We start from the raw sequence: 56269 nt of genomic DNA on the forward strand, positions 1-56269 counted from the left end.
GCGCCCGCGGAATGCGCGTTCCGTGCGTACCAGGCCGTCGATCTCGGACCACTCGTCGCCGATGGCGCTGCGCAACCGCACGAGCGTGCGCAGGGCGAGGTCGGCGTCGGGAGATCGCGACAACGCCCACAACACGTCGACCGATTCGGGCGTGTTCCACCCGAGATCGGCGAGATTCCGGGGTGCGGCGTCGTCGAGCAGACCCAGCCGGCCCGCACTGGGGACGGTGCTGCGGCCGGCTCGCCCCGGGGGTCCCGATCGTGTTGTCACATCACAAAAGTAGCGACCGGATCCGATCGGCACGACATCGCGGTCCCGGACCGGGCAAGGCAGCCCTTACAGCGGCAGGTAGTTCTGCAGCTCGAACGGGGTCACGAGGCTGCGGTAGTTCGTCCATTCCGTCCACTTGTTGCGCAGGAAGTAGTCGAACACGTGCTCACCGAGGGCCTCGGCGACCAGCTCCGAGTTCTCCATCTCCTTCAGCGCATCGGCGAGGCTGCCGGGGAGTTCCTTGTAGCCCATCGCGCGACGCTCGGCCGAGGTGAGTGCCCAGACGTCGTCCTCGGCCTCGTCGGGCAGCTCGTAGTCCTCGTTGATGCCCTTGAGCCCGGCGGCCAGCAACACCGCGAAGGTCAGGTACGGATTGCAGGCAGAGTCGGGGCTGCGGACCTCGATGCGGCGCGACGACGCCTTGTTCGGCGTGTAGAGCGGGAGGCGGATCAGCGCCGAGCGGTTGGCGCCGCCCCAGGTGGCCGCGGTCGGCGCCTCGCCACCGTGGATGAGCCGCTTGTAGCTGTTCACCCACTGGTTGGTGACCGCGCTGATCTCCGAGGCGTGATGCAGGATGCCGGCGATGAACTTCTTCCCGGTGGCCGAGAGCTGCATCGGGTCGTCGGGGTTGTGGAAGGCGTTGAGGTCGCCCTCGAACAGGCTGAGGTGGGTGTGCATCGCCGACCCGGGATGCTCACTGAACGGCTTGGGCATGAATGTCGCCCAGACGCCCTCGTTGATCGCGACCTCCTTGATGAGGTAGCGGAACGTCATGACGTTGTCGGCCATCGACAGCGCGTCGGCGTAGCGCAGGTCGATCTCCTGCTGACCGGGCGCGCCCTCGTGATGGGAGAACTCGACCGAGATGCCCATCGACTCCAGGGCCTCGATCGCATGCCGCCGGAAGTTGGGCGCGGCGTCGTGGACGGCCTGGTCGAAGTACCCCCCGGAGTCCGCCGGAGTCGGCACCGACCCGTCCAGGGGCGCTTCCTTGAGGAGGAAGAACTCGATCTCGGGGTGGACGTAGCAGCTGAAGCCGAGGTCGGCGGCCTTGTTGAGCTGCCGGCGCAGCACATGCCGTGAGTCGGCCCAACTGGGAGTGCCGTCGGGCATCGCGATGTCGCAGAACATGCGTGCGGAATGGTGCCGACCGGCCGAGGTTGTCCACGGCAGCACCTGGAAGGTCGACGGATCAGGCTTGGCCACGGTGTCGGCTTCCGAGACCCGGGAGAATCCCTCGATGGACGAGCCGTCGAAGCCGATACCCTCGGCGAACGCGCCCTCGAGTTCGGCCGGGGCGATCGCCACGGACTTCAGATAACCGAGGACGTCGGTGAACCACAGTCGGACGAAGCGGATGTCGCGCTCCTCGAGGGTCCGCAGCACGAATTCCTTTTGGCGATCCATGGTCGCCGACATTAGAAGTACGCTGTTAAATCCGTGTTACACGCGCAATTCCAACTCGATGTGCTGCAGTTTTACGGACTCAATCCCACATCGTGAGACGTCCGACCAGTAGCTGGGACGCGGGGCCGGGCACGAAATCCCAAGTGAACTGCCGACAGAGTCGCACACGGCGCTCTCGACCCCGTCCGCGCGTGTGACCAATCGCATAAACATGGCAGGTCACAACAGGTCGTCCTAGTGAAACAATGGCCTACGTCCGTGTTCAACCCGGGTACCCGCCGCGCCTCTCCGGCCAGTCGGGACTCGAGGCAGAAAAGAGACAACGATGTCCGATTCCTCGGTTTACGGCGCGTCCGCCCCCGCCCAGTCCGCCAAGCGACGCGTGACCCGCATCCACCATCTCGCGCAGATGAAGGCCGAGGGTGAGAAGTGGTCGATGCTCACCGCATACGACTACTCCTCCGCCCGCATCTTCGACGCCGCCGAGATCCCCGTCCTGCTCGTCGGCGACTCCGCCGCCAACGTCGTCCTGGGCTACGACACCACCATCCCGGTCACCGTCGACGAGATGATCCCGCTCATCCGCGCCGTCGTACGCGGCGCACCGCATGCACTCGTCGTAGCCGACATGCCGTTCGGCAGCTACGAGATCGGCCCGCAGCACGCCCTCGAGAACGCATTCCGGATCTTCAAGGAGACCGGTGCGCACGCGGTGAAACTCGAAGGCGGTGAACGCGTCGCCCCGCAGATCGCGGCGCTGACCGCGGCCGGCATCCCGGTCATGGCCCACATCGGGTTCACCCCGCAGAGCGTCAACGGGCTCGGCGGCTTCCGTGTCCAGGGCCGCGGGGACGGCGCCGATCAGCTCGTCGCCGACGCCATCGCCGTCCAGGAGGCGGGCGCCTTCGCCGTGGTGATGGAGATGGTGCCGGCCGATCTCGCCGGTCAGATCACCCGCAAGCTGACCATCCCGACCGTCGGCATCGGCGCGGGCAACGAGACCGACGCGCAGGTCCTCGTGTGGCAGGACATGGCCGGACTCACCCACGGCAAGACCGCGAAGTTCGTCAAGCGCTTCGCCGATGTCGGAGGCGAATTACGCTCGGCCGCCGAGCAATACGCCGACGAGGTGCGCCGCGGAGTGTTCCCCGGCCCCGAACACAGCTACTGAGAGCCCGGACGTCAGCACTACGCTGACGTCCATGCGGAACTTCTACCCGGAGATCGAGCCCTACGCCTCCGGCCATCTCGACGGCGGCGACGGCCAGCAGATCTACTGGGAGACCTCCGGCAACCCGGACGGCAAACCCGCCGTGTTCGTGCACGGCGGGCCCGGGGGCGGGACGTCCCCGGCGCAGCGCCGGTTCTTCGACCCGGCGAAGTACCGGATCGTCCTGTTCGACCAGCGCGGCTGCGGACAGTCCCGGCCCCACATCGCCGACGGCGCGGACCTCACCGTCAACACGACACCCCATCTCATCGCCGACATGGAGCGCCTCCGTACTCATCTCGGGATCGAACGCTGGCAGATCTTCGGCGGTTCCTGGGGTTCGACACTCGGTCTGGCCTACGCGCAAGCCCATCCCGACCGGGTCACCGAACTCGTGCTGCGCGGCATCTTCCTGCTGCGGCGCAGCGAGATCGACTGGTACTACAACGGCGGGGCCGCCCACATCTACCCCGACCTGTGGGAGAGCTACCTCGAGCCCATCCCCGTCGACGAACGCGACGGCGACCTCGTCGCGGCCTATCACCGCCTGCTCACCTCCGGGGACGCCGCGACGGCCCGCGCCGCCGCCCGCGCCTGGACGGGTTGGGAGCAGGCGACCAGCTATCTCCTCCCCCGCCCCGACGAGGAGTCGGACGGTTCCTCGACGGACGACCCCCAGAAAAAGGACACCGACCGCTTCGACCTCGCCTTCGCATCGATCGAGAACCACTACTTCGTCAATCACGGATTCCTGCGCGACGGTCAGCTCCTCGACGAGATCGACACGATCGCCTCCATCCCCGGCGTGATCGTGCAGGGCCGCTACGACGTCGTGTGCCCGATGCGCAGCGCCTGGGACCTGCACCGCGCCTGGCCGGCTGCCGATCTCCGCATCGTCGCCGACGCCGGGCACGCGTCGTACGAGCCGGGTATCAGACATCACCTGATCGAGGCCACGGACCGGTTCGCGCGGTAGCCGACGCCAGTACTCCGCACGCACCACTAAGCTCGACGGACAGCCGTCGAGAAACCAGGAGGAACAGGTGGCCGCATCCGAGCAGGTCGAGGTGGAGCTGAAGTTCGACGTGGACGCCGGACACGTGGCCCCCGACCTGCGGGTGCTGCCCGGCGTCGTCTCGGCGACGACCCCGGAGACGTTCTCACTCGACGCCACCTACTTCGACACCGAGAACCTCGACCTCGCCGGCAACAAGATCACCATGCGGCGGCGTACCGGCGGAAGCGACCAGGGCTGGCACCTCAAGCGCCCCACGGGCATTCCGGGAACCCGGCGAGAGCTGCACGTGGGCTTCGACGAGGCTCCCGCGGACGGCGACGTCCCCGCCGCACTGTCGACACCGGTCCTGGCCCACATCCGCGAACGCACCCTGATGCCGGTCGCCGTCATCTCCACGACGCGCACCGTGACCCGGTTGCTCGGCGCCGACGACGAGCCGCTCGCCGAACTCGCCGAGGACCTCGTCACCGCCCAGTCGCTCCTGCCCGGCGGTCACAGCCAGCAGTGGGCGGAGTGGGAGTTCGAGCTCCTCGCCGGTGGCACGCCGAAGCTCCTGAAGGCCGCCGACAAGGCGCTGCGTGCCGGGGGCGGCCGCGAGGCGTCGAGCGCGTCGAAACTCGCCCGTGCGATCGGCGCCACCCCGACCGTGCACGAACCGCGCCTGTCCAAGCGGCCCACCGCACTCGAACTCGTCGTCACCGACATTGCGCTGCATCGCAATTCGCTGGTCGACTACGATCCGCTGGTGCGCGTCGACGCCCCCGACGCGGTGCACCAGATGCGCGTGGCGTGCCGCCGCCTGCGCAGCGTGTTGTCGGGCTTCCCCACCGTCCTCGACGCCGAGCGCACCGCCCACATCGGCGCCGAGTTGAAGCTGCTCGCCCAGATCCTCGGCGACGCACGCGATTCAGAGGTGCAGCTCGAGTTGAGCGAATCACTGCTGCGTGGCGAGAACGCCTCGCCGGAGCTGCTCGCCGAGCTCGCCGGCACCGAGGTCACAGCCCACGATCGCGCCCTGCGCGCGGCACACGCCGCGATGTCGTCGAAGCGGTACTTCGCCCTGCTCGACAGCATCGACGGCCTGATCGCCTCGCCCCCACCGGGCCCCGACGCCGACCTCCCGGCGACCACGGTCGTCGACAAGGCGATCGCCCGCAGCCGCAAGCACATCCACCGCGCACAGGCTCGTCTCGCCGGCTTCGCCGAGGGTTCCGACGAGTGGGAGGAGCAGCTGCACACCATCCGCAAGCGCGCCAAGCGGCTGCGCTACAGCATCGACGCGACCGAACCGCTCGGGAAGAAGAAGTATCGCGAGGTCGGCGTGGCGGCCAAGAAGATCCAGTCCGCGCTGGGCGATTTCAACGACACCCGGATCAACCGGACGCGACTCGCACAGATCGCGGCGGCCGGCACCCTCGGCGGCCCCGACATGTTCGTACTCGGCCGGATCGACGCCCGGCTCGAGGCCGACGGGCACCGCGCGATCGCCGCGTACCGCCGAGTCGCCAAGGAACTCTGACCAACCGGCCGCTGGTTGAGCCGGCACCGAGCGAAGCGGGCCGCCCCCCTGCTGGTTGAGCCGGCACCGAGCGAAGCGGGCCGCCCCCCTGCTGGTTGAGCCGGCACCGAGCGAAGCGGGCCGCCCCCCTGCTGGTTGAGCCGGCACCGAGCGGAGCGAGGCGCCGAGTCGAAGCCACTCTGCCAACCACAGCTCAGACCCGGCGGAACTCCACCGTCCGGGTCACCTCGTCGGCCTTGGTCAGTTCGACGGCCACGCGGTCGCCGGGGCGTAGATCACCCGCGCTGCGCGCGACCACCGGCGGATCGGACAGGAAGATCTGCGCCTGCCTGCGCTCGGTCGCGCCCGACATCACCAGCGCGTCGAACCGCTCACCCACCCGTTCCCGCAGAATCACCGCTTCGGCGAGGTCGATGCTCGCGCGATCCGCGGTGGCGCCGAGAGTGTCGGCCGACCGCAGGATCTTGGGCAGCGTCGGCAACGCGCGGTGCACCCAGTCCGGTACCGGCGTACCGGATGCGATCGCCAGACACACCTCGGTGGCGAACCGGTCCCCGAGCCGCCGCAGCGGTGCGGTGACATGGGCATAGAGCCCACCGATCGCCGAATGCCGCATCAGCGCGTCATCGACGGGCTCGTCGGGTCCGGTGAGGGCGAGGTAGTTGGCACCCCGCATGAGCCCGGCCGCGGCCGATTGCAGGGCGAGCGTGCTCGGCTCGCCACCCGGTAGCCCCGCCAGGAACCGGCCCACCGGCAAGCCGGCCGGACACTGAACCCCGAGGGCCCGGGCAGCGGCACGCAGATCCTCGATCGCGTCCTCCTCGGCCGGCGGCAGGGTGCGCAGCAGCCCGACACCGGCCTCGGCCATGATCGTGCCCGCGCACATCCCGGCCAGCAGCGACACCTGCGAGTTCCACATGTCGGCGGGTGTGTGTGCCTCGAGATCAAGACGCCACCCGTCGGCCGTGCGGACGACCGTCTGGTCGGGCAGGTCGAGTTCGACCGCGCCCCGCGCCAGCGCGACCTCGCGTCGCAGTTCGCCGAATGCGGGCAGGGCGGCGATGGCGGGATGCAGCCGGCCGGCGGCGGCATCGGCCGAGACTTCGGCGTAGTCGAGGCGCGCGACCGAGGCGATGCGGGACCGCCGCACCCGGACATCGGTCACCGATCCGTCGCCGGCCACCCGGATCGTCCACAGCACACACAGTCTGACCTGCTCCGGCAGAAGGGAACCCGCGCCCTCGGACAGTGCGCGAGGGTGCAACGGGACCGACCCGTCCGGGAAGTACACGGTCGCGCCGCGTCGCCGGCTCTCCTGGTCGAGAGCACCTTCGGGGGTGATCAGGGCCGCGACATCGGCGATCGCGTAGTCGACGACGAACCCGTCGCCGTCGGCGGTGAGGTGCACCGCCTGGTCGAGATCTCGGGAGGTCGGCGGGTCGATCGTGACGAAGGGGACGCCGGTGTGGTCCTCGCGGACGTCGGCGTACCGGTCGGCACCCGGAGCGCCGGAGTCGATCATCTGCGCGGTGGCCCGGGCTTCGGCGAGGGCATCGTCGCCGTACTCCTCGTCGACGCCCAGTTCGGTGCGTATACCGGCGAAGTCGATGTCGGGGGCGGAGAGGATGCGCTTCACTCCCCCAACCCTAGAGAAGAGTGAGGCGAACGAGTCGGCACGTAAGCCGGATCCTGTTCCCGCACGGTCGTGAGACCGCGTGGGCGGCGACCATCCATCTGGGCACACCGTCGCCGGGTACCTCGAGCGGCCCACCCGCGGGCTGGGGCGAGCAGCCCTCGTGACGCCCGCGCACACGCACCGTGAGGTGCGTGCTTCGGCCTTGCTCCGGGTGGGGTTTACCGAGCCGGCACGGTCACCCGTGCCGCTGGTGCGCTCTTACCGCACCGTTTCACCCTTACCGACCTCGCGGCCGGCGGTCTGTTCTCTGTGGCACTGTCCCGCGGGTCACCCCGGGTTGCCGTTGACAACCACCCTGCTCTGCGGAGTCCGGACTTTCCTCGATGCGCGGCGTGGCGGGAGACCGCCCGTTCCGCGCCCCGCGGCCGCCCGGCCGACTCGTTCGCGCACTCAGGATACGCCCGGGGCGACGGCACAAAACATCCGCGGTCAGACGCGCCAGTGCGCGGCGTCGTTGACGAGCCGCACAACGGAGCCGCCGTCGTCGAAGTACTCGGCGATCGACACCGACGCGAGGTCGAGGTGCAGCCGGAACAGCAGTTCGGGTCCGACGCCGAGCGCGTCCTGCAGCAGCGTCTTGATGGGCGTGACATGCGAGACCAGCACCACGGTCTGACCCGGATACCTCTCCAGCAGTTCGGCTTTCGTCCGCGAAATGCGTTCGGCGACCTGCGCGAAGCTCTCCCCGCCGGGCGCGGGCACGGTGATGTCGGACAGCCACGCGCGGTGCAGATCCGGGTCACGCTGCGACGCCTCGGTGAACGTCAGACCCTCCCAGTCACCGAAGTCGTTCTCGATCAGCCCGGGATGTTCGACGACGTCGATCCCGGTCAGCACGGCGACCTCCTCGGCCGTCGATCGTGCACGCCGCAGCGGCGAGGTCACGATCGCGGCGATCCCCTCCTCGCGCACCACGCGCGCGGCGGCGGCGCGGGCCTGGCGTCGACCCTCGTCGGTGAGGTCCGGGTTGCCTCGCCCGGAGTAGCGCCGCTCCACCGACAGGGGCGTCTGGCCGTGCCGGAGCAGGATGAACCGGGTCGGATCGCTGCGCCGACCCTGCCACGACGGCGCCTTGGTCGCCGAATCTCCCTCGGGGACAGACTCTTCGGCGGTCGCGGTCATGTATCTAGATCCCGGACTCGGCGGTCCGCACGAGGATCGCGCCGCACTCCTCGCACCGGATCACCTCGTCGGACTGCGCCGCGGCGATGGTGGCGATGGTCCCGCGGTCGAGTTCCATCCGGCAGGCACCGCATCGGCGTGCCCGCAGCAGGCCGGCGCCGATACGGCCGCCGGCACGTTGTTTGTCGTACATCGCGAGCAGCGGCGCATCGATCTCGGCTTCGAGGGTCTCGCGGCGCTCCCGCGCGCGCGACAGGTCCTCGTCGATGGTCTCGAGGGACTTGTCGCGCCGGACCTGCGCTTCGGCGACCTTCTCCTCGAGGTGGCTGATGGTCGCCGCGGCCCGGGTGCGTTCGGACTCGACGGCCTCCTGCTGCTCCATCAGCGACAGCATCTCGTCTTCGAGCACCGCTCGCCGACGACCCAGGCCCGCGAGCTCGTGCTGCAACTCCGACAACGCTTTCGGCGCCAGACCACCGGCGGTCAACAGGGCGGAGTCCTTGGCCTCACGGTTGGCCATACCGGTCACCTCGGAGTCGATCCGGCGGTACTCGCGTCCGAGGTCCTCGGCGGCGATCTCCGCGCGCACCAGATCGTCACGGGCGGCATCGATCGCGGAATTGTGTTCGGCGATCTCGGCGTCCTCCGGCAGGGTCTTGCGGCGATGAACGAGACGATTGATCTCGGCATCGGAGTCCGCGAGATCGAGCAGCAGTCGCTGCACGGCGGCGTCGACTTTCATTGCGGTCTCCTCTTCGGCGAAAGTCCCCCCACCGTACGCGGGGGGCGCGCGAGAGCCGGCGGCGGCTCGGTTTCTCCCGAGTCAGCCCGCACTGTGCAGCGCGAACGGATCGGTCGGCGCCTCGAAGACGCTCACCGGCATGCCCAATTCGGCCTCGAGCAACGCTTCGACCTGCGCACACCACGGGAACTCGGTCGCCCAGTGTCCGGCGTCGACCAGGGCCGGCCCACCGTCGCGCAGACTCTCGTCGACCGGATGATGACGGAGATCACCGGTCAGGTAGACGTCGACGCCGAGACCGTGGACACGTCCGAGCAAGGAGTCCCCGGCCCCGCCGCACACCGCGACGGTCCGCACCAGCGCGTCCGGGTCTCCCGCGGCGCGGACACCCGCCGGGGTTCGCAACACCCGGGCGGCCTCGGCGACGAAGTCGCGCAACGTCATCGGCTCGGTGAGCGACCCGACGCGACCCAGCCCGACGTCGCTGCCCAGGTCGGCCAGTTCGAACACGTCGAAGGCCGGCTCCTCGTACGGGTGCGCGTCGCGTAAGGCGCGCAAGACGCCGGCCCGCAGTCCGCGCGAGGCGACCATCTCGACCCGCGCCTCGTCGACGTGGGTGCGCATCCCGATCTCGCCGATCGTCGGTGAGGCGTCGTCGCCGGCCTCGAATTGCCCGGTTCCGACGACCGTCCACGAGCAGTCCCGGTAGTCGCCGATCGCCCCCGCACCCGCGGCGAACATCGCCTCGCTGACCTGCTCGACGTTGCCCTCCGGCACCATCACGACCCACTTGTCCATTGCCGCAACCGGTTTCGGGTCGATGGGGACGGTGCCGCGCAGCCCGAGCCGGTCGGCCAGCGCGTCGGAGACGCCGGGCCGCGCACTGTCGGCGTTGGTGTGTGCGCACAGTAGCGCGATCCCGTTGCGGATCAGCCGATGGACGATCCGGCCCTTGGGGGTGTCGGCGGCCACGGTGGTGACACCGCGCAGGAGGAGCGGGTGATGGGCGACGACGATCCCTGCGCCGGCCGCGACCGCGGCGTCGACCACCGCATCGGTGACGTCCACGCACACCAGCACGCCGCGCGCCGGGTCGACCCGGTCGCCACACACCAGACCGACCGCATCCCACGATTCGGCGAGGGCGGGCGGATAAGCCCGCTCCACGACGTCGACCACGTCGCCCACCGTCACAGTCGCGTCAGACGCGTTCGCCGGTTCCACTGTCAGTCTCCTCTCGTACCAACTCGATCGCCCGCGTGAGCGCGCGGACCTGCGGAAGTGCCCGGACGGCAAGACGAAGATGCGAGTCGCCGAGGCCGACGAAATTGGCGCAGCTGCGCACCGCGAATCCGTGGCGGATCAGCCGCTGCTTCACCTCGGTGGCGTGGGCCATCTCGACGAGCAGGAAGGGCGCCGCGGGCTCGGCCGCCACTCGGAGCCCGATCCGCGTCAGCTCGGCGACCATCTCGGTGCGCTCGTCGGCGACCCGCCGGGCGATCCCGGCGCAGTATCGCTGCCCCTGTTCCTCGACACAGGCGGTCAGCGCGGCCAGCGCGGGGGTCGACACGGCCCAGGGCCGTCGGCCGGCGCGGAGTCGGTCGAGCAGGTCGACCGGCCCGAGCAGATACCCCGCGCGGAGTCCAGCGAGACCGAAAGTCTTTGTCACACTGCGGATCACGAGAAGGTCGGGCCAGTCGGCCGAGGCGAGGGACTGGGGTTCGAGTGACCCGTCGGCGCCCAGGGTGAGGTCGGCGAAGGCCTCGTCGACGACGAGGATCCGTCCCGGCCTGCGCAATGCGGCGATGGCCTCGACCGGGTGCAGCACCGACGTCGGGTTCGTGGGATTGCCCATGATGACGAGATCGGCGTCGTCCGGCACGGTGGTCCCGCTGTCTCCCGGACCGGGCAGCTCCCAGGGTGCGGTCAGCGCGACCTGCGTGATCGGGATGCCCGCGGCGCGGAGCACGACCTCCGGCTCGGTGAACGACGGCTGGATCAGGGCCGCGTGACGAGCCCCCAGTCGCGGGAGCATCTCGAACCCGTCGGCGGCTCCGGAGAGCAGCAGCACTTCCTCGGGGCGACGGCCGTGTGCCGCGGCGATCGCGTCGACGGCGCGTCGCTCCTGCACTCCGGTCGGATACCGCGCGAGATCGTCGAGTCCCGACCGGATGGCGTCGAGGACGAACGCGGGCGGTGTACCGCGGACGTTCACGGCGAAGTCGACGAGCCCCGGCGCGGCGTCCTGGTCGCCGTGACGTTCCGGGTCGGTCAGATCGGCGCGCGGCGGCGGTGTCCCGGCCGGGCCGGTCTCGACGTCGAGCGCGTCGTACCCAACTGTCATGTGTTCAGACCTTACGTGCACGATGGAGAGGTGACGACGACGCCGGATCCCCGCCATCCCGAGACCGTCCTACTCGTCGACCTCGACGGCACGGTCACCGACAGTTTCGCAGGTATCGAGAACAGCTTTCGGCATGCTCTCGCCGTGGTCGGGGCGCCCGAGCCCGATCCGCGCATCGTGGCCGGCATCGCCGGGCCGCCGATGATCGACACGCTGAATGCCCTGGGACTCTCGCCCGAGACGGCCGACAAGGCGATGCGCGCGTACCGAGAGCGATACACCGAGGTGGGCTGGTTGGAGAACTCGGTGTTCGACGGGATGGCCGAGTTGCTCGCCGATCTGGCCGCCGGCGGCCGGACCCTGGCGATCGCGACGTCGAAGAACCAGACCACCGCGCGTCGGATCCTCGAGCACTTCGGTCTGGCCGGACACTTCCGCTACATCGCCGGGGCCAGCGACGACGGCACCCGCCGCGAGAAAGCCGACGTGATCGCCTCCGCCCTCGCCGAACTCGGACTGCCCACCGACCCGCAGACCGGGCACGTGACCACTCCGGTCGTGATGATCGGCGACCGCAGCCATGACGTGCTGGGCGCGGCCGAATTCGGCATCTCAGCGATTCTCGTGCGGTGGGGTTACGCTCTGGGCGGGGAGGACCAGGGTGCGACCTGGGTGGTCGAGTCCGTGGCCGAACTCCGCGACGTCCTGGGTGCGTGACCTCGTACCCGACGACCGGCTGAGGCGCACATCGACTTGTTGAGGTAGCAGTGTCTGACGAACTTCACATCTGCTTCGTGTGTACGGGCAACATCTGCCGGTCACCGATGGCGCAGAACATCTTCCGAACGGCACTCGACGACGCCGGACTCGGCGGCAAGGTGCGTGTGTCCAGTTGCGGGACGAGCGGCTATCACATCGGTGAGCCGGCCGACAATCGCGCGCGAACCGAATTGGTCGCGCACGGCTACTCCGACGCACATGTCGCCGCGTTGATCGGACCTGAACATTTCGAGGCCGACCTTCTGCTCGCGATGGACGAGGGCCACGTGCGCGAACTCGAACGCAAACGTCTCGGCGACCGCACACGACTGCTGCGCTCGTTCGATCCGTCCGCGCCCGCCGACGACCTCGATCTCGCCGACCCGTACTACGGCACCCCCGACGACTTCGTGGTGACACGCGAACAGATCGAGGGTTCGATGCCGGGCCTGATCGACTGGGTGCGGGCCGAACTCGGGGTGTCCTGATCCGAAAGAACCACAAAACCGCCGGTCTGTCCTCTGCTCCCTGAGGAGCGCCCGCATTGACAAGACTCGTTGCCCTCGGAGCGAGCCCAACTACTGCTCCCTGAGGAGCGCCCGCATTGACAAGACTCGTTGCCCTCGGAGCGAGCCCAACTACTGCTCCCTGAGGAGGCCGGAGCTTGCGGAGGCCGTCACGAAGGGTCTTGAAGAGGTCGGTTGCGAAGACCCTTCGTGACGCGCCCTCCGTAAGCTCCGGGCGCTCCTCAGGGAGCAGGGGGCGGGTCGTTCTTTCGGATCAGGGACTCAGTCTCAGGCCGCCGGCGCGATGAGATTGTGCACGAAGCGGATCTTGGTCAGAACCGTCTCGGGCAGCACGAACGGGTAGAGGTCGGGATGGCCCATCGACCGGTTGATCTGGTTGAGCGCCCACGTCAGCGGTAGCCACTCGTCGATGACCCGGTCGAATCCCACGTCCCCGGGCGGCACCCCGTCGAAGGTCGTGCCCGCGGGCGCCATGGCGAACGCCGCTGCGGTGTCGAGCGTGTCGCGGATGTGCAGGTAGTGCGCGAACGTCTCCGCGAAATCCTCCGCCGGGTGCATCGTCGCGTATGAGGACACGAAGTCCTGCCGCCAGCCCTCGGGAGCGCCCTCGCTGTAGTGGCGGTCGAGAGCCGCCTGATAGTCGTCGTCGGGGTTTCCGAACAGCTCCTCGAAGCCCGCTCGTCGCTCGTCGGTGATGAGGACGAGCTGGTAGTAGTGGCCGATCTCGTGCCGGAAGTGCCCGAGGACGGTCCGGTACGGTTCGGCGAGTTCGACGCGCATCTGTTCGCGGTGGACGTCGTCCCCCTCGGCGAGGTCGAGGGTGATGACGCCGTTCGCATGACCGGTGATGACCGACTGCTTCGCACTGGAGAGCAGGTCGAAGGCCAGCCCGGACTCCGGGTTCTCCTCCCGGGTCTCGATGGGGAGCCCGAGTTCGTCGAGTTCCAGGATGAGGCGACGCTTGGCGGTCTCGGTCTGGCCGAAGATGACCAGCGCCTCGGGATCGTCGTCGCCGGGACGGGTACGGGTGAGGCGGCACGACTCACACATGGTCGGCTTGCCGCTCCACTTCACCAGCCAATTGCATTGCGCGACCTTGGTATTGGCACAGCGTTCGAGCAGCACGCCGTCCACCTCCACGCGCGCCTGGTCGTCGAGGACGTGGATGGTCCTGGTCTTCAGCCAGAAGCCGAGCGGGCTCCGGCAGTTCAGACACAGACTGTTCTCGAAGGAGAGACGCTGACCGCACTTCAAGCAGAGGAAGTCTCGCATTTCGATCAGGCTACCCCCGCTCGGTAGCCTGGGCGGTGTGCACGTACTGCGAACGATCCTCCGGCCCGGGTGGATTGCCCTCGGTCTCGTGGTCGCGGCGTTCGCGGTGGCCTGCTTCACCCTGCTCGCGCCCTGGCAGCTGGGCAAGAACTCCGACACCGAACGCCGCAACGACCTGATCCGCACTGCCACGTCGATCGAGACGGCACCGTTGGCGGAGGTGGCGCCGTCGTCGACCTTCGTGCCGTCCTCGGAGTGGCGTTCGGTGGCGGTGACCGGGCGGTACCTAACGGACCGGCAGGCTCTCGTCCGGCTCCGCAACGTCGATCAGCGCCCCGCGGTGGAGGTGCTCACCCCGTTCGCGGTCAGCGGGTCCGACCGGGTCATCCTCGTCAACCGCGGTTTCGTCCGCCCGGTCGAGGGAGCGGTCCCCGACATCCCGGCCCCGCCCGCCGGCGAGCAGACCGTCGACGGCCGCATCCGGGCCGCCGAGAGCGTCAGCACCGATCGCGGCACACGCGTCGAGAACGGCGCACTGACCGTCGCGACCATCAACCCGGGGCTGGTGTCCGCGGCGACGTCCACCCCGATGGACGACTTCTACCTGCAGCTCTCCCCCGACCAGCCGGGCTCGCTCGGCGAGATCCCGCTGCCCCAGCTCGACACCGGCCCCTACCTGTCGTACGGCCTGCAGTGGCTCGCCTTCGGCGTGATGGCCCCCCTCGGCGTCGGCTACTTCCTCTACTCCGAGATCCGCGCCCGTCGCCGGGCTGCCGCTGCCGCGACCGAGACTTCGGCGACCGCGGCCGCCGGCACCGCCGTCGACCAGCCGTCCGACCCGGTCGCCGCTGCCACCACGACCGTCGAGTCCCGCTCCCAGCGCCGGCAGCACCGTCGAGAGGAATTGCGGGCCGCCGCCGGGACCACAGTGACCCAGCAGGTCGGCGACATCGGCCATGGCCCGCGCGCCGACGACGAGTCCAGCGACGTCCGCGACAAGCTCACCCGGCGATACGGCGGCTGAGCCGCCTCGCCGCGGCTCCGACGCCCGGTCGTACCACGGCGACGACCGCGCAGGTGAGCACCGTCGCGCGTTGCACGCGCCGCGACAAGGCGACCGCGGCCCGGAGATCGGCCGGCCCCGGCGCCGGTCCGGAACCGAGCGTCGGACGCATCTCGACGCCGTACGGGTAGACGGTCCGACCGCCCAGCTGCACCCCCAGCGCCCCGGCGAACCCGGCTTCGACGACCCCCGCGTTCGGACTCGGGTGGGCACTGCTGTCCCGGCGCCACGCCGCGATCGTCCGCCGCGGGGCGCCGCCGATCACCACCAGCAGCGAACCCGCCAGCCGCGCGGGCAGCAGGTTCACGAGATCGTCGAGGCGCGCAGCCGCCCAGCCGAAGTTCCGGTAGCGCTCACTCCGATAGCCGACCATCGCATCGAGCGTGTTGACCGCCCGATACCCCAGCACTCCGGGGACACCCGCCAATGCACCCCACACCAGCGGACCGACGGTCGCATCGGAGGTGTTCTCGGCGATCGACTCGAGAGCTGCACGGCAGAGCCCCGCCTCGTCGAGTGACTCCGGGTCCCGGCCGCACAGGCTGGGAATGAGCGCTCGCGCACCCTCGAGGTCCTCGGCCTCCAACGCTTGCGCGACCGCATCGCCGACCCGACACAGCGACGTGCCGCCCAGCGCCACCCACGTCGACGCCGCGGTCACCGCGACGCCGACAACGCCTGCAGATCGCCGACCGGGCAACGCCGCGAGCGCCACCGTCGAACCGACCATCACCCCGACCAGCCCGACGCCCGCCGCCCGCGAGTCCCGGTACATACGCCGCTCGACCGCACCCGTCAGCCGTCCGAATCCGGCCACCGGATGACCGCGCGACGGATCACCGAACAGCTCGTCGAGCACGAACCCGGCCACCAACCCCGCCGCGGTGACGTCACCACGACGGCGATCGGGGTGCGGACTACGGAAACGCGACGGTCTGGGCACCGCGCGATGGTATCCACAGATGGTCGTGCCACACTTGGCCCCCGTGGCCCGGACAACCGCACACCCGACACCCGGTCGGTACGACATCGACACCGGCGTCGCCGAGTTGAGCCCCGACACCATCGCGGGCGGGTGGCTGCTGACCATCAACGGGGCGCACAGCTCGCACATCCACCCCGACGACCCGACCGCGCTCGACTTCGAGTACCTGCGGCAGATGGCGGCCGTCATCGACGAACGGCACCCCACGACCGATCGGCTACGGGTCCTGCATCTCGGTGGGGCCGCCTGCGCGCTGGCGCGCCACCTCGACCACCGCTACCCGGACGCCCGCCAGGTGGCCGTCGAGATCGACGCCGAACTCGCACGCCTCGTACGGGAGTGGTTCGACCTCCCCCGGGCGCCGAAACTCCGGATTCGGGTCGGCGATGCGCGGCAGGTCGTCGAGTCGCTGCAGCCGGGCACCCGCGAGGTCGTCGTGCGGGACGCGTTTGCCGGCGACCGCACCCCACGGCACCTCACGACGCGCGAATTCACCGAACGCGTCCGCGACGTCCTCGTCCCCGGCGGCCTGTATCTCGCCAACTGCGGCGACAGCCGGGACCTCGCCGGCGCCCGCGCCGAAGCCGCGACCGTCGGATCGGTGTTCGGCCATCTCGCGCTCATCGCCGACGCCGCGATGTTCAAAGGTCGACGCACCGGCAACATCGTGATCGCGGGCAGCGACACCCCGCTCGATCCGTCGGCCACGCTCGTCCGCACCCTGCTCAGTGATCCGCTACCGGCGCAGATCCTCTCCGGTGCCCGGGCCCGCGAGTTCGCCCGCGGCGAGGCCCTGACCGACAAGCCCTGAGCACCGGGTGGTCGCGCAGCCACCCGCCGGACGCGGAGTCGTGACCCGGCTGCCGGCACACGCTGCGCACCTGTCGTCGCCAATGGATAGGGTTGGGTTCGATCCCGACGCCGAGGAACCGAGGATGACGTGAGCGATCCATCGTCGCGTGCGGGTACGACGCTGGGTCCGTACCGCATCGACAGACTCCTGGGTCGTGGCGGTATGGGTGAGGTCTACGAGGCCTACGACACCGTCCGGGAACGCCGCATCGCCCTGAAACTCCTGCCCCCACACCTGGTGCACGACAGGGACTTCCGCGAGCGCTTCGAGCGGGAGTCGAAGACCGCGGCGAAGCTCTCCGACCCGCACGTCATCCCGATCCACGACTGGGGCGAGAAGGACGGCGTCCTCTTCATCGACATGCGGCTCGTCGACGGGCAGGACCTGCGCAAGCTGCTCGCCGCCGGTCCGCTGCCCGCCGCCCGGGCGGTAGCGATCCTCGGCCAGGTGGCGTCGGCTCTCGACGCCGCGCACCGCAACGGCCTCGTCCACCGAGACATCAAGCCGGACAACATCCTCGTCGACGCCGACGACTTCGCCTACCTCGTCGACTTCGGCATCGCGCAGGGCGCGAGCGACAGCCGCCTCACCCAGATCGGGACCGCGCTCGGGACACTCGCCTACATGGCGCCGGAGCGGTTCGGCGACGACCCCGCCGGGCCGAGTTCGGACAACTACGCGTTGGCCTGCGTGTTGTACGAAAGTGTCACCGGTCAGACCCCGTATCCGGTGAAAACCGACCAGGGTCTGATGGCCGCGCACATCACCAAGGAACCGCCGACGATGGGCGGTCCGCTCGACCCGGTCATCGCGCGCGGACTCGCCAAGGATCCGGCGCAGCGCTATCCGACGGCGCGCGAACTGATCCGGGCCGCGGCGTCGGCGCTGACCGAACCGCCCGCGTCGTCGGCACCGCCGACGGTGACACCGCGCATCGTGACACCGCCCCCGATGGCCCCGCCCACCTACGCGCCCGGAGGGGCCGGCGCCGACGCGTTTCGCAAGCCCGGGAGTCCGGTCCCCTCGGATCGCACGGTCATCTCGCCCGGCACACCCGCGCCCGGACAGCCCGGCAGCGCCCCCGGGTTCGGGCCACCGCCGGGACCGTCCGGCCCGCAACGACATTCGGGTCCCCAGTCCTATTCGGGCCCCCAGTCGCATTCGGGCGCGCCGTCCTACCCGGGTCCCCAACGCTCGGGTCCCCAGTCCTATTCGGCTCCCCAGCGCTCCGGCCCGCAACAGTTCTCCGGCCCGCAACAGTTCGCGGGCCCGGGCCAGTGGGGCACCCCGACCGCCCCGCCGCGGAAATCGAACACCGGACGGAATGTGGCCATCGCGGTGGGTGCCGGGCTGGTCGTGATCGCGCTGGCGCTCACCGGCATCATCGTGGTCCTGGCCGGTTCGGGCGGCGGCGACCCGGCCCCGCCGAGCACGTCGACCAGCGCGATCCCGGCGGGCACCGTTGCGTGCGACTACCCGACACGAACCGCGGTCGGCGGCATCACCCAGCCCGCTCCCGCCCCGAGCCAGCCGAACACCGGAACGGTCGACGCGCAGATCCCCATTGCCGGCCAGGGCACGATCGACCTGACGCTCGACCGTGCCGAGGCGCCCTGCAACGTGGGGGCGATGGTGTCGTTGATCGAGTCCGGTTTCTACGACAACAGCAAGTGTCACCGCGCGTCGCGGCAGTACCTGATCTGCGGCTCGTCCGGCGGCCGGGAGGGCACCAACCCGGGCTGGACCAGCCCGGACGAGCTGCCCGAGAACCTGCCGTCGGCGGGCACCGACGACGACGGCGTACCACAGGTCACCTATCCGCGCGGCACCGTCGGCATCCTCGATCTGCCAGACGACGAAGGCGCGACCGGCTCGACGACGTTCTTCCTGCTCGCCGACGACACCGACCTCCCGCTGACCTACTCGACCGTCGGCACCATCGACCCGTCCGGACTCGCCGTCCTCGACAAGGTCCTGGCAGGCGGTTTCACCCCGAATGCCCCGGGTGCGGCGTCGGGCCCGCCGAAGCAGAACCTGCTGATCCAAAAAGCGACCGTCGGCGGGTGACCCGCGGAGTCCATGTGGATCCAGTTGCGGTTTGTCCCGGCAACCGGGACAAACCGCAACCGGAATTCTGGGCCATCACCGATCGGCGCGCGCACAGGCACGGATCGCGGTGCTCTCCGTGAGCTCGACGCCGCGTTGGGTGGGGTTGCCGCCGCTTGGTGGTTGGGCCTTCACCCGAAAGAACCCCGAAAACACCTGGTGTTCACCGGCTCTCACGGAGCGCATTCGCGCTCGTCGGCGACTGCGGTGGTCCGGCACCGCCGCCTGACCGACGCCGACGTCACCACGCACGCCGACCTCAGGGTCACCGCAGCGGCGCTCACCGTCCTCGACGCCTCCGCCGAACTCGGAATCGCTGTCCTCGATTCGGCGCTTCTCTCCGGCTAGGTGAAACTCGCCGACCTACAGGCCGCGCACTTGCGCTACCCCGGGCGGCATGGTTCTCCGGCCATCACTCAGTACTTGCGACTTCTCGGCGACGGCGCGCGATCGGAGGCGGAGCGAATCGTGGCCACGTTGTTTCGCGAGTCGGGCATAGTGAGCTGGACACCGAACGTGAGCGCCGAGGGATATGTCATCGACGTGGCCTTCACCCGGGAGAAGCTGGCTGTCGAAATCGACGGATTCGACTATCACCGCGATGTCACGACGTTTTAGCGAGACCGGACAAAGCGCAATGCGCTCATCGCCGCGGGCTGGACCGTCCTGAACTTCACCTGGGCCGACATCGTCGAACGCGGCGATCAGGTGGTGACCACGGTGAGAAATGCGTTGAGCCGTTCGGCCGCATGATCCGGTTGCGACTTGTCCCGCAAAGCGATACAAACCGCAAGCGGATCAAGACGAGCCGCAAAGGGCCACCCGACTAGATCACGTAGTTCATCCGGCTCAGGATCGCTTGTCCGAGAGCCTGATCGCCGTGCAACTCGACCGCGGACGGATCGGCATCCCGTCGGCCGCCGGCGTACCGCGCAAGATTCATCGCATCCAGCCGGATACGCACGTCGGCAGCGTCGTCGCCGCCGTCGAACTCGTCGACGACGCCCGCCCGGTCCCCGACGGCGATTCGCACGGTCCGCGGAGACACCCCGGTGATGTCGAAGAGGACGGTGCTGCCCTTCGGTGCATCGGCTCGCTTCCCGACGACGAAGGGCAACGACGCGCCGATCTCGTCGAGTGCGAACGACGCCGGGCCCGGCTCGGCCACGGCGGAACGATCGGTGCCGTCGCGCAGGTCGATCTCGTGCACCCAACAGTCGAAGATCCGAATCCGCATGAATCTCCCGTACGTGTCCGGCCCGGCGGGCGTCATTGCCTCGGCGTCGAAGTCGTTCTGCGACATGGCTTTCAGCGCCTCGGTCCGGACGCCGATGATCTCGTCGAGGGCGGCGACCACCTCGGCACGCGGCTTCGGGCGGTAATGGTCGACCCACTTCTCGTTGAGTTCGCCGATCGGGTTACGGACGTGGTCGGGGGCGCTGACCGTACGGGTGGCCTCGACGTCGCGGCCGTCGAGCATGCTTTCGGTCCCGACGATGTGGGCGACGATGTCGGCATTGGTCCAGCCGGGCAGAACCGACGGCGCCGACCACGCATCGTCGTCGAGCGCGCGGGCCAGTTCGCCGATCACGCCCCACTGCGCGATCAGAGCCTCGGTCACCTCGTCGATCGGCAGGATCGTCGTCGCCATCGTTTCTCCTCGGGTCTGGATCGGCGATCAGGGTCGCCGGCGGGTCACTCGGTTCAACCGTATCGGGGACCGATCTGCGGATCCCGGGACCCGCCGAACGGAGGACACTGCGCGGTGTCGGCCCCGGCGAACGACCCGGGCACCCTACGCTTGTCCGCGTGTCTGCATCCGTGCGCGCCGGCGACCGGCTCGGTCCGTACCTCATCGACGGGTTGATCGGCCGGGGCGGAATGGGCGAGGTGTACCGCGCGACCGACACCCGCAAGGACCGGGTCGTCGCCCTGAAGCTGCTCAGCCCTCAGGTCGCCGACGACCCGGCTTTCCGTGACCGGTTCCACCGCGAGTCGCGCGTTGCCGCCCGCCTCAACGATCCACACGTCATCCCGATCCACGACTGGGGAGAGATCGACGGGCGCCTGTTCATCGACATGCGCCTGGTCGACGGCCGCGACCTACGCACCCTGCTCCTGCAGGACGGACCCCTGCCGGCTGAACGCGCGCTGCGGATCGTCGGTCAGATAGGTGACGCCCTCGATGCTGCGCATCGATCCGGCCTCGTCCACCGCGACGTCAAACCCGACAACATTCTCGTCGACGATCGCGACTTCGCGTACCTCGTGGATTTCGGTCTCGCACAGGCGGACACCGACACACGGTTCACGAGCACCGGCACCGCGGTCGGTTCCTTCGGCTACATGGCGCCGGAGCGGTTCGGCGACGATGCCGTGGGGCCGCCCGCCGACATCTACGCGCTGGCGTGCGTGCTGTTCGAATGTCTCGCCGGAGTGCACCCGTTCGCCTCGGCGACCACCATCGAGCGGTTGATCGCCGCCCACCTCACCGCCCCGCCGCCGCGCCTCGGTGCCGCGATCGATCACGTCATCGCCCGCGGGATGGCGAAAGATCCGTCGCAGCGCCAGCTCTCGGCGGCAGCGCTGGTCGCCGACGCCGGCGCCGCCCTGCGGTCGGAGCCTCTCGGTGGCGCGCCGACGATCGTCCCGACCGGAACCCCCACCGTCGTGCCCGCCACCCCGTCGGCATCGACACCCGCCGCTCCAGCCGGGCCGTGGGACGCCACCCGGGCCGCGGTCTGGACCACACCGCCCCGCCGCCGGTCACCTCTCGTTCCCATCGTCGTGGCGACGTCCGTCGTGCTGCTGATCTGCGCCGGCGTCGTCGCCTGGGCGATCATCACGACCGAGCGGGACAACCCGGCGACCACAGCCGGCGACGCATCCGCAGTGTCCACGACCACCGAGGCGGCGCCCCAGCCGACGACGCCGACGCCGGCCGAACCGACACCCCTTCCCGGACCGACTTCGCAACCGGGCCCCGCGTCGCAGCCGGGTCCGGCACCCCGGCCGTCGGCGAGTCCTCAACCCGCAATCGTCCCCGGCGATCTCGGTCTCACCGTGCCGATGACCCGGCCGGCGTGCGACGGCACGGGGATCGTCGTGGTCGCCAACGCGACCGCACCCGGGACCTACCCCGGCGAGGTGCAGTCCTACTTGAACCAGTACCCGGGTGCGAGCTACTTGCGCACAGATCAGTCGTGTCCGTCGCTGAAGCAGGTGAGCGATGACGGCACTCCGATCTATGCGGTCTACTACGTCGCGGGCCGCACTCTCGAGGACATCTGCACGATGCGCAACCAGATCGGCGGCCTTGCATACGGCCGCTGGCTCGACTACACCACCGACCCGGAATCGCAGATCACCTGCTGACCGCGCCCCTACAGGGACGACGCGACGAACAAGGACCGGACCTGTCCGCATCGTCGGGCAAGATGGGCACATGTTGGAAACCTCCGCGCGGTTACTGGCGCTGCTGTCGCTGTTGCAGACGCGGCGTGAGTGGTCCGGCCCCGAACTCGCCGAGCGCCTCGACATCACCACCCGCACCGTCCGGCGCGACATCGACAAATTGCGCGAACTGGGCTACCCGGTGGACGCCAACGTCGGCTCGCGCGGTGGCTACCGACTGGGCGCCGGCGCGGAGATGCCGCCGCTGCTGCTCGACGACCAGGAGGTCCTCGCGGTCGCCCTAGGTCTCGACGCGGTGACGACCGGTGCGGTCGCCGACATGGCGGAGGCCTCGGCGGGCGCGCTCGCGAAGCTGCGTCAGGTCATGCCGTCGAGGCTGCGCCACCGACTCGACGCCCTGCGGATCGAGGCCGTGCCCCGTACCGCACCGGCGAGCGCGGTGTCCGCGGACCGGCTCACCGAGATCGCGACCGCATGCCATCGGAACGAGCGGCTGCGGTTCGACTATCGGCGCAACGACGGGGAGGAGAGCCGACGCGAGATCGAACCCTATCGACTCGTCCGCAACGGGAACCGTTGGTATCTGGTCGGTTTCGACATCCAACGCGGCGCCTGGCGGTCGTTCCGGGTCGACCGGATGGAACCGAAGGTGCCGACCGGACCGCGTTTCACCCCGCGCGAACCACCCGAGGGCGGCGCGGCGGCGTTCGTTCTGCGCGGTCTCGGGTCCGTCTACCGACGCGTCACGGCGCGGGTGCGTATCCATGCCTCGCTCGACGCGGTGTCGGCGATGGTCCACGAATCGTGGGGTGCACTCGAGTCCGGCGACGAGCACAGTTGCGAGATCACGCTGTACAGCACGTCGCTCGCCGAGATCGCTCGCTGGCTGTACGCCTTCGGCGCGGATTTCACCGTGATCGAACCGGTTGAACTCCGGGCCGAGTTGGTGGCCGCCGCGGAGTACCACGACCGGGTCGCCGAACGGTACCGACGGGCAGTCGTCGCGCAACCGTGACCGTCACCGACGCCGTTACCCGACCGTGACATCGGCACCGTGTCTGTCACATGGACGCTCCCGAGCCAACCGACTCCGCCGATTTTCTCTACCGTCGGTGTCATGCGACTTCTCATCACTGGCGCCACGGGGTACGTCGGTTCCCGCTTGGTGTGCGCACTGCTCAAGCAGGGACACGACGTGGTCGTCACGTCGCGGGACACCCGGAAGCTGGCCAAGTTCGGTTGGTCGGACCAAGTCAGCATGGTGACCATGGACGCCGACGACCCGGCTTCGGTCCGGAAGGCGATGTCGGACGCCGGCCAGATCGACGCGATCTACTACCTCGTCCACGCCATCGGCCAGGCCGACTTCGCGAACGGCGACCGCGACGCCGCACGCAACGTCGCCGAAGCCGCACGCGACGCCGGAGTGGGACGGATCATCTATCTCGGCGGTTTCGTGCCGTCGGACGACAAACTGTCCACCCATCTGCAGAGCCGCGCCGACGTCGCCGACGGACTGGTGGTCGACGGCGGACCCGAACTGGTGTGGCTGCGCGCCGCAGTGGTCATCGGCGCGGGTTCGACGTCGTTCGAGATCATTCGCTACATGGCCGACCGACTGCCGGTGATCCCCGAACCCGACTGGATCACCAACGAGATGGATCCCATCTCCATCCGCGACGCGGTCCACTATCTGGCCGCGGCGTGCGACTCCTCCGTCTTGCCCGCCGGGAACTACGACATCTCCGGACCCGACAGCGCACGCTACATCTCGATCCTGCACGAGTACGTGTCGGCGATCCGGATGCCGAGGCTGCGGCTACCGGTCTTCGGGATCTCGACCCGGCTCGCGGGCCGGGTCGGCGGCATGCTCGTGCCGGTCCCGGCGTCGCTCACCGAGGAGCTCGTCACCTCGCTCGACCACCCGATGACGGCGTCCGAGCACCGCATCCGCGACCTCGTCCCGCCGCCGGCGGGCGGTCTGACACCGATGCGCGAGGCCGTTCACGCATCCGTGCGGTCGCCGTATCCCCGCTCGGTGTGCGACCTCGACGACCTCCACCACCTCGCCGACACCGACCCGGCCTGGGCCGGCGGCGACTGGTTGCGGGTGAAGCGCAGCGTCGTCGAGACGATCGGCACATCCCTCGGGGTGGCCACCAAGGTCGTCGGAGTCCTCCGACCGAGTCGCGCCGATGTAGCGTCGTGACCGGTAACCCTTGATCGACCGACTCCATGACCGATCGAACTAGGTGGTGATGTGCTGGTGACCTCACTGGCGCGCGACCTGTACGACTCCGTCGCCGCGGACCGCGACCCCGATCCCGGCGCGCACTACATCCGACGACGCTGGCTGGTCGGCGTCTTCCTCGTCATCGGTGCGGTGGTTCTCGGCATCTCCCTGCGCGTGGAGCCGGGTGACGCCGCGTTCTACCCGCTGACCATCGGTCTGGCGGCGGTGTGGATCGTCGGTGCGTTCGTCTCCGGACCGCTGCGGCTCGGTGCCTTCAGCCCCACCCCCTCGCGCCCGCCCGACCGGATCGGGGCGATCGGACTCGGCGTCGTCGTCGGCCTGGCCGTGGGCGGCGCGTTCGTGGTCGGTGGCCTGGTGGCACGGATGATCCCCGGCGTCAGCGACCTCGCCAACCAGGTGCTGGCCTTCGCCGACTTCGGCAGCCTAGCCGTGGTCACCGCGATCACGATGCTCAACGGCCTCGCCGAGGAGCTGTTCTTCCGCGGCTCGGTCTACTCGGCGGCCCGCCCGCACAATCCGATCCTCGTGTCGACGGTCATTTACGTGCTGGTCACCATGGCCAGCGGCAACGTTATGCTCGGCTTCGCCGGCGCGGTCCTCGGCACCGTCTGCGCCATCCTCCGACGCAGTACCGCCGGCGTCCTGGCCCCTGCGATCACCCACGTGATCTGGGGCGCGGTGATGGTCCTGGCCCTCCCGCCCGTCTTCGCCTGACCCTCTGCTCCCCGATCCGCGAGAAGCGACCCCCATTGCTCCCTGAGGTGCGAGGAGCGAAAGCGACGGGCCTCGAAGGGCTGGCGACCCGACCACCCAGACCCGGTTTGAGCGACCGGCATCGGAGCGACTAAATTCGTGTGCGCAGCGCCACGTTCGTCAGCGCGGCACGCGCGTATAGCTCAGCGGTAGAGCTCTGGTCTTACACACCAGCGGTCAGGGGTTCGAATCCCTTTGCGCGCACTCCCCGATCTCGTAGCCCCAACCCGCGCCGAGCTCCGCTCCAAGCCCTGAAATCGCTACCGGCTCAGCCACTCTCGGGTGTACACGTCCTGCCAGCGCACCGAGATGTTGCGTCGGGCCGCGGCGCTGCTCTTGGCCCCGAGGGTGTCGAGCAGCACCTCGTCGACGATGTCGCGCACCTCGTCGGAGAGCGCGGGCAGGTCGTCGGCGTAACGGGCGATCAGGCCGACGCGCACGCCGTCGACGGTGTCACCGGCGCCGTCGACCGACGCGAAGACCGTCAGGCGGCCGAGTTCGCGTCGGGTACGCACGGCGATGAGTTGTTTGACGACGCGGTCGCTCGTGTTGACGCGCAGTTCGTCGGTCGCCAGGGTCCGAGCCGGCCGCCGAATGCGTTGCAGGCTGCCCGAGATCGAGGTGATCAGCCGGTCGACGTCACCGATGGGTTCGTCGGCGGCGATCTGCTGTGTCGCCTCGACGAGCCAGGCGTCGGCGACGTCGGTGGCCTCGAAGTCGCGTCCGTGCTTGTCAGGCACCGACCTCGCCTCCCTCCGCGTCGTCGACGGTCTCCGTCGGTGTGATTCTCGGTTTACCAGGGTTCCACGGCGCCAAACGGGTCAACAGGAACTTCCGGCTCCGTTGGAGATGACCGCGCACCGATCCCGTGGTGATGCGCAACACCTGTCCGATTTCCTCGAGCGTAAGCCCCTCGACTTCCTTCAGCCACCACGCGGCGCGCGAATTGGCGGGGAGGTTGTCCAGTTCGGCGCGCAGCGCATCCATGAGCAGACTCCGTTCGGCCATGTCGGAGGGCAGCGGTCCGGCGGCCTCGAGTTCGGCGAACCGCTCGTCGTCGAACGGGACGTCGCGTCGGCGGCGGTGGTAGTCCACCGCCTTGCGGTGCGCGATGGCGAACATCCAGGTGCGGAAGCTGCTCCGGAAAGCGAAGTCGGGCAGCCCCTTCCACGCGTCGAGCAAAGTCTCCTGCGTGAGGTCCTCGGCGGTCTGCTGACCGTCGACCATCCGCAGCATGTATCGCAGCAGACCCGGGGTCACGCGCCGGACGAGCACGTCGAACGCCTCGGTGTCGCCGACGGCGGCCGCGCCTGCGAGTTCGTCATCACCGAGCTCCGAAAGGTCCAGCGCAGACAGGTCGAGCGGCTGCCTGTGAGCTGAATCACCGATATTCATGCGTGCAACTCCCCCCGTCCGTCCCGACTGACCTTACAGACGGATCGTGAACAGCCTTTGCGATCGCGCATCATCCGAACGCGGTCCGTCTACGAAGAAGACACGACGACCGAAGGAGTTCGACATGTCCGCAAGCGCCACCACCACCAAGGACGCCACCAAGGACGACGCCACCACCGTCGACGCCACGCGCACCGACGGCGCCGCGGGCCGTGCCCTCGCCCGCCGTGATCCGTCGGGCGACCGGGGACGCACCTCCATCGCCGACATCGTGGTCGCCAAGGTCGCCGGCATCGCCGCACGCGAGATCGACGGTGTCCACGACCTGGGCGGCACCACCGAGCGCGTGGTCGGCCGGGTCCGCGACGTCCTGCCGGGCACGACGGTGAGCACCACCCAGGGCATCGAGGTCGAGGTCGGCGAGCGTCAGGCCGCCGTGGACGTCTCGATCGTGGCCGAGTACGGCGTCGCGATTCATCAACTCGCAGCGGCCATTCGACGGAATGTGGTCTCGGCGATCGAGCAGATGACGGGTCTCGAGGTCACCGAGGTCAACATCACCGTGCACGACATCGCGTTCGGCGACGACGAGCAGGAGTCGAACACCACCCCGCGGGTCCAGTGATGACGTCGGACCTCCCGGCGGCGCGGACCGACGACGGGGGCCCACTGGCGGAACGCCTCGCCACCGCCGTCCTCGCCGTACCGGGCGTCCGTGACCTGCACAACGGCCTGTTCGGGGAGATCGCCACGTATCTGCCCGGGCGTCGGGTCCCGGGCGTGTCCCTCGCCGACGACCACGGCGAGGTCCACATCGTCGTCGACGCAGCGTACGACCTCCACGGCACTGCCGCGCGGGTACGCGATGTCACCGAGGAGCTCGCCGCGAGACCCGTCACGGTGACCGTGGCAGACATCAGCGTCAGCTCGAAGCCGACTCCGAAAGATGGTGAAGCGCAATGAACAACGCGATCGTGGGCCTGTTCGCCGGCCTGCTCCTCGCTCTGGCCGCCGTCGCCGGCGGGCTGGCCGGTTTCCTGCTGGCCATCGTGCTCGGCGCCGCGGGACTCGTGCTGGGACTCAACCGGGACGGCACCATCGATCTGGGCGCACTCCTGCGGAGCCGGGGTCGTGGCTGAGCACGAATCCGGCGGGCCCGCCCGGGATGCTCACCCGACCGCGGGTGACTCGCCGCCCGGCACGCTCACCGTCGCCGATCGCGTGATCGAGAAGATCGCGGCCCGAGCGGCTCTCGACATCCCGGGGGTCGTCCGCCATCGCGGTGGCGTCGGGTCGGTACTGGGAGTCGGTGAGCGGAACTTTCCCGACGCGGCCGTTCATGCGGGCGGCGCCAGGATCACCCTGTCCCTCGCCCTCGAATGGCCGTGCGCGGTCGCCGAGGTGTCCCGCACCACACGCGATCACGTCGCCGCCGAGGTCGAGCGACTCGCCGGGATCGTTCCGCTTCGCGTCGACGTGACGGTGTCCAAGTTCGAGCCACGACAGGCGATCCGGCGCCTGCAGAAGGGTTACGTGGACCTGCCGCCGGTCTCCGACGAGCCCGAGTACGACGACGTTGACGCCCACATTCGCGACAACGACCCGCGCCCCGACGACCCGGACAACACCGACGCATTCACTCCGACCATCAGCATCGACACGGGGGTACGACGATGACGCAGACCGCACCCGAATCGGGTACCGCTCCTGTCGCGACCCTACGGAACACCGACGCCCAGAACGTCTTCCCACCTGCAGCTCTCCCGGGCGCTGCGATCGCCGGCGCAGCGTTGGGGCTCATCCTCCTCGCGTTCGGCGCGGCAGCCGTACGCGACATCGCCGTCGACGCGAGCTGGCTCAATGGTCGTCCGTGGTCGGTCACCGCCGGCGAGTGGGTCGCAGAACTGCAGTGGCAGAACTGGATGTGGCCCGCCGCGATCGGGTTGATCTTCGTAGGCCTCGTCCTACTGTGGATCGCGATCAAGCCTCGTCGCCGGACCCACCTCGAACTCGCCGCCGGCGAGGGGATGTGGACCCGCCCCGGAGACGTCGCCCGACGCTGCAGCGCCGCCGTGTCCGACCTGCCCGGCGTACTCGACGCCGACACCGTGGTGACGCGACGGAAGGTCACATGCACCGTCGGGGTGCGGAGGCAGGTCGCCGACCGCGCCCTCATCGACAGCACGGTCGCCGCCGTGGCGGCCGATCTCGCCTCGTCACCGCGGGTTGTGGTGCGCGTGCGCGATCGAGGACCGAGGAGCGTCCGATGAATCGTCTTCCCGCAACCGCACATCGGCTGTCGGTCGGACTCGTGGCGCTGCTGCTCATCATCGTCGGCGTCGGAGCCGTGGCATGGAAGGTCGAGGCCCAACCGGTGGCCGGGTGGGTCGACCGTCTCGACGAGCGTGCCGCTCTCGACGCCGCGCAGGCGTCCTGGTGGGTCTGGGTGTTGGCCGGCGCCACCGTGATCGCGATCGGCTGGGGCCTGTTGTTGCTGGCCACCAACGTACGGCCCCGCGCAGTGGACGACGCCCTGCTCGTCGGTTCCGATCAGACCGGAGCGCTCACCGTCGCACCGAAACTGATCGCGAACGCGGCAGCGACGGAACTGGCCGGGAACCCGCTGTTCCAGAAGGTGACCGCGAGAGCGATCGACGACCGGTCGCGCAGCATCATCCGATGCGAGGTGTCGGCGACGCCGAATCGGAGCTTCGACGAGGTCACCGCGCCCGTCGCGGAGACCGTCGCCGCCATCCGTACCGCGCTCGGAGAGTCCGGAGTCCACGTCCAGGCTCTCATCCACCTCGACAGGTGACCCGAAGAAGCGACCCCGACGGACGGCCTCATCCGAGGCTGTCGTCGAACCAATGAGATGAAGGAGAAGAGAATGGGATTCAGCGACAAGGTCGGCAACAAGGCCGAGGACCTCTCGGGTAAGGCCAAGGAGGCCGCCGGCGATGTGACCGGTGACGACCAGCTCAAGAGCGAGGGCAAGGGCGATCAGCTCTCCGCCGCCGTCAAAGACGGCGTGGAGAACGTCAAGGACGCCGCGTCGAACATCAAGGACAAGCTGACCGGCAAGTGATCATCGCCGCCGGCAGCCGAACCTCCCCGCCGGCGGTGACAGGGCGAATCCCGGAGGTGCTCAGCACCTTCGGGGTTCGTCCTGTTGTCGGCCAGGAACGGTCGGTCACGTCCCCTTGACGTTGAGGATCTGTCGCAGGGTGTACTCGATGTCCACCAGATCGACGGCGTCGGCCATGACCTGATCGATGTCCTTGTACGCGTCCGGGATCTCGTCGACCCACTGGTCGCCGTGACGGTACTCGATCCCCGCCATCCGGGCAGGCGAGATCGTCGGCGGTGAACCGCCTCCGCGCCTCGCTCCGCGAGAACCGCCGGCCGGCACCGTGCGGCGCCGAGCACAGGCCCGCGGGATTCCCCTTGCCGCGCACCACATACGACCGTGTACCCATCGAACCAGGGATGACGCCCCGTACGCCCTCATGGGCGTCGATCGCACCCTTCCGGGTGAGCCAGACGTCCTGGCCCGCGTGCGTCTCCCGCACGGTGTAGTTGTGGTGGCAGTTGATCCGGTCCACCTCCAGGGATTCCCTTTCCTCGACGACACCGCCGGAGGCGTTGTCTGCGAACCACTTCCCGAACACCTCGACGAAACGGTCCATCATCTCCGCGCGGTTCTCGAACGCGAACCGCTGCGCCCAGGCCAGATCCCGCAGATAGGCGGTCAGCTCCGGGGTCCCCTGCGGCAGGTACGCGAGATCGGCGTTCGGCAGTTTGATCCACCACTGGCGGCACAACCGCTGAGCGATCTTGATGTGCTTCTGCGCGATCTTGTTGCCGACGCCCCGCGAACCCGAGTGCAGGAACAGCCACACCACGTCGCCCTCGTCGAGGCACAGCTCGATGAAGTGGTTGCCACCGCCGAGCGAGCCCAGCTGCTCCCGCCACTTCGGCGAATGTGACAGGTCGACACCGTCTTTCGTCGCCTGTTCGGCGAGGGCATCGATGCGTGGCCGGGTGAACTCGAACCGGTCCAGACCGCGGTTGTAGTTGCCGGGCGACAGCGGGATCGCGTCCTCGATCGTCCTCCGCAGTCGCCCGAGGTCCATTCCGTCGATGTCCGCGGCGCGCAGGCGCGTCTGCACCGCGATCATGCCGCAGCCGATGTCGACGCCGACGGCTGCGGGAATCACCGCGCCGGTCGTCGGGATGACGGTGCCCACCGCGGAGCCCTTCCCGAAGTGTGCGTCGGGCATGAGGGCGATGTGCGGGTGCACGAACGGCAACCGGGCGGTCTCGGCCGCTTGGGTCAGGGTGTTGTCGTCCACGTGCGATGCATAGTTCAGCACCTTGGGCGACACCTTGGTCGGCATGGAGTTCTTCCTCTCGTGTGCGCCCGCGTCAGCGGGCCCACACATCACACCGTCGAATCCCCGGTGCGGCAACCGCTTTTCCAGTCCACGATGCCACTCGCCGCAGGGGACGGCACCCGTCGGCGACGATGAAGGATCTTTCATGTGCGACTCACGGAGACCTCATCGGGGTCCGTGACAGTGAGAACCGTTCCGCTCGGGACCACCGGCGGAACGATCACGACACCCGACGAAAGGTCTTCTCATGTCGCACTCCAACATCCTCTGCGCACTCGCGCCGGCAGTTCCCGGCGCTTGCCGTCCCCACGACACGTCCACGGACAACCGCCGACGCGCGCCCCGCCGTCCGCGTCGTCGCCCGCCGGTCACCACCACCGATTAGGCGGTGCGGCCCGATCTGTTCCCCCGAAGCAGATCGGGCCACCCGCCCGCCCGCTCTCGCAACCGCGAGCACGACCACCACCACGAACCCGGATGGACGTCTCCGTCATGCCCTCGCCGTCACCGTTCTTCGCGCTGCTACGACCCCGCGCCGACGATCAGCCCCTCGTCCAGCACTCCGCGACCCTGACCGTCCTGCAGATCTTCCGCACGTTCTGGCCGCGGTTGCGCACGCTCCGGTGGTGGCTCCTGCTCAGCCTGATGCTGTCGGTGATCCCCGCCCTGATCGCCGTCGCCGAGATCGCGCTGTTCGAGCGTCTCGTCGACGACGTGCTGGTGCCTGCGGACCTCGGCCCCTTCCCTTACATCACGGCGATCTACGTCGGGCTCAACCTGCTGGCCGCGGTAGTCGACGGCGCCGACGACTATCTGGGTACCTGGATCTCCCAGAGGTTCCTCACCACGTTGCGGCGCGACGCGTTCGCGCACGTGTTGGCACTGCCCGCACACCGACTCGACCATCTGCGGCTCGGCGATGTGATGAGCCGTCTCACCTCCGACATCGGCACGGTCGAGTCGTTCATGGTCCGTCACCTGACCTGGGGCTTCCGCCAAGCGGCGACCCTGATCATCTATGTGGCCGCCCTCCTCTGGATGGATCTCCTCCTCGCCCTGGCGGCGATGGTCGTCGTACCGCTGTTCTTCTGGGCCGCAACCCGATTCGCCGAATACACCAAGTCCGCATCACGCGAACGGCGGCGTCGGGCCGGGTCCCTCAGCGCGATCACCGAGGAACACCTCGCCAATGCCGCCCTCGTGCAGGGGTACAACCAGGAGGCCACGGCGATCGCGCGCTACGAGCGCCAGAATGTTGCCATCATGGACGCCGAGCTGGTCGCCAGCCGGGTCCGTGCCGTGTTCCTGCCGATGGTCGGCCTGTTCGAACTCCTCGGCGTCCTCGTGGTCATCGGGCTCGGCGTCTGGGCCCTGGCCACCCAGCGGATGACCCTGGGCGAAGTCCTGGCGTTCCTGGCCCTCCTGGGGAGCTGTTATCGCCCGGTGCGCGACCTCGGCAACCTCCTGCCCTCGCTGTTCGCCGCGACCGCCGGCATCGAGCGGGTACAGGAACTGCTCGACGAGCCCACCATGGCCGATCCGCCCCACGCCGTCGCACTGCCGGCCGAGGCCGCGGGCGTCGCGCTCCGAAACGTCCACGCGCGCTATCCCGGCCGGGACGTCGACGCCGTGCACGACCTCGACCTCACGATCGAACCCGGTGAACGCGTCGCAGTGGTCGGCGGCAGCGGGGCGGGCAAGACGACGTTGACCCGCCTGCTCGACGGTTCCCTGCAACCGCATTCGGGAACGGTTCGATTGGGCGACAACGATCTCGCTCTCGTGACGCGAGAGTCGATCCGCGCCTCGGTCGCCGTCGTCGCCCAGGAGATGTTGCTGTCCGACGCGACTGTCGCCGAGAACATCGCCTTCGGCGAACCCGGCGCCACCCGTGCGGACATCGTCGCGGCCGCTCGACGCGCCGACGCCCACGACTTCATCACCCGGCTCCCAGACGGGTACGACACCCGCATCGGACAGCGGGGCCGCACCCTGTCCGGCGGACAACGACAACGGCTCAACGTGGCACGCGGACTTCTCCACGGTGGCGGATTGCTCATCCTCGACGAGCCGACCACCGGACTCGACCCGGCGGGCGCCCATCGCCTGATGCGCTCGCTGACCGAGCACCGGGATCGGAGTCTGTTGATCCTGACCCACGACCCGGTCGTCCTCGACCACGTCGATCGGGTGATCGAGCTGCCCGCCGTCGAATCCGTCGGCACCCGACTGATCACATCGGCGAGTGACGTTCGATGAGGCAACTGTCAGACCTGTTGCAGCGCAACGGCACCGACGACCCGACACCACGTTTCCCCGGTGTCGAACCACTTGCCCCGTTGGCCGTCGGCAAGCGCACCGTCACCTGGGACGCGTTCGACACCGACCGCCGCACAGGATGCATCCTCAAGGTCATCCGACGGCATCGACGCCACGATGAGGAGGTCGCGGAGTCCGTCCGTCGGGAGGGACGCGCGCTCGCCGAACTCGCCCACCCGCATCTCGTGCGCGGCTACGGCATGCTCCCCCGGGACGAGTCTGGTCTGATCGGTTTCACCATGCAGACGATCCCCGGCGCCACCCTGGATGGGGTGATCGAGAACGGCCCGCTGAGTGTCGACGACGTGGTGCAGCTCGGCGTGCAGATGGCATCCGCGCTGCGATACCTGCACTGCCACAGCTGGATTCACCTGGATGTGAAGCCCTCGAACATCATCGTGCACGGCGGGCAGGCGATCCTCATCGATCTCGGGCTGCTCGGCCGTCCCGGAGAGCGCCGAGACGGCTCGGGCACGCGCGGTTACCTGCCGCCCGAGCAGGCCGTCGACGTCGCCCTGACCCCGGCGGCGGATGTCTTCGCCCTGGGCGTCACCCTCTTCGAGGCATTGACGGGGCGACGACCATACGGCGCGGTCCCGCCGTGGTCCGAACGGGGCATCCGACGCCTGCGCACTCTGCGTCGCGCGACGTCGGCCACGACGCGCGACTCCGGATTTTCGACGAACCGCGCTCTACCCGATGTTCTGGCCGAACTGCTCGACCGGATGCTGGATCTCGAACCCGAGCAGCGACCTGGGATGGACTCCGTATGGCACCGACTCGACTCGATCGCGCGGGATGCGGAGAAGCGCCGACTCAGCCGATGACGCCGAGTGCCTTGTCCCAGACGGCGTTCTCGCGCACCTCGCCGGGACCGACCATGTCGGCGAAGACGATCGTGCCGTCCCGATCGACGAGAAAGGTCCCGCGGTTCGCGTAGCCGCGGTCCTCGTTGAACACCCCGTAGGCGCGCGCGGTGTCGCCGTGCGGCCAGAAGTCGGACAGCAGCGGGAACAGGAAACCCTGCGCGGCGGACCACACCTTGTGCGTGGGAGAGGGTCCGACCGAGATGGTCACCGTGGTCACGTCGTCGTTGTCGAAACGGGGCTGCTGGTCGCGGATGTAGCCGAGCTCGCCCTGGCAGGTACCGGTGAACGCGAGCGGGAAGAACACGACGAGCACGTTGCGGTCGGCTCGCAGGGTCGACAGCGACACGAGCTGGTTGTTCTGGTCGCGCAGGGCGAAATCCGGGGCCCGGTCACCGACGGTCAGGGGCGCAGAAGGCAGAGCACCGCTCATGCTTTCTTGCCCGCGCGGGCCTTGGGCTGGACCAGTCGGGCCGCCGACCAGTCACCGAGGCTGATGGCCGACGTCTGGGTGAGTCCCGCGGTCGGGGCCGCCTCGGCGATCTCACTCGGATCGACGTAGCCGGACTTGCCGGTCTTCGGCGACAACACCCACACGAAACCGTCTTCGGCGAGCGGACCGATCGCATCCATGAGGGCGTCGACGAGGTCGCCGTCGCCGTCGCGCCACCAGAGGACCACGACGTCGACGACGTCATCGGCATCCTCGTCGACCATCTCGGCGTCGATCGCGTCCTCGATGTCAGCGCGCAGTTCGTCGTCGGTGTCCTCGTCCCAGCCGAGTTCCTGCACGACCAAGCCTGCGGTCAAGCCCAGTTTCTGGGCGTTGCTACCGTCTGTGGCGGCTACCACCGCGCGTGACCTCCTGAAGATTCGTGGATCGTTCTGTGCGTCGTCTGTGGCGAATCCGCGTGCGCTCCCGCACGCCGTTCGCCTGTCAGCATAGGCAACAGCCTAGAGCCTCACATTGCAAGCCGAACGCCGTCAGGGATTTCGGGCGTTTCGCACCGGTTCCGTGACCGACCCGCCCGATCGTTACCCACAGCGGGGCGGAACAAACCGTATCCAGCGGCGCAAGGCGGACGGCGCCGTCAACCCCCGGGTCGCTCGGCCGACGACGTGGCGGGAACCGACGGTCGAGGTGTGGCCGAGGACGTGGCCGGGAGCGGCGTGTAGGTACCGCACACATCGAGCAGGCGCTGTTTGGTGCGAGACCACTCGCTCGACACCGGGTTCAGGCCGGCACGCAGTTCGCGACTGATCGCGTTCTCGAGGCGCGCGGTCGACGCGAGGAACGCCCGCGCCGGCGTGGAGACGGCCGCCGGCGACGTCTCGGTGATCTTGGGGCGGATCCCGTCGGCACCGGCGATGAGACTGGCACGTGCCTTCTCGTCGAGATCCCCGACCCCGGCGTAGGTCTGCGCCGCGTTCAGCCGGGCGACGAAGGCGTTGAACCCGCGGACCATCACGACCATCGACGCCATCGACTCGCGGCAGAGCTCGACACCCTCGGCACGCACCTCCGCGGCCGCCGAGGCGGACAGTTCGGAGCGGTACACCGCCACCTCGCCGGGCGCCGGCGCCCCTGCGCCATCGACGGTCGACGCGCACGCCCCCGACAGGGCCGCGCCGAGTGCGATCGTGGCCGCGGTCGCCGACCGGACGGCACGACCCCGGCGCCGCCCGTCGGCCGCGCCTCCTCGATCCGGCATCCACTCCCCCTACTGGTCAGTAACCGTTTCTGGACGCTACCGCATCACGCCGATCGGGACACGCGACACGGATCCACCCGGTGCCAAGCCACCCCACATGGGGCACGATGAGGGTAGGCGCCGCACCACATCGGAGTGCGGTGCCGACGCCATGCGGTCGGACCACCACCCCGAGTTCGGCCTGTCAGAGGGAGTAGGCATCACCGTGACCAACCAGATGGACCAAGCGACACAGGACGTCTCGCCGAGCGCCGCCGGGAACACCGGCCCCAGCTCGAACGGACGTGCCGCCGGACAACGAGTCCGGGTCATCCGTGAAGGAGTCGCGTCCTATCTGCCCGACATCGACCCCGACGAGACCGACGAGTGGCTCGACTCGTTCGACGCCCTCCTCGACGCCGCGGGCCCCGGTCGTGCCCGGTACCTGATGTTGCGTCTGCTCGAACGCGCCGGCGAGAAGCGGGTGTCGATCCCCGCGCTCACCTCCACCGACTACGTCAACACCATCCCCACCGAGGCCGAACCCTGGTTCCCCGGTGACGAGGACGTCGAACGCCGTTTCCGCCAGATGATCCGGTGGAACGCCGCGATCATGGTGCACCGCGCACAGCGCCCGGGCGTCGGTGTGGGCGGCCACATCTCCACCTACGCCTCGTCGGCGTCGCTGTACGAGGTCGGCTTCAACCACTTCTTCCGCGGCAAGGACCATTCCGGCGGCGGCGACCACATCTTCATCCAGGGCCACGCCTCCCCGGGCATCTATGCCCGCGCCTACCTCGAGGGCCGCATCGACGAGGCCCGCATGGACGGGTTCCGGCAGGAGCACAGCCACGCCGGCGAGGGCGGCGGCCTGCCGTCGTACCCGCACCCGCGACTGATGCCGGACTTCTGGGAGTTCCCGACGGTGTCGATGGGCATCGGCCCCATGAATGCCGTCTACCAGGCGCGGTTCAACCACTACCTGCACGACCGCGGCATCAAGGACACCTCCGACCAGCACGTGTGGGCCTTCCTCGGCGACGGCGAGATGGACGAGCCGGAATCGCGCGGCTTCGCCAGCTTCGCGGCCACCGAGGGCCTCGACAACCTGACCTTCGTCATCAACTGCAACCTGCAGCGTCTCGACGGCCCCGTGCGCGGCAACGGCAAGATCATCCAGGAGCTCGAGTCGTTCTTCCGCGGTGCGGGCTGGAACGTCATCAAGGTCATCTGGGGCCGCGAGTGGGACTCGTTGCTGCACGCCGACCGTGACGGCGCGCTGGTCAACCTGATGAACACCACCCCCGACGGCGACTTCCAGACCTACAAGGCCAACGACGGCGCGTTCGTCCGCGAGCACTTCTTCAACCGCGACCCGCGCACGAAGGAACTCGTCAAGGACCTCTCCGACGCCGACATCTGGAATCTGAAGCGCGGCGGCCACGACTACCGCAAGATCCACGCCGCCTACGCCGCGGCGATGACCCACAAGGGACAGCCGACGGTCATCCTGGCCCACACCATCAAGGGCTATACGCTCGGCAAGCACTTCGAGGGCCGCAACGCGACGCACCAGATGAAGAAGCTGACGCTCGACGACCTGAAGGCCTTCCGCGACAGCACTCGCATCCCGATCACCGACGAGCAGCTCGAGAAGGACCCGTACCTGCCGCCGTATTACAACCCCGGCAAGGACTCGCCGGAGCTGCAGTACATGCTCGACCGGCGCAAGACCCTCGGCGGCTTCCTGCCGAGCCGCCGCACCAAGGCGAAGGTGCTGAAGGCCGACATGAGTTCGGCACTGAAGGCCACCGCGAAGGGCTCGGGCAAGCAGCAGGTCGCGACCACCATGGCGCTCGTGCGCGTGTTCAAGGATCTGTTGCGCGACAAGGAGGTCGGCAAGCGGATCGTGCCGATCATCCCGGACGAGGCGCGGACCTTCGGTATGGACTCGTGGTTCCCGACCCTCAAGATCTACAACCGCAACGGACAGCTCTACACCTCGGTCGACGCCGAGCTGATGCTCGCCTACAAGGAGAGCCCGGAGGGGCAGATCCTGCACGAGGGCATCAACGAGGCCGGGTCGGCAGCCAGCTTCGCCGCGGTCGGCACGTCGTACTCGACCCACGACGAGCCGATGATCCCGCTGTACATCTTCTATTCGATGTTCGGCTTCCAGCGCACCGGTGACAGCTTCTGGGCCGCCGCCGACCAGATGGCGCGCGGCTTCATCATCGGCGCGACCGCGGGCCGCACCACGCTGACCGGCGAGGGCTTGCAGCACGCCGACGGGCATTCGCCGCTGCTCGCCGCGACCAACCCCGCCGTTGTCTCCTATGATCCGGCGTTCGCCTACGAACTGGGCCACATCGTCGAGAGCGGTATGGAGCGCATGTTCGGCGAGGACCCGGAGAACGTCTTCTACTACCTGACCGTCTACAACGAGCCGATCAGTCAGCCGGCGAAGCCCGAGGGACTCGACCCGACCGGCATCGTCAAGGGCGCGTACCGGTTCCAGAAGGCGCCGGAGGGCACGGAACACCCGGCCAACATCCTCGTGTCCGGTGTGACCATGCCCGACGCACTGCGCGCCGCCGACATGCTCGCGGAGGAATGGAACGTCGGCGCCGACGTCTACTCGGTCACGTCGTGGAGCGAGCTCGCCCGGGACGGGATCCGCGCCGACCGCGAGGTACTGCGCGATCCGGCCGCCGAGCCGGCACCGGCGTACCTGACCGAGCTGCTCGCCGACGCCGCCGGCCCGTTCGTCGGTGTCAGCGACTACATGCGCGGAGTGCAGGAGCAGATCCGGGCATACCTCCCGGGCACCTACCTCACGCTGGGGACGGACGGGTTCGGGTTCTCCGACACGCGTCCGGCGGCGCGACGGTTCTTCAACGTCGATGCCGAGTCCATCGTCGTCGCGGTGCTCGTCGCGCTCGCCCGGGACGGCAACATCGAGATGTCGGTGGCCAAGCAGGCCGCCGACAAGTACCAGATCGACGACGTCTCGGCCGCACCCGAGCAGACCAGCGATCCGGGAGTCGCCTGACCGGTCGCGCCGACGGACACGGCCTCCACTCGCCTCGGTCGGGGAACCCACTCCGGCCGAGGGGCTAGATTGAGGTCGTGTCCGATGCGCGCGTGAACAGGAAGCAGCCACCGGCTGACGTGTTCGGTGAGCGGGGCGCGCACGTACCGGCACCCGCCACCGTGCACGACGCGCTGCCGGACACGCTTCTCCGGCGGGTCAAGCAGTACAGCGGCCGACTCGCCACCGAGGCGGTCCATTCGATGCAGGACCAGCTGCCCTATTTCTCCGACCTCGACGCTGCGCAGCGCGCGAGTGTGCAACTCGTCGTGCAGACCGCGGTGGTCAACTTCGTCGAGTGGATCCAGGACCCCGAGGGCAACGTGAAGTTCACGGTCCAGGCCTTCCAGGTGGTCCCGCAGGACCTCGCCCGCCGCATCACGCTGCTGCAGACCGTCGAGATGGTCCGCGTGGCCATGGAGTTCTTCGAGAAGTGGCTGCCGCTCCTCGCCCGCAACGATGCCCAGCTCCGTGCGCTGACCGAGTCGGTGCTGCGCTACGGACGCGAGATCGGTTTCGCCGCGGCGGCGATCTACGCCTCGGCCGCGGAATCACGCGGAGCGTGGGACTCCCGACTCGAGGCCCTCGTCGTCGACGCGGTGGTCCGCGGCGACACCGGGCCGCAATTACTCTCTCGCGCAGCGGCGCTCAACTGGGACTCGGATGCGCCGGCCACCGTGATAGTCGGGACGCCGCCGCCGGAACAGAACGTGTCGGTGCCACTGGCGATCCACAACACGGCCAAGTCCTTCGACCGGTCGGCCCTGTCGGTGGTGCAGGGTTCGGTGCTGGTGGCCATCGTGAGCGGTCCCGCCCGTCCGACCGAGAAGTTCGTCGGCGCACTGCTCTCCCACTTCGCCGACGGTCCGGTGGTGATCGGTCCGACCATGCCGAACCTCGGCAGCGCGCACTCGAGTGCCACCGAGGCCATGGCCGGGATCGAGGCGGTGGCCGGCTGGCCGAGCGCACCGCGGCCGGTCCACAGTCTCGAACTGCTACCCGAGCGCGCGCTCAACGGCGACGAGTCAGCGATGACCGCTTTGATCGAATCCCTCGTCCAGCCGCTCGCCGAGGGCGGTGCGACGTTGACCACCACTCTCGAGGCCTACCTCGACTCCGGCGGCTCGGTCGAGTCCTGCGCCCGAATTCTGTACATCCATCCAAATACGGTTCGATACCGACTGAAGAAAATTTCGGAAATCACAGGACGTGACCCAACTAACCCGCGCGACGCCTACGTTCTGAGGGTCGCGTCGACGGTGGGTCGACTGACACACTTCCGGCACAAATCGCCAACATCTGCCACATGAGTCACACGGGTTTCATGTCCGATTCACCGTTTGTGCTGATTGGAGCCTTAAGAACACGGTTCGGTAACAAATCTCAGACTGATGACGAACCAGGTGACCTCTAGGTCTCCTTTGTGGGAACCCCACAAAAGCCCGCGACAAGCTTCATGCTTCTCCACACCCACATCCCACGGGTAAAGGGTGTTCTCTGGTCACGTGCTTTCGATGCTTGCTCCCGGACAGGGATCTCAGACACCCGGCATGCTCACGCCATGGCTCGAATTGCCGGGCGCGCGTGACCAGATCGCCACCTGGTCCAAACAGACCCGTCTGGACCTCGAACGCCTCGGCACCACCGCCACGGCGGAGGAGATCACCGACACCGCAGTGACCCAGCCGCTCGTCGTCGTCGCCGCACTGCTGGCCTACGACGAGGTGCGCAAGCACGGTGAACTGCCCGCCGACGCCGTGGTCGCCGGCCACTCGGTCGGCGAACTCGCCGCCGCCGCGATCACCGGTGTCATCTCGGCCGACGAGGCCGTCACGCTGGCCGCGCTGCGCGGCTCGGAGATGGCGAAGGCGTGCGCCCTGCAGCCCACGACCATGGCCGCGGTCCTCGGGGGCGACGAGGCGGCCGTCCTCGCACGTCTCGACGAACTCGATCTCGTCCCCGCCAACCGCAACGCCGCCGGGCAGATCGTCGCCGCCGGCGCGGTCGCGCAGATCGACGAGCTGATCGCCTCGCCGCCGGAGAAGGCCCGGATCCGCAAGCTCGCGGTCGCCGGCGCGTTCCACACGCACTTCATGGCCCCGGCGCAGGACGCCGTCGCCGCAGCCGCCGCCCGCATCACGCCCGCCGATCCCACCCGGACCCTGCTGTCGAACTCCGACGGACAGCCGGTCACGAACGGCGCCGACGCGCTGGCCAAGCTGGTGGGACAGGTGACCAGGCCGGTCCGCTGGGATCTGTGCTCGGCGTACCTGCGAGACCACTCGGCACACGCCCTGGTGGAACTGCCCCCGGCAGGGACGCTGGTGGGCATCGCGAAGCGCGAGCTCAAGGGCACCCCCGCGCTGGCGCTCAAGGAGCCCGGCGACATCGCGAAGATCATTGAACTTGGATAGCGGTCGCGGGTAGTCCGCGACCCCCGGAACGTCGGCTTCAATGTCGGCGTGTCCAAGCGCGCGGACTTCTCCGTCCGTGCTGCGCTCCGGAAATCTCACATCCACGTAGGAAGACGAAAGGGAACCACACAGTGGCTGCCACCCAGGAACAACTCATTGCCGGCATCGCCGAGATCATCGAGGAAGTCACCGGCATCGAGCCGTCCGAGGTGACCCTCGAGAAGTCGTTCGTCGACGACCTGGACATCGACTCGCTGTCCATGGTCGAGATCGCGGTCCAGACCGAGGACAAGTACGGCGTCAAGATCCCCGACGAGGATCTGGCCGGCCTGCGTACCGTCGGTGACGCGGTCGCCTACATCCAGAAGCTCGAGAGCGAGAACCCCGAGGCCGCAGCTGCCATCAAGGCGCAGGTCGAGGCAGACGAGGCCTGATGACCCCCTCTTCCCTCCGCGAGTACTCCACGCTGGGTGGGAACTTCCCGAGTGTGGTGGTCACCTCCATGGTGGCCACCACCTCGTTGGGTGGGGATCTCGACTCGACCTGGAAGAACCTGCTGGCCGGCGAATCGGGCATCCGTGAGCTGACCGACGACTTCATCACCAAGTACAACCTCCCGGTGCGCATCGGTGGTCGTCTCCTCCAGGATCCCGCCGAGGAGGTCACGCGCATCGAATCCCGGCGGATGGCCTACGTCGAGCGCATCTCCCACGTCATGAGCAAGCGCCTCTGGGCGCAGGCCGGCGAACCCGACGTCGACAAGGACCGCCTCGCGGTCGTCATCGGCACCGGTCAGGGTGGCTCCGACGCGATGGTCGACGCAGTCCAGGCCATGGAGGGCACCGGCAACTACCGCAAGGTGTCCCCGCTCGCCGTCTCGATGGCGATGCCGAACGGACCGGCGGCCGTCGCGGGACTCAACGTCGGCGCACGCGCCGGCGTGATCACCCCCGTCTCGGCCTGTTCGTCGGGCGCCGAGGCCATCGCGCACGCCTGGCGACACATCGTCATGGGTGACGCCGACATGGTCGTCACCGGCGGCGTCGAGGGTCACATCGACGCGGTGCCGATCGCCGCGTTCTCGATGATGCGGGCGATGAGCACCCGTAACGAGGACCCCGCAGCGGCGTCGCGACCGTTCGACAAGGATCGCGACGGTTTCGTGTTCGGCGAGGGTTCGGCGATGCTGATCCTCGAACGCGAGGAACACGCCCGCGCACGCGGTGCACATATCCACGCCCGCCTGCTCGGTACCGGCATCACCTCCGACGGATTCCACCTCGTCGCCCCCGACCCGAGTGGTCAGGGCAACGCGCGGGCCATGACCCGGGCCCTGCAGACCGCTGGTCTGCAGCGCTCCGACATCACCCACATCAACGCGCACGCGACGTCGACCCCCATCGGCGACACCGCCGAGGCCGCGGGCATCCTCGCCGCCATCGGACAGCATGCTGCGGTGTACGCGCCGAAGTCCGCGCTCGGACACTCCATCGGTGCGGTCGGGGCGCTCGAGTCGGTCCTGACGATCAAGAGCGTCGAGGAAGGCGTCATCCCGCCGACCCTCAACCTCGAGAACCTGGACCCGGAATGCGACATCGACGTCGTGCACGGTGAACCCCGGTACGGGCAGATCGATTACGCGATCAACAACTCGTTCGGTTTCGGTGGGCACAACGTGGCGCTCGCCTTCGGTCGCTACTGAGCATCACCGCCACACCCCCGACACCCAGGAGACATCGATGACGACCTTGGCTCCCGTTGCCGGCCGCGAAGAAGCCGCCGATCCCCGCGACCCGCTGTTGCGGCTCACCAACTTCTTCGACGAAGGCACGATGTCGCTGCTCCATCCGCGCGACAAGTCGGGCGTCCAGGCCGCCGTCGGACTGGTGCACGGGGTCCGTACGGTCTCCTACTGCACCGACGGCACCGTCATGGGCGGCGCCATGGGTGTCGTGGGGTGTGCGCACATCGTCAACGCCATCGACACCGCCATCACCGAACAGGCGCCGGTCATCGGCATCTGGCACTCGGGTGGCGCCCGCCTCGCCGAGGGTGTCGAGGCGTTGCACGCGGTGGGGCAGGTCTTCGAGGCGATGGTGCGCGCCTCGGGCTACATCCCGCAGATCTCGGTGGTCGTCGGCTTCGCCGCCGGCGGCGCCGCCTACGGCCCGGCGCTCACCGACGTCGTGATCATGGCGCCGGCCGGCCGGGTCTTCGTGACCGGCCCGGACGTCGTCAAGAGCGTCACCGGCGAAGAAGTGGACATGGAGTCGCTGGGCGGCCCGACCACCCACGGCAAGAAGTCCGGTGTCTGTCACATCGTCGCCGACTCCGAGCCCGACGCGCTGTGGCGTGCACGACGTCTGGTGTCGACGTTCACCCAGCAGGGACATTTCGACCGCGAACACGCCCGGGCCGGCGACACCGACCTCAAGGCCCTGCTGCCGGAGTCGAATCGGCGCGCCTACGACGTCCACCCGGTCGTCGAGCAGTTGCTCGACTCCTGTGTCGCGGCCGACGGCGAGACCCAGATCTCGAGTTTCGAAGAGCTGCAAGCCAAATGGGCGCCGAACATCGTCGTCGGCTTCGGCCGGTTGTCCGGACGCAGCGTCGGTATCATCGCGAACAATCCGCTGCGGATGGGCGGCTGCCTCAACTCCGAGAGCGCGGAGAAGGCATCGCGTTTCGTCCGCCTCTGCGATGCCTTCGGCATCCCGCTCATCGTCATCACCGACGTGCCGGGTTACCTGCCCGGCGTCGGCCAGGAGTGGAACGGCGTCGTCCGCCGCGGCGCGAAGCTCTTGCACGCGTTCGCCGAGGCCTCGGTCCCCCGGGTCACGCTGGTGACCCGGAAGATCTACGGCGGCGCCTACATCGCGATGAACTCGCGTGCGCTCGGCGCCACCGCGGTGTTCGCCTGGCCGGGCTCCGAGGTCGCCGTGATGGGCGCGAAGGCAGCGGTGGGCATCCTGCACAAGAAAGCTCTCGCCGCAGCGCCCGACGACGAGCGTGAGGCCCTGCATGACCGCCTCGCCGCCGAGCACGAGGCGATCGCCGGCGGTGTCGGCCGCGCACAATCCATCGGCGTGGTCGACGAGATCATCGACCCGGCGCACACTCGCAGCATCATCGCCGAGGCGCTCGCCGCGGCACCAGCGCGCCGCGGCCGCCACAAGAACATCCCACTCTGAGGCATCGCACAGACGACGAAAGTGCCCCGGTCCAGGAGGACCGGGGCACGTCTCGTTGTCGTTCGTCCCCCTGCTAACCCACCCGCTGCTGCAACCAGGTGACCTCGGCGCCGGCACCGCCCATGCGGTACTGCTCGAGCGCGTTGTCCCACGCGGTTCCGAGCGCGCCTTCGAGTTCACCGGCGAGACCGGCGCTGTCGGGTTGCGATTCGATCATCGAACGCAACTGGTTCTCGCCGATGATGACGTCGCCGTTGGCGCTCGTGGAGCCGCGCCAGAGGCCGAGTCCTGGGACGTAGCAGAACCGTTCACCGTCGACACCCTCGCTGGGGTTCTCGGTCACCTCGAAACGCAGCGCCGACCACTCCCGCAGCGCCGTCACCAGACGAGCCGCGGTACCGACCGGACCCGCCCAGTCGACAGTGGCACGCTGCATGCCGGGTTCGGCATCCTGTGCCGACCATTTCAGGTTGGCGCGCGCATTCAGGGTCGACGACAGAGCCCACTCCACATGCGGGCACAGCGCCACCGGCGCCGAGTGGATGTAGACCACTCCTGTTGTCATGTCCGCAAACTGATTCAGATTGCGCACCTTGTTCACCTCCGTTGTCGACGAGGAACGTCTTCCCCAACACACCTCGCGACAGCGGATATCACATTCGTAGGGTCAATTGTGCCCCATGATGCACGTGTTGCGCTAGTTTCTCCTGCGAGAAAAATTCAGTCCTGTGACGAGAGTTCATCAACGACACGATCGTTGAACTCGCTCCACAGCGGCTTCGCCCATGGTCCGAAGAGCCGATCCGTCAGCACGACGCAGGCGGCGTCGAGCGCCGGATCCACCCAGAGAAACGTCCCGGCCTGACCGAAGTGCCCGAACGTCCGCGGGGAGTTCCTCGTCCCGGTCCAGTGCGGCGACTTCTCGGACCTGATCTCGAAGCCGATCCCCCAGTCGTTGGGTCGGTGCTTGCCGTACCCGGGGACGAATCCGTCGAGTCCGGGGAACCGCACCGACGTCAGCGTCCCGAAGGTCTCCGGCGCCAGCAGGCGCGGATCCAGCAACTCGCGGGCAAAGGCCGCCAGATCCGCCACGCTCGAGCGGGCGGCATGCCCGGCCGGCCCGTAGAGCGTCGTCGACGACATCTCCAGCGGCGCGCAGACGGCTTCGGAGAGATAGCGGCCGAACTCGATACCGGTCGCCTCGGCCACGACCTCGGAGGCCACCTCGAAGCCGGCGCTCGAGTAGATCCGCTGCTCCCCCGGCGGCGCCTCGACCTCGCGGGTGTCGTAGGCCAGGCCGGACGCGTGCGAGAGCAGGTGGGCGAGGGTCGACCCCGACGGACCGGCCGGGTCGTCGAGCTCGACGGCTCCCTCCTCGACGGCGACGAGCACTGCGTAGGCCACCAGCGGCTTCGTGACCGAGGCGAGCTCGTAGACGCGAGCGGGGTCGCCGAACTGGTCGGCGACCCCGTCGCGGGTGATGATCGCCGCCGACACGTGGTCGACGGGCCATTCCGTCAGAGAATCAAGGACAGACACATCGGGTCACGTTACCCGGGTGCTCACCAGTCCTCTTCGGTGTAGCGGATGACTCCGCGGATGTTCTTGCCGTCCAACATGTCCTGGTAGCCCTCATTGATCTGGTCCAGACGGTACTGCCGGGTGATCATGTCGGCGATGTTGAGCTTGCCGATCTTGTACATCGACAGCAGCTGTGGGATGTCGAGCTTCGGGTTGGCACCGCCGAAGATCGAACCCTGCAGATTCTTCTGGAGCAGGGTCAGCATGGCGAGATTGAGGTTGACATCGCTCTCGAGCATGTTGCCCATACCGGTGAGGACGCAGGTGCCACCCTTGGCGGTGATACCCATCCACAGGTCGACGTCCTTGCCGTGGACCTCGCCGACCGTGACGATCACCTTCTGGCACATGCCGCCGTGAGTGGTCTCCGCGATCGCCATGGCCGCCTCTTCGACCGTTGCGAAGGCCGCGGTGGCCCCGAACTTGAGCGCCTGCTCCCGCTTCCACTCCACCGGGTCGATGGCGAACAGGTTGCGGGCGCCGGAGATGACCGCGCCCTGTAGGGCCGCGGTACCCACGCCGCCGACACCCACGATCGCGACGTCCTCCCCCGGTCGTACGTCGCCGCTGCGGGTCGACGAGCCGTAACCGGTGGGGATGCCACAGCCGCAGAGCGCCGCGACCTCGAACGGGATGTCCTTGTCGATCTTCACCGCCGAGGCCTCGTGCACGACCATGTACGGCGCGAAGGTGCCCAGCAGCGTCATCGGGTAGACGTTCTCGCCGGCGGCGGTCTGGATCCGGAAGGTGTTGTCCGACACCGCCTCACCCTGCAGCAGCATGGCGCCGAAGTCGCACAGGTTGGCCATTCCCGACTGACACGACGGACACTTGCCGCACGACGGGATGAACGACAGCACGACGTGGTCGCCGACCTCGAAGTCGGTGACTCCCTCACCGACCTCGGCCACGACGCCCGCACCCTCGTGACCACCGAGGATCGGGAACCCGGCCATCGGGATGCCACCGGTCATCAGGTGATGATCGGAGTGGCACATGCCGGCGGCTTCCATCTTGATCTTGATCTCGTGGGCCTTGGGATCGCCGATCTCGATGTCCTCGATCGCCCACGGCTTGTTGTGCTCCCGCAGCAATGCACCCTTTGTCTTCACTGAACTCCTCCGTTCGAACCCGGCGACGTCTCGCACCGGGAGGATCTACTCACTCCGACGGTTGCCGCCATGACGTGACAGTAGTCACTCAACCACAAAATTGGAACGTGTTCTAGTGCGTGTTTCTTGGCGCGTCGACGCCGGCGGTGGTCGGGACGGACGAGACCACGACGACCTGGGCGCGAGTGCTCGCGCCCAGGTCGGAGGGTGTCGACGTCGCCGAGGCGTCCGACGACAGTGGATACGACGGCGTCAGTCGGCCAGGCCGGCGTCCTTGCTGCCGTAGCTCTGGCGCAGGGTCGGCTTGACGACCTTGCCACCGGCGTTGCGCGGCAACTCGTCGACGATGACGATGTCCTTCGGATGCTTGAACCGCGCGAGGTTCTCGTTGAGGTACGGCTCGAGGTCGGCGAGCGTCAGGTCCTCGACGCCTTCGGCGAGCACGACCACTGCGACCGGCACCTCACCCCACTTCTCGTGTGCGCGACCGATGATCGCCGCCTCGGTGATGCTCGGATGACCGAAGAGGACGTTCTCGACCTCGGCGCAGTAGATGTTCTCGCCACCGGAGATGATCATGTCCTTGGCGCGGTCGACGACGTAGAGGAAGCCCTCCTCATCGGCACGGACCAGGTCACCGGAGTGGAACCAGCCGCCGGCGAAGGCGTCGGCGGTGCCCTGCTCGTTCTGCCAGTACCCCTTCATCATGTTCGGGCCGCGGTAGACGATCTCGCCGACCTCACCCTGCGCGACGTCGTTGCCCTCGGGGTCGACGATGCGCGCGGTCACGGCCGGGACGACCTTGCCGATGGAGCCGATCTTGCGCAGGGCGTCCTTGCCCTCGAGTACGCAGGTGATCGGCGACATCTCGCTCTGTCCGAAGACGGCGACGTTGAGCGCCTCCGGGAAGGTCTCGTTCATCGCGTTCAGGACGGTGTCCGACGCCGGGGCCGCACCCCAGCTGATCACACGTAGCTTGAGATCACGCGGCTTGGCCTGCTGCGCGGCACAGACGGCCTGCCACTGTGCGGGCACCAGGAAGATCGAGGTGGTGCCCTCGCGCTCGATGGTGTCCAGCATGTCGTCGGGGTCGAACGCGCCGAGCGGATGGATCACCGAGAGGGCGCCCATGTAGAACAGGGGCGCCATGGCGCCGAGGCCGGCGATGTGGAACATCGGGGCAACACACGAGCCGATGTCGTCGGAACGGGTCTGCAGGGCCTGCAGACAGGTGACCGCCTGCGCCTGCATGTTCGTGTGGGTGAGCATGGCGCCCTTGGGCTTTCCGGTCGTGCCCGAGGTGTACATGATCAGCGCGACGGTCTCCTCGGGAACGTCGATCTCCTCGAGATCCGACGAATCCTCGGCGACGAGCGCCTCGTAGTCGAGGTGGTTGTCCTTGTCCGAACCGCCGACCACGATGGTGTGCTCGATCGCTCCGGTGGAGGCGGCCGCGGCGTCGGCCAGCGGGGCGAGCAGGGTCTCGGTGACGATCACCTTCGCGCCGCTGTCGTTGACGAGGAACGCGACCTCGGCCGGGCTCATCCGGATGTTCACCGGCACGGGGATGGCCCCGATCAGGTTCGCGCCCAGAACCGCTTCGACGTACTCCGAGCGGTTGAGCAGGACGATCAGCACACGATCGCCGAACTGCACGCCGCGGCGGCTCAGCGCGGCCGCGAAGGCGCGGCTGCGCTCGTCGAGTTCCTTCCAGGTGGTGACGTTGCCCAGGAACTTCAGCGCCGCCTTGTCCGGGGTCATGAAGGCGTGGCGGCGGATCTGGTTGTTCCAGTGGTTGCGGCGCGAACGCAGCGGCTCGGTGGCCAGGTCGCTGAAGGTGTCGACGGTCGCGGTCATACGATCGGTCTCCTCGTTGTCTCTCTGGTGGTGATGGGGTCGGGAACGGTTGTGGTACAGCGATTCCGACGTGTCGCAGTGCTCACTTGGAGGCGCCGGCGAACGCGGTGATGGCCGCCTGGAACTCCGGGGACTGAAGCAGTTCGGTCTGGCCGTCGAGTTCTCGTTCGATCGCGGCCTCGAAACCGGACATCGTGTGCGCGTCGAGCGCGGCCTTCGTGAGCCGGAGCGCCGCGGCGCTCTTGCCGGCGAGCTTGCGGGCGACCTTGCCGACCACCTCGTCGAGCGCGGCACGGTCCTCGACGACGCCGTTGACGAGTCCGGCGTCGAGAGCCTCTGCGGCACGCAGCTTCTCACCGAGCAGCGCCAGCTCGTTGGCTCGCACGCGGCCGACGGCCGTGGCGAACGACATCGAGGCCGCGCCGTCGGGCATCAGACCGATGTTGACGAACGCGAGCAGGAAATACGACCTGGCCGTCGTGTAGATGAGGTCGGCACCGAGTGCGAGCGACGCACCGATCCCGGCGGCCGCACCGTCGACCGAGGCGATGACCGGGACCGGGACCGAACGCACGGCCCGGATGAGATCAGAACCTCCGGAGATGATCTGACGCGCCTGCGTCGGAGTGAACCCGGAGGCGCCGCCCGCGGTCGACTGTTCGGCGAAGCCCCGAACATCGGCGCCCGCACTGAAACTGCCGCCCGCGCCGTCGAGCACGATCACGCGGACGTCGTCGCGAGTCGACCACTCCGCCAACGTGTCCTCGATCGCCTGATGGGCCCCGCCGTCGAGGGCGTTCATCCGTTCCGGACGAGAAATCGTCAGGCGCCCGATCCCGGAGTCGTCCACCGATGTGATGACTCCGCCGCGCGTGATCTCTTCGCTCACTGCTCCCCCCACTCCAGGCCGGCTTCTCGGTAGACACAGCCCCCCGCATCTGTGCCATCGCCTAGATTACTACCACAATGCGACGCAGATCACGAGAATCTCGGTTAACTTACCAGCCCGCAAGCCGGGCTCTCCTGCAGTTTTGCCGGTCGATGCCGAAATCTGTCACGAGAACGTGGTCTCCGGATAGGCTCTGTCGTCATGACCGCACGTCCGCAGACGTCGCGCCCGGACACCGGCGCCCGGCGTCGCCGTCCCGCCGACCGGCGACGCATGATCGTCGACGCCGCGGCGAAGGCCTTCAGCGACGGCGGGTACCACGCGGTGCGGCTCGACGACATCGCCGACGCCGTCGGAATCTCCACCCCGGCGCTGTACCGGCATTTCCCGAACAAGTACGCACTGTTCGCCGAGACCACCGCCGACCTCGCGACCGGCCTGCGCGACGTTCTCGACACCGTCCCGGAGGGGTCGCCCGAGGAGTTGCCCGCACTCCTCGAGGCGATCACCGCCACCTCGTTCGACAATCGCCGCCGCGGTGGGCTGTACCGGTGGGAGTCGCGCTACCTCGAGCCCGCCGACGCCGCGATCGTCCGCGATGTCGTCGTCCACCAGCATCGTCGTGTGCGTGCCGCCGCCCGCCGGCTGCGCCCGTCGCTGACCGATCTCGACGCCAATCTCGTTGCCGCCGCAATGATCAGCGTCGCGGCAAGTCCGACAACGCATCGCGCCTCGTTGCCGGCCCGCGAGGCGACGGCGTTGATGTCGGCCGCCGCGATCGGCCTGCTCGAAGTCGAGCTGCCAGAGCCGACCGACCCCGAGCCGCCGTCGGTGACCGGACTCGCCCCGGCCGCCAAGCGCGAGGTCATCCTGACCGAGGCGATCGAGCTGTTCGCCGCCCGCGGGTTCCGGGACGTGACGATCGAGGACATCGCACACGCGGCCGACCTGCCGGCATCAGGCGTGTACCGCCACTTCCCCAGCAAGGTCGCCATTCTCGAGGCCTCGTTCTGGCGAGCGACCGACCGGGTCACGTCGGCCATCTCCGACGCGCTGGCGGCGTCGACCACGCCCCGCGAGGCGATCGCCGCGATGGTCGCCTCGTACGTCCGGTTATCATCCAGCGCAACCGATCTCATCGCGATCTACGAGACCGAGATCGGGCACACGACTCCACAGGCACGCGAGGAACTACGCAACCAGCAGCGGATCACCGTGGACGAGTTCGCCACCTGGCTCACCCGCGTCCGCGACGAGCTGTCGCTCTCGCAGGCGCGGTTCCTCGTGCACGCTTCCCTGAACGTGGTCACCGACCTGTCGCGTCAGTCCCTACCGCCCTCCCCCGACCGGATCGACGCACTGGCGATGCGGATTCTGTTGCACGGCTGACTATCTGATGACCGGCAAGCACGCCGGACCCCGCTCCCTGAGGAGCGAGCTTGCGAGCGTCGCCCCCCGCCCCCTGAGGTGCGAGGAGCGTTAGCGACGAGCCACGAAGGGTCCGACCACCGAGGATGCGAGACCCTTCGTGACGCGCCCTCCGCAAGCTCCGGGCGCTCCTCAGGAGCAGGGGGTGGTCGCCGCCCTCCGCAAGCTCCGGGCGCTCCTCAGTATCTGCGGCCTCGCCGCCGTCGTGGACCACGAAAGGACTCTCGTCAGCATCCAAATCTCGGCTCCCTGAGGTGCGAGCGAAGCGAGCCACGAAGGGCTTCGCAACGTGTCTCACCAGGCCCTTCGTGGCTCGTCGCTTGCGCTCCTCGCACCTCAGGGATCAGGCGTTTGAGGTTCTCTCGGCTCAGGGAGCAATAGGACTCGCTTCCTTCGGATCAGGGAGCCGAGGCCTCACAGCACCGCGAAGTCGTCCATCAGCCAGCGACCATCCTGCTCCACGAGGGTGACCTTCACCCGCGACTGATACGGGAACCCTTCCGGGAACTCCTGAGCGGTCTGCGGCGATTTCAGGGTCTGGTCCAGGGTGACCAGCACCACGGCCTTGCCGTCGTCGACGGACATGAGGCCCGCATTGTCGGCCGTCGCCGTCGACACCGATTCGGCCTCGGCGGATCCGCGGCGGGCGTCCTGCGAAGACTCGATGTAGGTCTGGGTGAACGCGGGCGTGGAGATCTCCCGGATGCGTCGGTCGAGGTCTGCGTAGTCGGCTGAGTTGTAGGTCGAGATCTCGGCCGCGTACCGCCGGGCGGTCTCGAGGAGGGACGTCGTCGTACCGGCCGACGCGCTCGACTCGGTGCGTTCATCCGCATCCACGTACGCCACGGCGAGCACCGCCGTCGACGCCGCGAGGACGACGACCGCCACGATCAGCGCGATCACCGCCCACGGTCGGCTGCCGACCGTCGAGGTCCAACCGGTCCACCGGTGGGAACCACTCCTACGCGCCGTGGCGGGATCGAGCTTGCGGGGGGTGCGGTCCGAGCCAGGGCCTGGGTCCGCGACCTCGGTCGTGGCATCGCCGGACCCGTCGGCGTCGTCCGTATTGGCCGGCTCGTCGGCACCCGTGGGCTCGTCAGCCGGGCGTCGGCGTTCGGCCTTGCGGGCTGCTTTCGCCGCCTTCGCCTCGGCCTCGGCGCGGTACTTGTCGCGGTTACTGCGATTGGCCTGCAGGAACTCGTTGCCGTCGAGCGGGGTGACCTGCTCGCCCGTCGGCGATGTCTCCTGGTGAGACTCCGCGTCGACGGACTGTTCGGGCTGGTCGGACGTGGAACGCGACTTCGGCATGCGTTCAATGTAGCGAGACGGCCCCGACCGGTTCGTCTCGCTGCCGGATCACTGCCCGTCGGTCAGAGCGCACCGAGGTCCAGGGACACCCACTGTTTCGGTTCGAGGAACAGCTTGGTCTGGGGACCGTGGTCTTTCTCGGCCATCTCCACGTAGGGGTCGACGGCCTGGGGCGGGAGGTAGCGCGCCGCCATCTCCTGCAGGTCGCCGCGGGTGCCCGGAACCATGTCGACCGCATCCCCCGACACCGCCACGTACATCAGCCGCGGCGACACCTCGTCGACCATGAGCGTGAACCGCCCGGCGGTACGGATGAGCCGCAACTTGCGCGATTCGGTTCCGGTGAGCAGCCAGGGGCGACCGCCCGGCTCGTACTGGTACCACACCGGGACCGTGAGCGGCGCCCGGCCGGGCTCGGCTTCGACCGACAGCGCCGCGACATGGGGTTCGGACAGGAACGCTTCTCGTTCGGATTTCGTGAGTGCCATGATCCGACGGTAGTTCGGACCACCGACATACTCCTCCGGGTTCGACGACCCGGAGGAGAGCGGTTGACTACTTCCAGGGTTCGAGAACCTCGGCGGCGCGTTCGGCGAGCACCATCTGGAAGATCGGTCCGAAACTGACCCGGGCGACACCGAGTTCGGCCAGTGCCGCTTTGGTGTTCTTGGTCGGATGGCCGATCGCGTTGACCGGCAACGGCAGTTCGCTGGTGAGCCGCTTCTGCGTGGCGTCGTCGTGGAAACCGACCGGGTAAAGCACGTCTGCGCCGGCATCGGCAGCCAGCTTCATTCGCTCGATCGCCCGGTCGAGGCGGTCGGATTCGTCGCCGACCTGCTTGACGAACAGGTCCGTGCGCGCATTGATGACCACGTGGACATCGGTGGCGTCGGCCGCCGCACGGAGCGCACCCACAAAATCGGCGTGCTCCTGTGCCTCGCGAAGGCGTCCGCCCTCGCTGTGCACGGTGTCCTCGATGTTCAGACCGACCGCACCCGCGGCGATCAGGCCCTCGATGAGCGTCTTCGGGTCCTCCCCGTAGCCGGACTCGATATCGACGGAGATCGGGACGTCGACCGCCGCGGTGATCTGCCGGATGCGAGTGGTCAGTTCCTCGAACGTGATTCCTTCGTTGTCGGGCTTGCCGATCGAGTCCGACACCGGGTGGCTACCGACGGTGAGCGCGGTGAACCCGGCGGAGATCGCCAGGTTCGCCGACCAGGCGTCCCACACCGTGGGCAGGATGACCGGGTTTCCCGGCTGGTGGAGTTCGAGCAGAGTCGTGGCCTTGCTGGCGAGTTCCGTCATGGTCCCTACAACTACGCGAGTTCCCGGTCTCATTCCACCGCCATTGCGCTACTTGCGCCAGAACAGATGGTGCGTCACGCCACTGGTACTCGGGACGGACTCGTGGTGATACCTGTCCTCGAGCTCGTCGGGCGAGTCCCAGAGCCGCAGTCCGGCCCCGATCGTGACGGGTGCGACGGCGATGTGGAGGGTGTCGATGAGGTCGGCGTCGAGGAACTCCCGGACGGTGCTCACGCCGCCGCCGATACGTACGTCCTTGCCGTCCGCCGCGGCCTTCGCCTGCTCGGCGGCCTCGACCGGGGTCGCGTCCAAGAAGTGAAACGTGGTGTCACTCAGCGTGAACGACGGCCGCACATGGTGCGTCAGTACGAAGACGGGAGTGTGGAACGGCGGCTCATCACCCCACCAGCCCTGCCACTCATGGTCGGTCCACGGTCCGCGCTGATAACCGAACTTGTTGCGGCCCATGATCTCCGCACCGATGTTATGAGCGAAGTCGCGCGTGAAATAGTCGTCGAGGCCGCGGGTGCCACCCGGGTCGGTCCGGTTGGGCCAGCTCGCGGTGGCACCCGCCCACGACATCAGTTCCCACGGTTCGACGCGGTCACCGAAGGGACGCTCGAACGTCTGGTTCTCCCCCGCCCCGACCCCGTCCTGCGAGATCGAGAAGTTCTGGACCTTGAGTAGCTGAGGCATGATTACGCTTCCTTGTCGGCCGGCACGAGCAATCTATGCGGACAGACTCGGCGGCGCAGGCAAACTCATCGATGCGACTCGGGGCGGAGCACGCCGGACGCCGATCGTGCGACGCCGGGTCAGGCGAGCGCCTGCGCGATGACCTCGGCGACCGGGGTCGACGACCTACCGATGAGCGATCGGAGATCGCCGGAAGTGGTGTCGAGCTCACCGCGGCTGATCCCGGCATCCGCGCCGGCCAGCATCGCGGCGACCGGTTCGGGCAGACCCGCGCTGACGAGAGCGGCCTGGTAGTCGGCTTCGGAGAGGTCGCGGTATTCGACGCTCGACCCGGACACCTCACCGATCGCTTGGGCGAATTCGCCGTAGGTCAGCCGCTCGTCGCCACCCAACTCGTAGACCTTGCCGACCTGGTCGGTGTCGGCGGTGAGGACCGCTGCGGCCGCAGCCGCGTAGTCGGCGCGAGCGGCGGCAGCGAGTCTCCCCTCACCCGCGGCACCCAGGAGTGTTCCGGTCGACGCCGCCTGCGGGATGGCGGCCAGGTAGTTCTCCCAATACCAGCCGTTGCGCAGGATCACGGCGGGCACCGACGACTCGTTCAGCCGGGCTTCGGTGGCGACGTGCTCGGGAGCCAGACCCAGACCGCTCGTGTCGGCGTGCAGCAGACTGGTGTAGGCGATCAGTCCGACGGAGTTGGCCTCCGCCGCCTCGATCACGTTGGTGTGCTGGGCAACACGCTGCCCGACCGCCGAACCCGAGACCAGCAGCAACTTGTCGACGCCGGCGAGGGCGTCGACAAGTGATGCCGGATCGTCGTAGTCGGCGACACGGACCGAAACGCCGTGCGACACAAGATTCGAGGCCTTCGACTCGTCGCGGACGATCGCCACCACGTCGGCGGCGGCAATGCCCCGGGCGAGTAGTTCGTCGATCACGAGTCCGCCGAGCTGCCCCGTCGCGCCGGTCACTGCTGTGGTCATCTGATTCCTCATCTCTGTCGGTTGAACGACACCCAGTATGCACTTACTTTTCGTAAGTGCAACACGAACTGTTAGCAAGGTCTCGTCGATTCGGCTACCGTTGAGCACATGACCGAGATGAGCGACCAGTCCCTCGAGGCGGACGTCTTCGCCCGGGACTGCTCGTCCCGGACGACACTGCAGACAGTCACCGGACGGTGGGGCAGCCTCGTGCTGATCGCTTTGGGAGAGAGCAACTATCGATTCAGCGCGCTGCGGCGACGCGTCGACGGCGTGAGCGAACGGATGCTCTCGCAGACCCTCCAGAGCCTCGAACGCGACGGCATGATCGTGCGCACCGTCCTCGAAGCCATCCCGCCGAAGGTCGAGTACCACCTCACTCCGCTCGGCAGGCAGGTCGCCGACCAGTTGAGCGGCCTGATCGAACTCGTGCAA

General features: G+C 68.5%; 54 protein-coding genes, 1 tRNA gene, 1 other RNA gene and 2 pseudogenes (2 of these 58 only partly in view). 31 read left to right on the forward strand and 27 right to left on the reverse strand.

Annotation, left to right across the window (positions count from 1 at the left end; genetic code table 11):
* Together Q9R39_RS01030 and glnA are read right to left on the reverse strand one after the other, a co-directional pair.
* Positions 1-270, reverse strand: partial view of a bifunctional [glutamine synthetase] adenylyltransferase/[glutamine synthetase]-adenylyl-L-tyrosine phosphorylase gene (locus Q9R39_RS01030; protein WP_311276965.1) — the 5' portion only. Its footprint begins 2760 nt before the window's first position; 270 of the gene's 3030 nt are visible here — the first part of the coding sequence; it begins with the start codon at positions 268-270; the stop codon falls past the left edge of the window.
* A gap of 66 nt (positions 271-336) precedes the next feature.
* Complete coding sequence (gene glnA, locus Q9R39_RS01035) at positions 337-1677, reverse strand: type I glutamate--ammonia ligase (protein ID WP_065630066.1); 1341 nt, start codon at positions 1675-1677, stop codon at positions 337-339.
* A gap of 325 nt (positions 1678-2002) precedes the next feature.
* On the opposite strand from glnA, the gene panB reads away from it, so the two are divergent.
* The 3 genes from panB to Q9R39_RS01050 all read left to right on the forward strand — a co-directional run bounded on the left by panB (position 2003) and on the right by Q9R39_RS01050 (position 5424).
* Positions 2003-2848 carry a 3-methyl-2-oxobutanoate hydroxymethyltransferase gene (panB, locus tag Q9R39_RS01040; RefSeq protein WP_058253120.1) on the forward strand — a complete coding sequence of 282 codons (846 nt, stop codon included), beginning with the start codon at positions 2003-2005 and terminating at the stop codon, positions 2846-2848.
* Positions 2849-2879: 31 nt separating this feature from the next.
* The gene (gene pip / locus Q9R39_RS01045) at positions 2880-3863 is read left to right on the forward strand and encodes a prolyl aminopeptidase (protein ID WP_159371074.1); all 984 of its coding nucleotides are present in this window, start codon (positions 2880-2882) and stop codon (positions 3861-3863) included.
* A gap of 67 nt (positions 3864-3930) precedes the next feature.
* A complete protein-coding gene (locus Q9R39_RS01050) occupies positions 3931-5424 on the forward strand; it encodes a CYTH and CHAD domain-containing protein (RefSeq protein WP_311276966.1) in 1494 nt (497 codons plus the stop codon).
* 193 nt (positions 5425-5617) lie between these two features.
* Here Q9R39_RS01050 and Q9R39_RS01055 read toward each other — a convergent pair whose 3' ends face one another.
* The 6 genes from Q9R39_RS01055 to cobC form a co-directional block, all read right to left on the reverse strand.
* A complete protein-coding gene (locus Q9R39_RS01055) occupies positions 5618-7060 on the reverse strand; it encodes an RNB domain-containing ribonuclease (protein WP_311276967.1) in 1443 nt (480 codons plus the stop codon).
* A 26-nt stretch (positions 7061-7086) separates the two neighbouring features.
* Positions 7087-7501, reverse strand: an RNA gene (gene rnpB / locus Q9R39_RS01060) — RNase P RNA component class A.
* A gap of 48 nt (positions 7502-7549) precedes the next feature.
* Positions 7550-8242, reverse strand: a complete 693-nt coding sequence (locus Q9R39_RS01065) for a histidine phosphatase family protein (protein ID WP_311276968.1) — start codon at positions 8240-8242, stop codon at positions 7550-7552.
* Positions 8243-8246: 4 nt separating this feature from the next.
* Positions 8247-8984, reverse strand: a complete 738-nt coding sequence (locus Q9R39_RS01070) for a zinc ribbon domain-containing protein (protein ID WP_058253125.1) — start codon at positions 8982-8984, stop codon at positions 8247-8249.
* An 81-nt stretch (positions 8985-9065) separates the two neighbouring features.
* Positions 9066-10208, reverse strand: a complete 1143-nt coding sequence (locus tag Q9R39_RS01075; protein WP_311276969.1) for a Nif3-like dinuclear metal center hexameric protein — start codon at positions 10206-10208, stop codon at positions 9066-9068.
* Positions 10186-11328: an Rv2231c family pyridoxal phosphate-dependent protein CobC gene (gene cobC / locus Q9R39_RS01080; protein WP_311276970.1), complete on the reverse strand. Its 1143-nt coding sequence runs from the start codon at positions 11326-11328 to the stop codon at positions 10186-10188. The genes Q9R39_RS01075 and cobC overlap by 23 nt, the downstream gene beginning before the upstream one ends.
* A gap of 30 nt (positions 11329-11358) precedes the next feature.
* Between cobC and Q9R39_RS01085 the strand changes: the two genes are divergently transcribed.
* Positions 11359-12045: an HAD hydrolase-like protein gene (locus Q9R39_RS01085; RefSeq protein WP_277243712.1), complete on the forward strand. Its 687-nt coding sequence runs from the start codon at positions 11359-11361 to the stop codon at positions 12043-12045.
* A gap of 50 nt (positions 12046-12095) precedes the next feature.
* Entirely contained in the window at positions 12096-12575 is a 480-nt protein-coding gene (locus tag Q9R39_RS01090; protein WP_058253128.1) for a low molecular weight protein-tyrosine-phosphatase, read from the forward strand.
* Positions 12576-12881: 306 nt separating this feature from the next.
* Here Q9R39_RS01090 and Q9R39_RS01095 read toward each other — a convergent pair whose 3' ends face one another.
* A complete protein-coding gene (locus Q9R39_RS01095; RefSeq protein WP_058253129.1) occupies positions 12882-13886 on the reverse strand; it encodes a putative zinc-binding metallopeptidase in 1005 nt (334 codons plus the stop codon).
* 37 nt (positions 13887-13923) lie between these two features.
* On the opposite strand from Q9R39_RS01095, the gene Q9R39_RS01100 reads away from it, so the two are divergent.
* A complete protein-coding gene (locus Q9R39_RS01100; protein ID WP_311276971.1) occupies positions 13924-14910 on the forward strand; it encodes an SURF1 family cytochrome oxidase biogenesis protein in 987 nt (328 codons plus the stop codon).
* Here Q9R39_RS01100 and Q9R39_RS01105 read toward each other — a convergent pair.
* A complete protein-coding gene (locus tag Q9R39_RS01105; RefSeq protein WP_058253130.1) occupies positions 14888-15892 on the reverse strand; it encodes a cobalamin biosynthesis protein in 1005 nt (334 codons plus the stop codon). The genes Q9R39_RS01100 and Q9R39_RS01105 overlap by 23 nt on opposite strands.
* Positions 15893-15935: 43 nt before the next feature.
* Here Q9R39_RS01105 and Q9R39_RS01110 point away from each other — a divergent pair, with 43 nt between their 5' ends.
* From Q9R39_RS01110 to Q9R39_RS01120, 3 genes and pseudogenes are all read left to right on the forward strand, one after another.
* On the forward strand, positions 15936-16745 hold the full coding sequence (locus Q9R39_RS01110; protein ID WP_078112781.1) for a spermidine synthase: 810 nt from the start codon (positions 15936-15938) through the stop codon (positions 16743-16745).
* A gap of 129 nt (positions 16746-16874) precedes the next feature.
* Positions 16875-18854 (forward strand): protein kinase domain-containing protein, encoded by a 1980-nt coding sequence (locus tag Q9R39_RS01115; RefSeq protein ID WP_311276972.1) that lies wholly within the window; start codon positions 16875-16877, stop codon positions 18852-18854.
* A 64-nt stretch (positions 18855-18918) separates the two neighbouring features.
* Positions 18919-19646: pseudogene (locus Q9R39_RS01120) on the forward strand (endonuclease domain-containing protein); the annotation flags it as partial.
* 73 nt (positions 19647-19719) lie between these two features.
* Here the strand turns inward: Q9R39_RS01120 and Q9R39_RS01125 are convergent.
* Entirely contained in the window at positions 19720-20544 is an 825-nt protein-coding gene (locus Q9R39_RS01125) for a maleylpyruvate isomerase family mycothiol-dependent enzyme (protein ID WP_311276973.1), read from the reverse strand.
* Between the two features lie 158 nt (positions 20545-20702).
* Between Q9R39_RS01125 and Q9R39_RS01130 the strand changes: the two genes are divergently transcribed.
* From Q9R39_RS01130 to Q9R39_RS01150, 5 genes are all read left to right on the forward strand, one after another.
* On the forward strand, positions 20703-22268 hold the full coding sequence (locus Q9R39_RS01130) for a protein kinase domain-containing protein (protein ID WP_311276974.1): 1566 nt from the start codon (positions 20703-20705) through the stop codon (positions 22266-22268).
* A gap of 70 nt (positions 22269-22338) precedes the next feature.
* Positions 22339-23322, forward strand: a complete 984-nt coding sequence (locus tag Q9R39_RS01135; protein ID WP_065630075.1) for a YafY family protein — start codon at positions 22339-22341, stop codon at positions 23320-23322.
* 102 nt (positions 23323-23424) lie between these two features.
* Positions 23425-24516 carry an NAD(P)H-binding protein gene (locus Q9R39_RS01140; RefSeq protein WP_311276975.1) on the forward strand — a complete coding sequence of 364 codons (1092 nt, stop codon included), beginning with the start codon at positions 23425-23427 and terminating at the stop codon, positions 24514-24516.
* Between the two features lie 51 nt (positions 24517-24567).
* Complete coding sequence (locus Q9R39_RS01145) at positions 24568-25275, forward strand: type II CAAX endopeptidase family protein (RefSeq protein WP_078112776.1); 708 nt, start codon at positions 24568-24570, stop codon at positions 25273-25275.
* A gap of 171 nt (positions 25276-25446) precedes the next feature.
* A tRNA-Val gene (locus Q9R39_RS01150) sits at positions 25447-25518 on the forward strand.
* 56 nt (positions 25519-25574) lie between these two features.
* On the opposite strand, the gene Q9R39_RS01155 is transcribed toward Q9R39_RS01150, so the two are convergent.
* Complete coding sequence (locus Q9R39_RS01155; protein WP_311276976.1) at positions 25575-26054, reverse strand: hypothetical protein; 480 nt, start codon at positions 26052-26054, stop codon at positions 25575-25577.
* A complete protein-coding gene (locus tag Q9R39_RS01160) occupies positions 26047-26709 on the reverse strand; it encodes an RNA polymerase sigma factor (RefSeq protein ID WP_078112774.1) in 663 nt (220 codons plus the stop codon). Before Q9R39_RS01160 ends, Q9R39_RS01155 begins: the two co-directional genes overlap by 8 nt.
* 124 nt (positions 26710-26833) lie before the next feature.
* On the opposite strand from Q9R39_RS01160, the gene Q9R39_RS01165 reads away from it, so the two are divergent.
* From Q9R39_RS01165 to Q9R39_RS01195, 7 genes are all read left to right on the forward strand, one after another.
* Positions 26834-27334 (forward strand): Asp23/Gls24 family envelope stress response protein, encoded by a 501-nt coding sequence (locus Q9R39_RS01165; RefSeq protein ID WP_058252039.1) that lies wholly within the window; start codon positions 26834-26836, stop codon positions 27332-27334.
* Positions 27334-27672, forward strand: coding sequence for a hypothetical protein (locus tag Q9R39_RS01170; protein WP_247449588.1), 339 nt, complete (start codon positions 27334-27336; stop codon positions 27670-27672). The genes Q9R39_RS01165 and Q9R39_RS01170 overlap by 1 nt, the downstream gene beginning before the upstream one ends.
* Positions 27669-27848: a DUF2273 domain-containing protein gene (locus Q9R39_RS01175; RefSeq protein ID WP_065630080.1), complete on the forward strand. Its 180-nt coding sequence runs from the start codon at positions 27669-27671 to the stop codon at positions 27846-27848. Before Q9R39_RS01170 ends, Q9R39_RS01175 begins: the two co-directional genes overlap by 4 nt.
* Entirely contained in the window at positions 27841-28386 is a 546-nt protein-coding gene (locus tag Q9R39_RS01180; RefSeq protein ID WP_311276977.1) for an Asp23/Gls24 family envelope stress response protein, read from the forward strand. Before Q9R39_RS01175 ends, Q9R39_RS01180 begins: the two co-directional genes overlap by 8 nt.
* Positions 28383-28979: a DUF6286 domain-containing protein gene (locus Q9R39_RS01185; RefSeq protein ID WP_311276978.1), complete on the forward strand. Its 597-nt coding sequence runs from the start codon at positions 28383-28385 to the stop codon at positions 28977-28979. The genes Q9R39_RS01180 and Q9R39_RS01185 overlap by 4 nt, the downstream gene beginning before the upstream one ends.
* Positions 28976-29524, forward strand: a complete 549-nt coding sequence (locus Q9R39_RS01190; protein ID WP_311276979.1) for a hypothetical protein — start codon at positions 28976-28978, stop codon at positions 29522-29524. The genes Q9R39_RS01185 and Q9R39_RS01190 overlap by 4 nt, the downstream gene beginning before the upstream one ends.
* Positions 29525-29596: 72 nt before the next feature.
* Complete coding sequence (locus tag Q9R39_RS01195) at positions 29597-29794, forward strand: CsbD family protein (RefSeq protein WP_058252045.1); 198 nt, start codon at positions 29597-29599, stop codon at positions 29792-29794.
* A gap of 105 nt (positions 29795-29899) precedes the next feature.
* Here the strand turns inward: Q9R39_RS01195 and Q9R39_RS01200 are convergent.
* Positions 29900-31106 (reverse strand): annotated as a pseudogene (locus Q9R39_RS01200) (RtcB family protein).
* A gap of 489 nt (positions 31107-31595) precedes the next feature.
* Here Q9R39_RS01200 and Q9R39_RS01205 point away from each other — a divergent pair.
* Both Q9R39_RS01205 and Q9R39_RS01210 read left to right on the forward strand, forming a co-directional pair.
* Positions 31596-33362 carry an ABC transporter ATP-binding protein gene (locus tag Q9R39_RS01205; protein WP_176455915.1) on the forward strand — a complete coding sequence of 589 codons (1767 nt, stop codon included), beginning with the start codon at positions 31596-31598 and terminating at the stop codon, positions 33360-33362.
* On the forward strand, positions 33359-34249 hold the full coding sequence (locus Q9R39_RS01210) for a serine/threonine-protein kinase (protein ID WP_078112768.1): 891 nt from the start codon (positions 33359-33361) through the stop codon (positions 34247-34249). Before Q9R39_RS01205 ends, Q9R39_RS01210 begins: the two co-directional genes overlap by 4 nt.
* Here Q9R39_RS01210 and Q9R39_RS01215 read toward each other — a convergent pair.
* From Q9R39_RS01215 to Q9R39_RS01225, 3 genes are all read right to left on the reverse strand, one after another.
* Positions 34239-34721 carry a peroxiredoxin gene (locus Q9R39_RS01215; RefSeq protein ID WP_068971527.1) on the reverse strand — a complete coding sequence of 161 codons (483 nt, stop codon included), beginning with the start codon at positions 34719-34721 and terminating at the stop codon, positions 34239-34241. The genes Q9R39_RS01210 and Q9R39_RS01215 overlap by 11 nt on opposite strands.
* Positions 34718-35140 (reverse strand): DUF3052 domain-containing protein, encoded by a 423-nt coding sequence (locus Q9R39_RS01220; RefSeq protein ID WP_058252048.1) that lies wholly within the window; start codon positions 35138-35140, stop codon positions 34718-34720. The genes Q9R39_RS01215 and Q9R39_RS01220 overlap by 4 nt, the downstream gene beginning before the upstream one ends.
* A gap of 239 nt (positions 35141-35379) precedes the next feature.
* A complete protein-coding gene (locus Q9R39_RS01225; protein ID WP_078112767.1) occupies positions 35380-36000 on the reverse strand; it encodes a hypothetical protein in 621 nt (206 codons plus the stop codon).
* A 151-nt stretch (positions 36001-36151) separates the two neighbouring features.
* Between Q9R39_RS01225 and aceE the strand changes: the two genes are divergently transcribed.
* The 6 genes from aceE (at position 36152) to Q9R39_RS01255 (ending at position 44675) form a co-directional block, all read left to right on the forward strand.
* Positions 36152-39031, forward strand: coding sequence for a pyruvate dehydrogenase (acetyl-transferring), homodimeric type (gene aceE / locus Q9R39_RS01230; RefSeq protein WP_058252050.1), 2880 nt, complete (start codon positions 36152-36154; stop codon positions 39029-39031).
* Between the two features lie 77 nt (positions 39032-39108).
* Entirely contained in the window at positions 39109-40380 is a 1272-nt protein-coding gene (locus Q9R39_RS01235; protein WP_058252051.1) for a CdaR family transcriptional regulator, read from the forward strand.
* Positions 40381-40575: 195 nt separating this feature from the next.
* Positions 40576-41484, forward strand: coding sequence for an ACP S-malonyltransferase (locus Q9R39_RS01240; protein WP_058252052.1), 909 nt, complete (start codon positions 40576-40578; stop codon positions 41482-41484).
* A gap of 131 nt (positions 41485-41615) precedes the next feature.
* Complete coding sequence (acpM, locus tag Q9R39_RS01245) at positions 41616-41918, forward strand: meromycolate extension acyl carrier protein AcpM (RefSeq protein WP_058252053.1); 303 nt, start codon at positions 41616-41618, stop codon at positions 41916-41918.
* Positions 41918-43186, forward strand: a complete 1269-nt coding sequence (locus Q9R39_RS01250; RefSeq protein WP_058252054.1) for a KasA/KasB family beta-ketoacyl-ACP synthase — start codon at positions 41918-41920, stop codon at positions 43184-43186. Before acpM ends, Q9R39_RS01250 begins: the two co-directional genes overlap by 1 nt.
* A 37-nt stretch (positions 43187-43223) precedes the next feature.
* The gene (locus Q9R39_RS01255; protein ID WP_078112766.1) at positions 43224-44675 is read left to right on the forward strand and encodes an acyl-CoA carboxylase subunit beta; all 1452 of its coding nucleotides are present in this window, start codon (positions 43224-43226) and stop codon (positions 44673-44675) included.
* Between the two features lie 73 nt (positions 44676-44748).
* Here Q9R39_RS01255 and Q9R39_RS01260 read toward each other — a convergent pair whose 3' ends face one another.
* From Q9R39_RS01260 to Q9R39_RS01280, 5 genes are all read right to left on the reverse strand, one after another.
* A complete protein-coding gene (locus Q9R39_RS01260) occupies positions 44749-45267 on the reverse strand; it encodes a DUF3145 domain-containing protein (RefSeq protein WP_010841193.1) in 519 nt (172 codons plus the stop codon).
* A 128-nt stretch (positions 45268-45395) separates the two neighbouring features.
* Positions 45396-46214, reverse strand: a complete 819-nt coding sequence (locus Q9R39_RS01265; RefSeq protein WP_078112765.1) for a serine hydrolase — start codon at positions 46212-46214, stop codon at positions 45396-45398.
* 23 nt (positions 46215-46237) lie between these two features.
* Positions 46238-47368: an NDMA-dependent alcohol dehydrogenase gene (locus tag Q9R39_RS01270; RefSeq protein ID WP_065630090.1), complete on the reverse strand. Its 1131-nt coding sequence runs from the start codon at positions 47366-47368 to the stop codon at positions 46238-46240.
* A 252-nt stretch (positions 47369-47620) separates the two neighbouring features.
* Positions 47621-49225, reverse strand: a complete 1605-nt coding sequence (gene fadD5, locus Q9R39_RS01275; RefSeq protein ID WP_078112764.1) for a fatty-acid--CoA ligase FadD5 — start codon at positions 49223-49225, stop codon at positions 47621-47623.
* Between the two features lie 82 nt (positions 49226-49307).
* Positions 49308-50114 (reverse strand): enoyl-CoA hydratase-related protein, encoded by an 807-nt coding sequence (locus Q9R39_RS01280; RefSeq protein WP_058252059.1) that lies wholly within the window; start codon positions 50112-50114, stop codon positions 49308-49310.
* A 201-nt stretch (positions 50115-50315) separates the two neighbouring features.
* Here Q9R39_RS01280 and Q9R39_RS01285 point away from each other — a divergent pair, with 201 nt between their 5' ends.
* Positions 50316-51503 (forward strand): TetR/AcrR family transcriptional regulator, encoded by a 1188-nt coding sequence (locus tag Q9R39_RS01285; RefSeq protein ID WP_078112763.1) that lies wholly within the window; start codon positions 50316-50318, stop codon positions 51501-51503.
* 453 nt (positions 51504-51956) lie between these two features.
* On the opposite strand, the gene Q9R39_RS01290 is transcribed toward Q9R39_RS01285, so the two are convergent.
* From Q9R39_RS01290 to Q9R39_RS01310, 5 genes are all read right to left on the reverse strand, one after another.
* Complete coding sequence (locus Q9R39_RS01290) at positions 51957-52850, reverse strand: hypothetical protein (protein WP_311276980.1); 894 nt, start codon at positions 52848-52850, stop codon at positions 51957-51959.
* Between the two features lie 62 nt (positions 52851-52912).
* The gene (locus Q9R39_RS01295) at positions 52913-53338 is read right to left on the reverse strand and encodes a pyridoxamine 5'-phosphate oxidase family protein (protein WP_311276981.1); all 426 of its coding nucleotides are present in this window, start codon (positions 53336-53338) and stop codon (positions 52913-52915) included.
* Positions 53339-53405: 67 nt separating this feature from the next.
* Positions 53406-54158 (reverse strand): isocitrate lyase/phosphoenolpyruvate mutase family protein, encoded by a 753-nt coding sequence (locus Q9R39_RS01300; protein ID WP_311276982.1) that lies wholly within the window; start codon positions 54156-54158, stop codon positions 53406-53408.
* A 48-nt stretch (positions 54159-54206) separates the two neighbouring features.
* The gene (locus tag Q9R39_RS01305) at positions 54207-54854 is read right to left on the reverse strand and encodes a dihydrofolate reductase family protein (RefSeq protein WP_311276983.1); all 648 of its coding nucleotides are present in this window, start codon (positions 54852-54854) and stop codon (positions 54207-54209) included.
* A gap of 119 nt (positions 54855-54973) precedes the next feature.
* A complete protein-coding gene (locus Q9R39_RS01310; RefSeq protein WP_311276984.1) occupies positions 54974-55834 on the reverse strand; it encodes an SDR family oxidoreductase in 861 nt (286 codons plus the stop codon).
* A gap of 108 nt (positions 55835-55942) precedes the next feature.
* On the opposite strand from Q9R39_RS01310, the gene Q9R39_RS01315 reads away from it, so the two are divergent.
* Positions 55943-56269 carry the 5' portion of a helix-turn-helix domain-containing protein gene (locus Q9R39_RS01315; RefSeq protein WP_068971883.1) on the forward strand. 63 nt of this gene lie beyond the right edge of the window, so only the first 327 of its 390 coding nucleotides appear in the window; the start codon lies at positions 55943-55945; its stop codon lies beyond the right edge, outside the window.

This window comes from Gordonia sp. AC31, assembly GCF_031844505.1.
GTDB classification, from domain to species: Bacteria; Actinomycetota; Actinomycetes; order Mycobacteriales; family Mycobacteriaceae; genus Gordonia; species Gordonia hongkongensis.

What these genes read in the sequence shown, in the direction of transcription:
- glnA (WP_065630066.1), bottom strand. Translation starts at nt 1,677, where the DNA reads ATGGATCGCCAAAAGGAATTCGTGCTGCGGACCCTCGAGGAGCGCGAC.
- panB (WP_058253120.1), top strand. Translation starts at nt 2,003, where the DNA reads ATGTCCGATTCCTCGGTTTACGGCGCGTCCGCCCCCGCCCAGTCCGCC.
- pip (WP_159371074.1), top strand. Translation starts at nt 2,880, where the DNA reads ATGCGGAACTTCTACCCGGAGATCGAGCCCTACGCCTCCGGCCATCTC.
- Q9R39_RS01065 (WP_311276968.1), bottom strand. Translation starts at nt 8,242, where the DNA reads ATGACCGCGACCGCCGAAGAGTCTGTCCCCGAGGGAGATTCGGCGACC.
- Q9R39_RS01070 (WP_058253125.1), bottom strand. Translation starts at nt 8,984, where the DNA reads ATGAAAGTCGACGCCGCCGTGCAGCGACTGCTGCTCGATCTCGCGGAC.
- cobC (WP_311276970.1), bottom strand. Translation starts at nt 11,328, where the DNA reads ATGACAGTTGGGTACGACGCGCTCGACGTCGAGACCGGCCCGGCCGGG.
- Q9R39_RS01095 (WP_058253129.1), bottom strand. Translation starts at nt 13,886, where the DNA reads ATGCGAGACTTCCTCTGCTTGAAGTGCGGTCAGCGTCTCTCCTTCGAG.
- Q9R39_RS01125 (WP_311276973.1), bottom strand. Translation starts at nt 20,544, where the DNA reads ATGGCGACGACGATCCTGCCGATCGACGAGGTGACCGAGGCTCTGATC.
- Q9R39_RS01135 (WP_065630075.1), top strand. Translation starts at nt 22,339, where the DNA reads ATGTTGGAAACCTCCGCGCGGTTACTGGCGCTGCTGTCGCTGTTGCAG.
- Q9R39_RS01140 (WP_311276975.1), top strand. Translation starts at nt 23,425, where the DNA reads ATGCGACTTCTCATCACTGGCGCCACGGGGTACGTCGGTTCCCGCTTG.
- Q9R39_RS01160 (WP_078112774.1), bottom strand. Translation starts at nt 26,709, where the DNA reads ATGAATATCGGTGATTCAGCTCACAGGCAGCCGCTCGACCTGTCTGCG.
- Q9R39_RS01165 (WP_058252039.1), top strand. Translation starts at nt 26,834, where the DNA reads ATGTCCGCAAGCGCCACCACCACCAAGGACGCCACCAAGGACGACGCC.
- Q9R39_RS01170 (WP_247449588.1), top strand. Translation starts at nt 27,334, where the DNA reads ATGACGTCGGACCTCCCGGCGGCGCGGACCGACGACGGGGGCCCACTG.
- Q9R39_RS01175 (WP_065630080.1), top strand. Translation starts at nt 27,669, where the DNA reads ATGAACAACGCGATCGTGGGCCTGTTCGCCGGCCTGCTCCTCGCTCTG.
- Q9R39_RS01185 (WP_311276978.1), top strand. Translation starts at nt 28,383, where the DNA reads ATGACGCAGACCGCACCCGAATCGGGTACCGCTCCTGTCGCGACCCTA.
- Q9R39_RS01190 (WP_311276979.1), top strand. Translation starts at nt 28,976, where the DNA reads ATGAATCGTCTTCCCGCAACCGCACATCGGCTGTCGGTCGGACTCGTG.
- Q9R39_RS01195 (WP_058252045.1), top strand. Translation starts at nt 29,597, where the DNA reads ATGGGATTCAGCGACAAGGTCGGCAACAAGGCCGAGGACCTCTCGGGT.
- Q9R39_RS01205 (WP_176455915.1), top strand. Translation starts at nt 31,596, where the DNA reads ATGCCCTCGCCGTCACCGTTCTTCGCGCTGCTACGACCCCGCGCCGAC.
- Q9R39_RS01210 (WP_078112768.1), top strand. Translation starts at nt 33,359, where the DNA reads ATGAGGCAACTGTCAGACCTGTTGCAGCGCAACGGCACCGACGACCCG.
- Q9R39_RS01215 (WP_068971527.1), bottom strand. Translation starts at nt 34,721, where the DNA reads ATGAGCGGTGCTCTGCCTTCTGCGCCCCTGACCGTCGGTGACCGGGCC.
- Q9R39_RS01225 (WP_078112767.1), bottom strand. Translation starts at nt 36,000, where the DNA reads ATGCCGGATCGAGGAGGCGCGGCCGACGGGCGGCGCCGGGGTCGTGCC.
- aceE (WP_058252050.1), top strand. Translation starts at nt 36,152, where the DNA reads ATGCGGTCGGACCACCACCCCGAGTTCGGCCTGTCAGAGGGAGTAGGC.
- Q9R39_RS01250 (WP_058252054.1), top strand. Translation starts at nt 41,918, where the DNA reads ATGACCCCCTCTTCCCTCCGCGAGTACTCCACGCTGGGTGGGAACTTC.
- Q9R39_RS01255 (WP_078112766.1), top strand. Translation starts at nt 43,224, where the DNA reads ATGACGACCTTGGCTCCCGTTGCCGGCCGCGAAGAAGCCGCCGATCCC.
- fadD5 (WP_078112764.1), bottom strand. Translation starts at nt 49,225, where the DNA reads ATGACCGCGACCGTCGACACCTTCAGCGACCTGGCCACCGAGCCGCTG.
- Q9R39_RS01285 (WP_078112763.1), top strand. Translation starts at nt 50,316, where the DNA reads ATGACCGCACGTCCGCAGACGTCGCGCCCGGACACCGGCGCCCGGCGT.
- Q9R39_RS01290 (WP_311276980.1), bottom strand. Translation starts at nt 52,850, where the DNA reads ATGCCGAAGTCGCGTTCCACGTCCGACCAGCCCGAACAGTCCGTCGAC.
- Q9R39_RS01295 (WP_311276981.1), bottom strand. Translation starts at nt 53,338, where the DNA reads ATGGCACTCACGAAATCCGAACGAGAAGCGTTCCTGTCCGAACCCCAT.
- Q9R39_RS01300 (WP_311276982.1), bottom strand. Translation starts at nt 54,158, where the DNA reads ATGACGGAACTCGCCAGCAAGGCCACGACTCTGCTCGAACTCCACCAG.
- Q9R39_RS01305 (WP_311276983.1), bottom strand. Translation starts at nt 54,854, where the DNA reads ATGCCTCAGCTACTCAAGGTCCAGAACTTCTCGATCTCGCAGGACGGG.
- Q9R39_RS01310 (WP_311276984.1), bottom strand. Translation starts at nt 55,834, where the DNA reads ATGACCACAGCAGTGACCGGCGCGACGGGGCAGCTCGGCGGACTCGTG.